General features: G+C 35.0%; 57 protein-coding genes (2 of these 57 cut by a window edge). 20 read left to right on the top strand and 37 right to left on the bottom strand.

From position 1 onward, the window contains the following. Positions 1-361, bottom strand: the start of a protein-coding gene (locus ABD792_RS16755) for an AraC family transcriptional regulator (RefSeq protein ID WP_345007521.1). It extends 455 nt beyond the left edge of the window; 361 of the gene's 816 nt are visible here — the first part of the coding sequence; its start codon is at positions 359-361; its stop codon lies off the left edge, out of view. A gap of 210 nt (positions 362-571) precedes the next feature. On the opposite strand from ABD792_RS16755, the gene ABD792_RS16750 reads away from it, so the two are divergent. Beyond that, positions 572-1,315 carry a slipin family protein gene (locus tag ABD792_RS16750; RefSeq protein WP_345007520.1) on the top strand — a complete coding sequence of 248 codons (744 nt, stop codon included), beginning with the start codon at positions 572-574 and terminating at the stop codon, positions 1,313-1,315. Here the strand turns inward: ABD792_RS16750 and ABD792_RS16745 are convergent. Further along, on the bottom strand, positions 1,312-2,316 hold the full coding sequence (locus ABD792_RS16745; protein WP_345007519.1) for a glycosyltransferase family 9 protein: 1,005 nt from the start codon (positions 2,314-2,316) through the stop codon (positions 1,312-1,314). The two genes, ABD792_RS16750 and ABD792_RS16745, sit on opposite strands and share 4 nt — an antisense overlap. Before the next feature lie 268 nt (positions 2,317-2,584). Between ABD792_RS16745 and ABD792_RS16740 the strand changes: the two genes are divergently transcribed. The 6 genes from ABD792_RS16740 to ABD792_RS16715 all read left to right on the top strand — a co-directional run bounded on the left by ABD792_RS16740 (position 2,585) and on the right by ABD792_RS16715 (position 6,470). Then, complete coding sequence (locus ABD792_RS16740; protein ID WP_345007518.1) at positions 2,585-3,130, top strand: RNA polymerase sigma factor; 546 nt, start codon at positions 2,585-2,587, stop codon at positions 3,128-3,130. Further along, entirely contained in the window at positions 3,130-3,675 is a 546-nt protein-coding gene (locus ABD792_RS16735) for a hypothetical protein (protein ID WP_345007517.1), read from the top strand. The genes ABD792_RS16740 and ABD792_RS16735 overlap by 1 nt, the downstream gene beginning before the upstream one ends. Next, on the top strand, positions 3,665-4,744 hold the full coding sequence (locus tag ABD792_RS16730; RefSeq protein WP_345007516.1) for a hypothetical protein: 1,080 nt from the start codon (positions 3,665-3,667) through the stop codon (positions 4,742-4,744). Before ABD792_RS16735 ends, ABD792_RS16730 begins: the two co-directional genes overlap by 11 nt. A 111-nt stretch (positions 4,745-4,855) precedes the next feature. After that, entirely contained in the window at positions 4,856-5,512 is a 657-nt protein-coding gene (locus ABD792_RS16725; protein ID WP_345007515.1) for a hypothetical protein, read from the top strand. 42 nt (positions 5,513-5,554) lie between these two features. Beyond that, positions 5,555-5,710, top strand: coding sequence for a hypothetical protein (locus ABD792_RS16720; RefSeq protein WP_345007514.1), 156 nt, complete (start codon positions 5,555-5,557; stop codon positions 5,708-5,710). A 28-nt stretch (positions 5,711-5,738) separates the two neighbouring features. Then, positions 5,739-6,470, top strand: coding sequence for a GIN domain-containing protein (locus ABD792_RS16715; protein ID WP_345007513.1), 732 nt, complete (start codon positions 5,739-5,741; stop codon positions 6,468-6,470). Here the strand turns inward: ABD792_RS16715 and ABD792_RS16710 are convergent. From ABD792_RS16710 to ABD792_RS16680, 7 genes are all read right to left on the bottom strand, one after another. Continuing rightward, a complete protein-coding gene (locus tag ABD792_RS16710) occupies positions 6,467-7,285 on the bottom strand; it encodes a DMT family transporter (protein WP_345007512.1) in 819 nt (272 codons plus the stop codon). The two genes, ABD792_RS16715 and ABD792_RS16710, sit on opposite strands and share 4 nt — an antisense overlap. 16 nt (positions 7,286-7,301) lie before the next feature. After that, a complete protein-coding gene (locus tag ABD792_RS16705; RefSeq protein ID WP_345007511.1) occupies positions 7,302-8,216 on the bottom strand; it encodes an EamA family transporter in 915 nt (304 codons plus the stop codon). Between the two features lie 61 nt (positions 8,217-8,277). Next, the gene (locus tag ABD792_RS16700; protein WP_345007510.1) at positions 8,278-8,733 is read right to left on the bottom strand and encodes a cold-shock protein; all 456 of its coding nucleotides are present in this window, start codon (positions 8,731-8,733) and stop codon (positions 8,278-8,280) included. 243 nt (positions 8,734-8,976) lie between these two features. Next, a complete protein-coding gene (locus ABD792_RS16695) occupies positions 8,977-10,530 on the bottom strand; it encodes a DEAD/DEAH box helicase (RefSeq protein ID WP_345007509.1) in 1,554 nt (517 codons plus the stop codon). Between the two features lie 250 nt (positions 10,531-10,780). Beyond that, positions 10,781-11,986, bottom strand: a complete 1,206-nt coding sequence (locus ABD792_RS16690; protein WP_345007508.1) for an efflux RND transporter periplasmic adaptor subunit — start codon at positions 11,984-11,986, stop codon at positions 10,781-10,783. 25 nt (positions 11,987-12,011) lie between these two features. Then, positions 12,012-16,352, bottom strand: coding sequence for a CusA/CzcA family heavy metal efflux RND transporter (locus tag ABD792_RS16685; RefSeq protein WP_345007507.1), 4,341 nt, complete (start codon positions 16,350-16,352; stop codon positions 12,012-12,014). Between the two features lie 241 nt (positions 16,353-16,593). Continuing rightward, positions 16,594-16,980, bottom strand: coding sequence for a hypothetical protein (locus tag ABD792_RS16680; RefSeq protein ID WP_345007506.1), 387 nt, complete (start codon positions 16,978-16,980; stop codon positions 16,594-16,596). A 103-nt stretch (positions 16,981-17,083) separates the two neighbouring features. On the opposite strand from ABD792_RS16680, the gene mgrA reads away from it, so the two are divergent. Then, entirely contained in the window at positions 17,084-18,100 is a 1,017-nt protein-coding gene (gene mgrA, locus ABD792_RS16675; RefSeq protein ID WP_345007505.1) for an L-glyceraldehyde 3-phosphate reductase, read from the top strand. 9 nt (positions 18,101-18,109) lie between these two features. Here mgrA and ABD792_RS16670 read toward each other — a convergent pair whose 3' ends face one another. Beyond that, on the bottom strand, positions 18,110-18,757 hold the full coding sequence (locus ABD792_RS16670; RefSeq protein WP_345007504.1) for a hypothetical protein: 648 nt from the start codon (positions 18,755-18,757) through the stop codon (positions 18,110-18,112). Between the two features lie 423 nt (positions 18,758-19,180). On the opposite strand from ABD792_RS16670, the gene ABD792_RS16665 reads away from it, so the two are divergent. Then, the gene (locus ABD792_RS16665; RefSeq protein WP_345007503.1) at positions 19,181-19,315 is read left to right on the top strand and encodes a hypothetical protein; all 135 of its coding nucleotides are present in this window, start codon (positions 19,181-19,183) and stop codon (positions 19,313-19,315) included. Positions 19,316-19,487: 172 nt separating this feature from the next. Then, positions 19,488-20,045: an ExbD/TolR family protein gene (locus ABD792_RS16660; protein WP_345007502.1), complete on the top strand. Its 558-nt coding sequence runs from the start codon at positions 19,488-19,490 to the stop codon at positions 20,043-20,045. Positions 20,046-20,134: 89 nt separating this feature from the next. On the opposite strand, the gene ABD792_RS16655 is transcribed toward ABD792_RS16660, so the two are convergent. Continuing rightward, a complete protein-coding gene (locus tag ABD792_RS16655; RefSeq protein WP_425568190.1) occupies positions 20,135-22,111 on the bottom strand; it encodes an alpha-ketoacid dehydrogenase subunit alpha/beta in 1,977 nt (658 codons plus the stop codon). Between the two features lie 161 nt (positions 22,112-22,272). Between ABD792_RS16655 and ABD792_RS16650 the strand changes: the two genes are divergently transcribed. The 5 genes from ABD792_RS16650 to ABD792_RS16630 are packed head-to-tail and all read left to right on the top strand — an operon-like array spanning position 22,273 to position 26,225. Then, a complete protein-coding gene (locus ABD792_RS16650) occupies positions 22,273-23,223 on the top strand; it encodes an isopenicillin N synthase family dioxygenase (RefSeq protein WP_345007500.1) in 951 nt (316 codons plus the stop codon). 4 nt (positions 23,224-23,227) lie between these two features. After that, positions 23,228-23,557 carry a translation initiation factor gene (locus ABD792_RS16645; protein WP_345007499.1) on the top strand — a complete coding sequence of 110 codons (330 nt, stop codon included), beginning with the start codon at positions 23,228-23,230 and terminating at the stop codon, positions 23,555-23,557. A 3-nt stretch (positions 23,558-23,560) separates the two neighbouring features. Then, positions 23,561-24,502, top strand: a complete 942-nt coding sequence (locus tag ABD792_RS16640) for a DUF1835 domain-containing protein (protein WP_345007498.1) — start codon at positions 23,561-23,563, stop codon at positions 24,500-24,502. Next, positions 24,492-25,355: a nucleoside phosphorylase gene (locus ABD792_RS16635; protein ID WP_345007497.1), complete on the top strand. Its 864-nt coding sequence runs from the start codon at positions 24,492-24,494 to the stop codon at positions 25,353-25,355. Before ABD792_RS16640 ends, ABD792_RS16635 begins: the two co-directional genes overlap by 11 nt. Before the next feature lie 15 nt (positions 25,356-25,370). After that, complete coding sequence (locus tag ABD792_RS16630) at positions 25,371-26,225, top strand: substrate-binding domain-containing protein (protein ID WP_345007496.1); 855 nt, start codon at positions 25,371-25,373, stop codon at positions 26,223-26,225. 89 nt (positions 26,226-26,314) lie between these two features. On the opposite strand, the gene ABD792_RS16625 is transcribed toward ABD792_RS16630, so the two are convergent. From ABD792_RS16625 to ABD792_RS16605, 5 genes are all read right to left on the bottom strand, one after another. Further along, complete coding sequence (locus ABD792_RS16625; protein ID WP_345007495.1) at positions 26,315-26,893, bottom strand: YceI family protein; 579 nt, start codon at positions 26,891-26,893, stop codon at positions 26,315-26,317. Positions 26,894-27,002: 109 nt separating this feature from the next. After that, positions 27,003-27,590, bottom strand: coding sequence for a Crp/Fnr family transcriptional regulator (locus tag ABD792_RS16620; RefSeq protein WP_345007494.1), 588 nt, complete (start codon positions 27,588-27,590; stop codon positions 27,003-27,005). A 9-nt stretch (positions 27,591-27,599) separates the two neighbouring features. Then, positions 27,600-28,166: a hypothetical protein gene (locus ABD792_RS16615; RefSeq protein WP_345007493.1), complete on the bottom strand. Its 567-nt coding sequence runs from the start codon at positions 28,164-28,166 to the stop codon at positions 27,600-27,602. 103 nt (positions 28,167-28,269) lie between these two features. Continuing rightward, complete coding sequence (locus tag ABD792_RS16610) at positions 28,270-28,443, bottom strand: hypothetical protein (protein WP_199116137.1); 174 nt, start codon at positions 28,441-28,443, stop codon at positions 28,270-28,272. A gap of 91 nt (positions 28,444-28,534) precedes the next feature. Then, positions 28,535-29,176 carry a peroxiredoxin gene (locus tag ABD792_RS16605; RefSeq protein WP_345007492.1) on the bottom strand — a complete coding sequence of 214 codons (642 nt, stop codon included), beginning with the start codon at positions 29,174-29,176 and terminating at the stop codon, positions 28,535-28,537. Positions 29,177-29,361: 185 nt separating this feature from the next. Between ABD792_RS16605 and fumC the strand changes: the two genes are divergently transcribed. After that, positions 29,362-30,759: a class II fumarate hydratase gene (fumC, locus tag ABD792_RS16600; RefSeq protein ID WP_345007491.1), complete on the top strand. Its 1,398-nt coding sequence runs from the start codon at positions 29,362-29,364 to the stop codon at positions 30,757-30,759. A gap of 229 nt (positions 30,760-30,988) precedes the next feature. Here fumC and ABD792_RS16595 read toward each other — a convergent pair whose 3' ends face one another. Further along, positions 30,989-31,873, bottom strand: a complete 885-nt coding sequence (locus ABD792_RS16595) for a chromosome partitioning protein ParA (protein WP_345007490.1) — start codon at positions 31,871-31,873, stop codon at positions 30,989-30,991. Positions 31,874-31,993: 120 nt separating this feature from the next. On the opposite strand from ABD792_RS16595, the gene ABD792_RS16590 reads away from it, so the two are divergent. Further along, positions 31,994-33,013, top strand: coding sequence for a formimidoylglutamase (locus tag ABD792_RS16590; protein WP_345007489.1), 1,020 nt, complete (start codon positions 31,994-31,996; stop codon positions 33,011-33,013). Here the strand turns inward: ABD792_RS16590 and ABD792_RS16585 are convergent. From ABD792_RS16585 to ABD792_RS16510, 16 genes are all read right to left on the bottom strand, one after another. Beyond that, positions 32,994-33,506 carry a hypothetical protein gene (locus tag ABD792_RS16585; protein ID WP_345007488.1) on the bottom strand — a complete coding sequence of 171 codons (513 nt, stop codon included), beginning with the start codon at positions 33,504-33,506 and terminating at the stop codon, positions 32,994-32,996. The genes ABD792_RS16590 and ABD792_RS16585 overlap by 20 nt on opposite strands. 401 nt (positions 33,507-33,907) lie before the next feature. Further along, complete coding sequence (locus ABD792_RS16580) at positions 33,908-35,785, bottom strand: amidohydrolase family protein (protein ID WP_345007487.1); 1,878 nt, start codon at positions 35,783-35,785, stop codon at positions 33,908-33,910. Between the two features lie 16 nt (positions 35,786-35,801). Beyond that, on the bottom strand, positions 35,802-38,033 hold the full coding sequence (locus ABD792_RS16575) for a hypothetical protein (RefSeq protein WP_345007486.1): 2,232 nt from the start codon (positions 38,031-38,033) through the stop codon (positions 35,802-35,804). Positions 38,034-38,361: 328 nt separating this feature from the next. Then, positions 38,362-39,387 (bottom strand): metallophosphoesterase family protein, encoded by a 1,026-nt coding sequence (locus ABD792_RS16570; RefSeq protein ID WP_345007485.1) that lies wholly within the window; start codon positions 39,385-39,387, stop codon positions 38,362-38,364. A gap of 136 nt (positions 39,388-39,523) precedes the next feature. Continuing rightward, on the bottom strand, positions 39,524-39,817 hold the full coding sequence (locus ABD792_RS16565; RefSeq protein ID WP_345007484.1) for a hypothetical protein: 294 nt from the start codon (positions 39,815-39,817) through the stop codon (positions 39,524-39,526). Between the two features lie 102 nt (positions 39,818-39,919). Next, the gene (locus ABD792_RS16560; protein WP_345007483.1) at positions 39,920-40,210 is read right to left on the bottom strand and encodes a YciI family protein; all 291 of its coding nucleotides are present in this window, start codon (positions 40,208-40,210) and stop codon (positions 39,920-39,922) included. 74 nt (positions 40,211-40,284) lie between these two features. Continuing rightward, entirely contained in the window at positions 40,285-40,845 is a 561-nt protein-coding gene (locus ABD792_RS16555; RefSeq protein ID WP_345007482.1) for a GNAT family N-acetyltransferase, read from the bottom strand. A gap of 111 nt (positions 40,846-40,956) precedes the next feature. After that, complete coding sequence (locus ABD792_RS16550) at positions 40,957-41,775, bottom strand: PhzF family phenazine biosynthesis protein (protein WP_345007481.1); 819 nt, start codon at positions 41,773-41,775, stop codon at positions 40,957-40,959. 60 nt (positions 41,776-41,835) lie between these two features. Continuing rightward, complete coding sequence (locus tag ABD792_RS16545; RefSeq protein WP_345007480.1) at positions 41,836-43,524, bottom strand: hypothetical protein; 1,689 nt, start codon at positions 43,522-43,524, stop codon at positions 41,836-41,838. Between the two features lie 26 nt (positions 43,525-43,550). Beyond that, positions 43,551-44,078 carry a hypothetical protein gene (locus tag ABD792_RS16540; RefSeq protein ID WP_345007479.1) on the bottom strand — a complete coding sequence of 176 codons (528 nt, stop codon included), beginning with the start codon at positions 44,076-44,078 and terminating at the stop codon, positions 43,551-43,553. Positions 44,079-44,117: 39 nt separating this feature from the next. Further along, entirely contained in the window at positions 44,118-44,474 is a 357-nt protein-coding gene (locus ABD792_RS16535; RefSeq protein WP_345007478.1) for a four helix bundle protein, read from the bottom strand. An 87-nt stretch (positions 44,475-44,561) separates the two neighbouring features. Next, positions 44,562-45,797 carry a DUF6638 family protein gene (locus tag ABD792_RS16530; RefSeq protein ID WP_345007477.1) on the bottom strand — a complete coding sequence of 412 codons (1,236 nt, stop codon included), beginning with the start codon at positions 45,795-45,797 and terminating at the stop codon, positions 44,562-44,564. 83 nt (positions 45,798-45,880) lie between these two features. Next, complete coding sequence (locus tag ABD792_RS16525; protein ID WP_345007476.1) at positions 45,881-46,468, bottom strand: NUDIX domain-containing protein; 588 nt, start codon at positions 46,466-46,468, stop codon at positions 45,881-45,883. Beyond that, entirely contained in the window at positions 46,449-48,422 is a 1,974-nt protein-coding gene (locus tag ABD792_RS16520; protein ID WP_345007475.1) for an AAA family ATPase, read from the bottom strand. The genes ABD792_RS16525 and ABD792_RS16520 overlap by 20 nt, the downstream gene beginning before the upstream one ends. A 72-nt stretch (positions 48,423-48,494) precedes the next feature. Next, positions 48,495-49,547, bottom strand: coding sequence for a hypothetical protein (locus tag ABD792_RS16515; RefSeq protein ID WP_345007474.1), 1,053 nt, complete (start codon positions 49,545-49,547; stop codon positions 48,495-48,497). A gap of 37 nt (positions 49,548-49,584) precedes the next feature. Beyond that, positions 49,585-50,925: a microtubule-binding protein gene (locus ABD792_RS16510; RefSeq protein ID WP_345007473.1), complete on the bottom strand. Its 1,341-nt coding sequence runs from the start codon at positions 50,923-50,925 to the stop codon at positions 49,585-49,587. Positions 50,926-51,279: 354 nt separating this feature from the next. On the opposite strand from ABD792_RS16510, the gene ABD792_RS16505 reads away from it, so the two are divergent. Next, positions 51,280-51,522, top strand: a complete 243-nt coding sequence (locus ABD792_RS16505) for a hypothetical protein (protein WP_345007472.1) — start codon at positions 51,280-51,282, stop codon at positions 51,520-51,522. 35 nt (positions 51,523-51,557) lie between these two features. On the opposite strand, the gene ettA is transcribed toward ABD792_RS16505, so the two are convergent. The 4 genes from ettA to ABD792_RS16485 form a co-directional block, all read right to left on the bottom strand. Further along, positions 51,558-53,249: an energy-dependent translational throttle protein EttA gene (gene ettA, locus ABD792_RS16500; protein WP_345007471.1), complete on the bottom strand. Its 1,692-nt coding sequence runs from the start codon at positions 53,247-53,249 to the stop codon at positions 51,558-51,560. Positions 53,250-53,302: 53 nt separating this feature from the next. Beyond that, entirely contained in the window at positions 53,303-53,485 is a 183-nt protein-coding gene (locus tag ABD792_RS16495; RefSeq protein ID WP_345007470.1) for a CAL67264 family membrane protein, read from the bottom strand. 193 nt (positions 53,486-53,678) lie between these two features. After that, positions 53,679-55,028, bottom strand: coding sequence for a sulfatase family protein (locus tag ABD792_RS16490; protein ID WP_345007469.1), 1,350 nt, complete (start codon positions 55,026-55,028; stop codon positions 53,679-53,681). Between the two features lie 183 nt (positions 55,029-55,211). After that, positions 55,212-55,565 (bottom strand): 4Fe-4S dicluster domain-containing protein, encoded by a 354-nt coding sequence (locus ABD792_RS16485; RefSeq protein ID WP_345007468.1) that lies wholly within the window; start codon positions 55,563-55,565, stop codon positions 55,212-55,214. Between the two features lie 186 nt (positions 55,566-55,751). Here ABD792_RS16485 and ABD792_RS16480 point away from each other — a divergent pair, with 186 nt between their 5' ends. Next, complete coding sequence (locus ABD792_RS16480) at positions 55,752-56,813, top strand: acyl-CoA reductase (RefSeq protein ID WP_345007467.1); 1,062 nt, start codon at positions 55,752-55,754, stop codon at positions 56,811-56,813. 73 nt (positions 56,814-56,886) lie between these two features. Then, a protein-coding gene (gene serC / locus ABD792_RS16475) for a 3-phosphoserine/phosphohydroxythreonine transaminase (RefSeq protein WP_345007466.1) crosses the window boundary here: on the top strand, positions 56,887-57,671 show its 5' portion. The gene runs 280 nt beyond the window's last position; 785 of the gene's 1,065 nt are visible here — the first part of the coding sequence; the start codon lies at positions 56,887-56,889; its stop codon lies beyond the right edge, outside the window.

Genomic DNA, 57,671 nt, shown 5'->3' with positions numbered 1-57,671 from the left:
AGTCTTTCTTTGGGATATTTATTTTTTGCTTGCCATCCAGTTTAAATAGCAATGTGTTTATGTGTTTATCGAGTGTTTTCTCTAAAAAGGATTCCTTTATAATGATAACATAGCCTTTTGGTTTGGTGTCTATTTCCCAATGATGCACCTCCCCTTTCTTTATTAAAAATACAACAGGTGGTTTAATAGCATAGCGTTCTAAATCCATGTAGTGATATCCAGAGCCTTTACTAAAGAAGACTAACTCTAGATACTTGTTATGTCTGTGAGGTTTAGTATAACGCTTACTAACATCAAAACGGGCTATCTTAATGTTTTCTAACGAAGTAATCTTATTGTATGTAGCTATGGTTGTGTGCAAGTTCTATAAACATTCTACTATGTATGCAAATAAACAAATAAAATAGAATGTCCAGCCTATTTAACAATTATTTTATAAAGTCCTACATTTTTTGTAACTTATTATGGTCATTAATAGTCTGATTAATTCTTTTTCAGCTACGATATTAGGGCTTCATAGCTCGTGTATTACTTTATAGTTTAAAATTAGAATTTCAAAAATAGTTTAGCCATGAATTCAATGTCTGTTTTTAGTATTATAATCATTCTCTTCCTTGTATCTGGCATCCGCATTGTTTATGAATATAAACGTGCTTTAAAATTTAGATTCGGTAAATATATAAAAACATTGCAACCAGGTTTTAGATGGATCATTCCTATTGTAGAGACTATTCAGATAGTTGATATTAGAGTTATTACCATAAATATTGTTTCTCAGGAAGTCATGACAGAGGATAACGTACCCTGTAGCATCGATGGTGTGGTTTTCTTTAAAATTAATGATCCAGAACGTGCTGTATTGGAAGTTGAAGAATATAAGTTTGCCATTACCCAATTATCACAAGCAGCCTTACGGGACGTATGTGGTAAAGTAGAATTGGATACTATTTTATCCAAACGTGAAGAAATGGGGAAAAACATTAAGCGTATTGTTGAAATAGAAACCAAGGAATGGGGTATTGATATTAATGACGTAAAGATTAAAGACATACAATTACCAGAAAATATGCGTCGTATGATGGCAAACCAAGCAGAAGCCGAACGCTCGCGAAGAGCACGTATTATATTGGCACTTGCAGAAGAACAAGCTGCTGGAAAATTGCTGGAAGCAGGTAAACTAATAGATCAATCTCCTTCTGCCATTAAATTAAGGTTGTACCAAACGCTATCGAACATCGCAGCTGAAAAGAATTCGACTATCCTATTTCCATTCCCAGAGGAGGTATTGCCCAAAAAAGCCAAGGACAATAATTAATTGAGAATGTTGTTTATTGCCGTAATCCAATCGTCAATATCACTTGTATTGGTATTTAAAGCCCTACTGCCATTGCCATAAGGTTCATAAACATCTGGGTTTGTAACCGAAAAGAACCCAACGGTTGGTGTTAAGGAAGCACTGGCCAAGTGCATAACACCATTATCGGCAGCAATGAATACAGCTACATTGTTAATGATGCCCCCCATTTCCCGAATATCCTTACTGTAAAAATTAGGTGCTTTAAAGTTTATTTTGGATATGTTTTCAATAGGTAACATTTCAATAATGTTATATTCTGGATATTCCTGTTGCAAACGAGCATAAAACGTTTCCCACCAATCTTCAGAATAACATTTATCACCGGTAGCATTGGTATATATACAAATAGTTTTTTTATCATTTTTAACAATACCATCTAAAATTTCTTTTCCTTTTAGCACCTCATTTGTATCGAGTTTTATGTTTAAAACAGGTAAAGTTCCATCATTAATTGAAACGCCCAATTTTGTTAAATATCGTCTTAAATTATAAATAGGATATTTAGATATATGCTTGTAATCTTTATATTTTAATTGAATCTCCTCGTGTACGTCCCCAAAGACCTTAAAGTTAGCTTTTGAAATTTGCGTTAATAGCCTTCCTGATGACGAATTTTTATCACCATTTATAACTAAATCGTATGTTTTGTTTTTTATTGACACCCACCCTTTTGCATATTTAAATAAATTACTAAAAGGTTTTCTGGGTAATTGAATAATCTTATTAATTTGGTGGTAGTTTTTAAATACGGGGTTGGCAACACCTCCTTTAACAAACAAATCGATTTCACAATTAGGAAATGTATTGATGACTTCCTGAACAATTGGAGTTAATAGTAATTGATTTCCCAGTCTGTGATTAGGCCTAATAATTAAAACCTTTTTTATATCTTCTTTTTTAAGACTTCCTATTTCAGGATCCGAGTATGAATTGCCAATATGCTTGGTAATTCTATGCATAACTTTTCTTCGGATATTATTTATGAATATTTTAAATGACATTTTAAGGGTGCTAATTATAAACCGGCGCAAATTACAAATAAGACAAGAGCCAGCCAAACATAATAGAGGCTTAAAGACACTTTGATTTTGAGAAATATAGATTGTCGATTAAATAAAGAAGTATCATTTTTTAACCGAGATGCAACCCTATATTTTTTTTGTTGTCTATAACAGTAACTAAAAGAATAAAACTATTTTTAGACACATTACATCTAGCAAAAGTTAATTGGAAGCCAATACATTATATATCCATAGTGATCTTGTAGAAAATAGTAAACAAGGAGACCGAAACTCCCAATATAAACTATTTGAACTGTATGTAGATGCAATGTACAACGTGAGTATGCGTATGGTACGCATTAAAGAAGATGCCGAAGATATTGTACAAGATAGTTTTGTTGAAGCATTTAACAAACTGGAAACATACAGGTATCAAAGTAGTTTTGGTAGCTGGTTAAAACGAATAGTAGTTAATAGAAGTATTAACTTTTTAAAAAAACGAAAAATACCAGTAGTACCTTTTAACAATGAATCATTCCACGTTGAAACAGATATTTACCATAACGATCTGGAGATTGCCATAGAGATAAAAAAAGTTATTAAAGGGATACGACTGTTGCCAGCTGGGTATGCACAAATATTAAACTTGTATTTAATAGAAGGATACGATCATGTTGAAATTGGGGAAATACTGGAAATTTCACAATCAACTTCCAAATCGCAGTATCATAGAGCTAAGAAAAAATTAATAGATATTATAAAAACATTTTGATGGATTATTTTGAAAACGAAATAAAGAAAAACAAGGCTTTATTTGATGAATTTAAAGCAGATAGATCCAAACTGTGGGCTAATATTGAGCCAAGGCTGAATGCACCTCCCCAAAAGACAAAATACTTTTTAGTTTGGAACAACCCTTTAATCAAAGTGGCTGCGTCAATTGTTGTCTTTTTTGGACTGTTTTTACTAGTAAATACATTCTATAGCGAGTTTAGTAAGGAAAGTGAAACAATCGTTTTTCACGAACTTCAGGATATTGACATGCATTACAAGGGCTTGGTGGCGCAACAAGTTGTGTTAATCAATAAAAACACAACGCTTTCTAAGGCCGAAAAAGAAACTTTCCTTGCGTTTATGGATGAATTGGACGAAGAATACCAAACACTAAAATTAGAGTTTCATAAGAACATTGATTCCGAACGTATTCTGGAAGCAATAATCATAAATTATCGAAAACGCATAGAGTTAATAGAAAAATTGCTACAACAAATTAACAGGACAAAAAACATACAAAATGAAGATGTTTATGTATTATAAAAACTTAGTGACTGTCGTTTTAATTTTGGTAATTCAATCCATGTTTTCCCAAGAGACTGTTACCAACACTATGGATAAGACTTTTAAAATGACCAGTTCAGATGAGTTGCATTTGGACAATAAGTATGGTTCCATAACAGTTAATGGGTGGGATGAAAATAAAATGGCCATTAGCATTGAAATTAAAGTTTCAAGTAAGAAAAGGGATAATGCACTTAATCTTTTAAACCGAATAGAACCTAGAATTAAGGTTTCGGGTAATTTCATCAGTGTGATTTCAGAAATATCTGAAAAAAACACAGGGTTCTTATCAAAATACTTTAACAAAGTAAATCCATTTGACATTGATAAGAACAATGTTGAAATAAACTATACCATTTATTTGCCCAAACAAGCAGGAATTAATCTAACAAATAAGTTTGGAGATGTTGTTATTGATGGTTGGAAAGGTAGATTAAAAGCAAATATTCAACATGGAGACCTTTGGATTAATGAATCTATTACCAATGCTACTGTTGATATGAAGTTTGGCAAATTAAAATCAAAGTCCATTACTTATGGCAGCATCAGTCTAAAAAATGGCGAGATATATGTTGATACTTCTCAAGATTTGGTTTTAAAAACTGCTGGAAGTACAATTAAAATTGCTGAAGTAGCATCATTGGAATTACAAACCAGTAAAGACGACATTGAAATTAAGCGTGTGGGGAGCTTGTTTGGTGATCTGCAATTCTCAAATGTTCAACTTGATAGCGTGGAACATAAAATAAACCTTTCTATGAAAGTGGCAGAGTTACGGGTTCTAAACATTAAAGACCAGGATGCACAGGTCGATATAAATCAAGAGTCATCCAATATAAGTGTTACTATTTCTGGATTATCATTTCAATTTAACGCCCAATTGGAAGAAGGCCTTTTGCGACTGCCAAAATCTTTTACAAATATTGAGACTAATATATTAGATAAAAGTAAACGCATAAGACATGTAAAAGTTGTTTACGGGAAGTCTGGCGCTACGGGTATTTTTAACATTAATGGGAAAAAGGGCATCATTACACTAAAGGAATAATGCACTTCCCTCATAAACCTTTCAAGAAGCATAAATAAAAGAATCTTTATATGCAACCTTAAGCAATTTGGGTTGTCTCTTATAATAACATTATCAATAAATCAAAAAACGATGAAACACATTACCACCAAAGTAACCATGCTACTTATTTGCTGTTATGGCTGTTTATATGCACAAGAACAAAATAGTGATTATATTGAATTTAATGACCGTAAAAATACCGTTCATGGTGTTTACCTTGGAATAGGTTTGGGCTACGGGACAATTAAAAAGGCCGACACCTATACACTTGACTTTAAAATAGCTTACGTAGCCAACCAACAGTTTGAAGTTGGATTCGAGGCTGTTAGCTTTTATTCCGATCAGAACACTCAAGGATTATCTGAAAATGATAGGGATTTGGTAGGTGTTTATGGAGGGCTTCACCTTGAACCTATTTTGTTTGGAAAATCTAAGCTTAACCTGTCATTTCCATTACTTGTAGGAGGCGGTGCGATTGGATTGTTAAGAGAAAATTTCAATAATACCTATGTTGATGATACCGACTGGAAGGCCGTTTTTGCTATAGAACCAGGAATAAGCCTTTTATATAACATTTCCAGATATATTCAGCTTGAAGCCGGTGTAAAACACAGATTTACCAGTAGGGTGAATTTTTTGCCCGAGCATGCAGTTACCAGGGTTAATGGATTTACAACAGGAATTGGTTTAAAAGTGGGCGTTTTCAATATGGGACGTAATAGATATAAACAAAATAAAAATTTATGAAATAAGCATAGCAAGTTAGGTAAATCATTAAAATTTAAACGTATGAAAAACAACAAATCAAACAAAATTAAAACCCATTACGTGTTTACAAAGAACAATCAAGTATCCATAAACATTGATGGTACAGCAAACGAGTGGAGCCCTATTAACTTTCAATGGATTCCCGTTTTTAAGCTTTCTGAATGTATGAATCAATAAATATAATCACACATCAAATTCAATCAAAATGACATCGAACAGTAAATACATCATGCTATGTTTCTTGACACTTATAGTCAATGCATGTAGCATAGATACCGTAAACGTACAGGGTAGTGACGTTATAACGACCAAGAGCTTAAATGTTTCCGATTTTTCACATTTGGAGGTCAATGGTAATTTTAATGTTTATGTAAAGTTTTCACAAACTGAAACTTCCATAGACATAGAAGCCAATAGTAATTTGCACAAGTACATTACTACTGTGGTAGAAAATGATAAGCTAAACATTCGTGTGCAAAACAATATTTTCGTAGACGACAATAGTACCTTAAACATATATATTACAACTAAAGCTTTAACTGATTTTAAAGCTGTGGGTAGTTCTAATATTTATTTGCAAAGTCCCTTAGTTACCGATAATGCTAAAATTAAATTGTTGGGAGATTGCCTGTTTTTAGGTGAATTGGCAATTAATAATACTTTACAGATAGATGCTTCCAGTGATAGTACAGTCGACCTTTTGGGTAACGTAAATATTTTAGAGGCCGATCTTGTGGCAAATACAAAGCTTCTAAATTATAATTTACAGGTTGAGCACTTAAAATTAAAAATGTTTGCCGATTGTATGGCGAATATTACGGTGAACAGTTCAATTTCGATTGAAGCAATGGTCGATTGTATTCTATATTATAAGGGAAATGCAACAATATTGGATAACGATTTATCGATCAATTCAAAACTCATTAAAGTAGACTAATTGCTTTGTTTTGCTTTGTAAATTACATTTAAAATCAAACCAGTTATAATCATTCCTATACCTATCAGGCTCCAAAAAGTATAGATTTCACCAAACAATGAAATACCCAATAGTACTGTAAAAATAACTTCAAGATATTTTAATGGTGCGACTTGTGTATTTGATGCTATCTGAAATGCTTTGGTCATGTAAATTTGTCCTAAAAAGCCAAACACACCAAGACTAAATAAGAAAAGCCATTCAATTCCAATGGGGGTAGTCCAATCAGCAATAGATAAACTACCCCCTACTAAAGCAGCAATGACCATAAAGTAGTTAACGATAACCAGAGGATGGTCTCCTTTACCTATCTTGCTTATTACTACATATACCAGCCCGCTAAACAAAGCAGAAATAAAAGCAAGAAGCAACCCATAGCTATTTATTTGTGTATCCAGTCCCTTTATGATTATCACGCCAGCAAATGCCATGGAAAAAAAGATCCATTGTAACTTTTTTACACGTTCTTTCAATAAAAATATGGCAAATACTGCGGCAAATATAGGAGCCATATAGCGTAGTGAGACTGCGGTACCAATAGGCAGATATTTTACGGACGAAAAAAAGAAAGTCATAGAAGTCACGCCAACTATCCCCCTAACTACCAATAGTTTCTTGTTTTTTCCCAGTATTGGAATTTTATGTTTTAAAAGAAAACCAAAGGTGAAAATTAATGAGCTTGTAGACCTGAAAAAAACTATTTGATAAGCGCTAATGTGGATCAATTGCTTTACTATACTATTCATACAAGCAAAAGCCAAAGTGCTAATAAGCATGTATTTTATGGCAGTTTTAACGTCCACTAATTCTTGGTCTCACAATGCGTTTTGAATTGATGAAATATACACCAGTAAGCAAAACAATGGCAGCAATTATTGATTGAAGGCTAATATGCTCGTCTAAAATAGACCACCCCAAGAGTAATGCAATTATAGGATTCACATAGGCATTTGTCGAAACCTTTTCGGGAGAGACATTTCTTAGTAAATAATTAAAAGCGGTAAAGGCGACAATGCTTCCAAAAATTATCAATAACACCATGGAAATTAAGGTTGGTTGGCTCCATACTACAGGCGAAAGCCATTGCTCGCCTACCACCATGCTACTAATAAACAGTATTATGCCACCAGTAATCATTTGATAGCCTGCATTAATAAAAAAGTTCTTAGGTAAAGTAGCTTTAGAGACAAATATACTGGCACAGCTCCAACTAATAACACATATAAAGATCATGCAAATACCAATAATACTGTTCTCGTTACTTGTAAAACCTCTTTGGCTAACTAACAAGTAAATCCCTAAAATACCACACAGAACACCAATGATAGAGCGTGTTTTTATTTTTTTTCCATCAAACAAACGCATAAGAACCAAAATCATGATAGGCTGTGTGGAAGCTTCTAATGCAGCAAAACCACTATCTACGTATCTTAGAGCCCATACAAACAGACCATTACCTATTCCGAGAAACAACATACCGGCAATGCAAGAATTTATCAATTGCTCTCGGGATACACTGAGATTAAGTTTCATGAATTTGGCTATGATAAAAATAATACTACCTGCGACAATAAATCGGATGCCAGACAAATACAATGGTGCTATTTCTGTAACCGCAATTTTATTTAAAAGGTAAGTTGATCCCCAAATAACGTAAATGGCAAAAAAGGCTAATATTATGAGGATTGTTTTTCTCGAAAGACCCATACTAATTATTTATAATAGAGTAATCGCAAAAGTGTGAGTAATTGTACCTGTAAAGAATAAACTAGAGTTTTTTAACTCGTACAGCATTCATGCCTTTTTGTCCACGTTCTAATTCGTAAGTAACAGTATCATTTTCTTCTACAGGCTCTAATAGACCACTAACGTGTACAAAATATTTTTCTTGGTTTATGCTGTCAATAATAAAACCAAAGCCTTTGGAATGATCAAAAAAGGAAACTTTTCCTTGTTTGTCGACAGGATCTACTTCCTCTCTATCTTCCTTTTTGGGAATGCCTAATTCTATTTTTTCAGCTTCTACTTTTACTTTCATGTTGGGGTCTGGAGGCGTATCGGTTAAATTTCCGTTATGGTCAACATAAGCAAATTGAATACCTTTTTGGCCCGTAGCCTTTGCTTCTGCTTTACGAGCTTCTTTTTTCCTTTGCTTTTCTTCGCGTTTTTTTAAGCGCTTTTTTTCTTTTTCAATTTTGTTAAATGTTACTTGAGATTTTGCCATAGTATATAGGAGAAGGTTGTTGTTAGTTGTTTAAAATAAATGGTCTACCTTGGACATCCAATTCTCCTATTTTAGAGAATGTTTAAGGCGTTGCTAAAGATTATTAAATATGCCTCATCTATAAGGAATGCACTTTTACACCATTAAATAAAACAATATTGGCACACAACACTTTAACAAAATGTAAAGATACGCCTTATTTTGTAGCTTATTGCCAAATAGCGGTAAAATAAAAATCAGTTATTATTCTTTAGGGGCATAGCCGTGTACTTCTTCAAAAACCTCTTCAAAATTTGAACGTAAATAACTATTTAATTTTTTTCGATAATCTCCCTTAAGCCATTCTACAAAGTTAAAGGTGCTTTTACTAATACACTTGGTATATCGCTTTATCCTGTAATCGATATCGTCACCTAATAGTTTGGCTAATAGTAAGGCGTCGTAAACATCCTCACTGTTTTCAATACATATCTTGGCATGTTGTTCTATAGATCGTTCTAAAACAACTTTAGAAGACTCCCCATTTCTAATGGAGTTTACATAGGTTTTTTGGATATCGAAATAAACCTCTTTGGAATTAGCAAATTCACTTCGTACTTCTTCAGGCATTTCATATCTAAAATTACTCTCTATATCCTCGTCGCTCAGTAAAGAATCTAAGTAATAATTAGGGGATCTAAAAATGCGTTGCCAGTCCAAATCTTCTCCCCAAGGCCCAAAACGGTGGAAGTTATTACCTAAATCTATAACAGAAAAGGTGTTTTTATTTTTTAATACGCGGGATCCGCGACCAATCATTTGGTAATAGAGGGTTAAAGACTTAGTTGCGCGGTTTAAAATGATGCTTTCCACAGTGGGTTCATCAAATCCGGTAGTTAATATACTTACCGAAGTAAGTATAGCGTCCGGGGTTTTTCTAAACCATTTTAGTATTTGAGCACGTTCTTTCTTTGTATTTGTATTATCTAAATGAGCAACTGGGTATCCAGCTCTTCTAAAAGTGTCGTAAACATGCAGTGAAGTGTTAATCCCATTGTTGAAAATTAACGTTTTCTTACCTTTACTTCGCTCTTCGTAGGCAAGCAATAATTTACTAAGCATATCGCTATCGGTATATAGATCTTCTGAAGATTTAACCGTATAATCCCCGTTGGCTCCTACAACAAGGGATGTAAGTCCTACATTGTACGAAAACATTTCAGCTCGAGCTAAGAAGCCATTTTGAATTAGGGATTCAATACTTTCACCAACAATCAGCTCATCATAATTATCGGTCATTGGCAACTCCATGCTAGAACTTAAAGGTGTTGCCGTAACACCTAAAATAAATGATTGGCTAAAAAATTTGAATAATTTTGTAAATGAATTGTAATGAGCCTCATCAATAATTACCAAGCCTACATCCGAAATATCTAATTTATCATCATTAAGCCTGTTGTTTAAGGTTTCGACCATAGCTACAAAACAGCTGTAATTAGCTTGATCGCTTAAATCTGCTTTGCTGTCAATAACTTTATTTACTACGCTAAACTCAGTAAGCATATTAGATGTTTGCTTACAAAGTTCAATGCGGTGCGTCATGATGAGCACCTTCTTTTTATGGTGTTTTAAATATTGTCTTACAATCTCAGAAAAGATAACCGTTTTCCCTCCTCCTGTTGGTAACTGGTACAATAAATGATAGTCATCTGGCGACTCTTCAAAACTTTTAAAAATTTTACTAATAGCTCCTTTTTGATAACTATATAAATCTTTACCAGTTTTTCTCTCTTCTAATTCTGTCTTTGATATAGGCATGCAACACATTTTTGTAGCGTGCAAAAATAACACCTTTGAGGCGTTTATAACGAATGTTTTTCAAAAAAATGTTGATGAAATTAATTTTAATCAGAAAAGAATAAAATGAAACCAACATGGTTGAAATACGCATTAAACACCCAGTGGAATGATTATTTTAACTGCCTAAAATTAGAAAAACAATTAAAGTAAACACATAAGGGAAGCCCTTTTGTTTGTGTTCAAAAGGGCTTCTTTATTAATTGAGAATTTAATGTGAGTGTTCGGCCTCACTTTTCTTCATTTCTGCCATTAAATAATAAGCACCGTTTTGGGCTACCAAGGTATTATTAGGAATAGGATCTTTAAAGCTAAATGCTGTATATCCACTGCTTGAGTAATTTAATATGACTTCTTGAGGACTAAAGAGCCATCCTTCATTCCTATCCTTTCTAGCAATAAACACATAGTGTTTGTCGCCTTCCTGAAATATGGCTTTATCAGGCAAAGCTTGTTCCAATTTGGCTTCGGTAAGAATTTGTGCATTAACATACATACCTGGAATTAAATTTTTGTCCTTGTTTTCTATTTCAGCATGAATGTGTAGTGCTTTTGGTCCTGCTTCAAACGACTTTCCAATGGCATAAATTTTAGCGGTCATTTCCTTGTCTCCCAATGCTTCTACCTTGAACCTTACTAATTGTTCGTTTTTAACTTTACTAATATCTTTTTCAAACACCATTAGGTCTAAATGAATGTGCTCAGGATTAACAACCTCAAACAATGCAGTTTGTGGTTGCACATATTGCCCTGTTTTTATTTTAACCTTTTCAATAAAACCATCAATGGTACTCTTTACTGGAGCTGTTTCCAAAATCTTGCCTGCTTCTATTGCTTTCGGGCTTAGGCCTAAAAGCTTTAATTGACTTTCATAGCCTTTCACAAGACCTTGAGTGCTAAGATATACCGATTTTGCTTGTTGGTAATCACGTCCTGAACCTACGTTGGCATCGTATAATTTTTTTTGACGCAAATAGTCTTTCTCCAAGAAGTTAAGTTGGTTCTTGGTTTGTAAATAATCGGTTTGTAAAGCAATAATATCAGGGTGACTTATATAAGCCAGTATTTGTCCTTTTATCACCTTATCACCTTCAACAACCTTTATGCTATGGATATTGGCTCCCATCGTTGTGGTTACTATAGCCTCATTTTGGGGAGGAACTCCCAATTCACCATTTACCTGGATTTCACCACTCATATTACGCATCGAAACCGTATCGATGACGATGTTTAGGGCACCTATCTGAGCTTGAGTGAGCTTTAGTGACTCTTCATGGTCTTCGTGCTGGTCTGACGTTTCGCCAACGTTTTCAATATGATTACCATCGGCATCATGCTTATGATCTCCTTTTTTGCATGCTATTAACATAACCATTAATGTTAGCATTGCTAAACTATATAAACTTATTTTTTTCATCTGTTGGGATTTTAATATGGACTTCTTAGTTGTCATTTGAAGCTAAAAAATATTCTAATTGTATTTTGCTCTCTAAATAGTTTTGAAGTGCTTTCCAAGCATCTAACTCCAGCTCTATGGCAGTTTTTATGTTTTGCAATAATGTAACGTAATCTATAGAGCCTTCTTTATAAGACAGGACAGTGCCATTGCGTTGTTCAGCTGCTATGACTAAGCCTTCTTCCTTGTAGTATAACCAATTTTGCAAGGATTGTTTAAACTGTAAACTAATGGAGTTAAAAGCATTTTTTAATTGCAGTTCTTTTTGCTTATTATTTTCATCTATAATGTCTATATCTAATTTAGCAGCCTTGCTCTCTCCTTTTGCCTTATTAAAGATAAGAGGAATTTGAATGCCTACTTGATAACTGTTAAAACCTGATTGCTCTCCTATTTTCTGAAACCCGTACTGCCCTGAGAGCTTTGGTAGAAATTGCGAATTGGCAACTTTGTACTTAGCCTTAGCTGCTTGTAATTCTACTTGCCAGTATCCTATTAAGGGATGTTCTTGTAATGTTGGTTCAGAAATTAAAGATGCATCGTTAAAAGCATCGAGTTTGGTTGTTGCTACATCGTAAAACATTTGATCTGTAGCCAACCATTGATTTAGTTCCTGAAGTGCCATTTGGTATTCTACATAAGCTTGTTCCTTTTGGATTTGTATTAAGCGTCCTTGGTTAACAGTAGCATTGTATTCCAGTTTTGAAATGGCTTCGGTTTTATATCGCAGATCAACCGCTTTCTTTAGACCCGAAAACACAGAGTCGATCTCTTTATAAGATTCATAAGTTTTTTTAGTGGAGAAAGCCTTTGTCCAAGCTGTTTTCACATTACGCTCTAGCTCCATTATACTTAGTGTAACATTAATCGAAGCTAAATCAATTTGCGCTTTGGCTAATTTGTTTTTTGGAGCTATCCCAAAGACATTTATGTTGTTCTGACCTATGCCAATAGAGGTATAAGTAGCATCTTCTCCCGGGCCGATTTCTTCTCCTGAAGTAAAAATACTGGTGTTTCCAAAATCCCAAGCAGTAGCTTTTAGCGCTTTTTCTTTTTCAAGCTTAAATCTAGAAGCTTTTAAAGATGGATAATTTTCAATAGCAATAGCAGTTGCTTCTTCCATAGAAAGCTTTTGCTGTTGTGCTTGTGAAGCATAGGCAAAACAAAAGAGTACTATTGTGGCGATAGTAGCATTTGGTTTTATAAACTTCATTCGCTTATATTCTTGCTGTTCAATCCATCTATACAAAATAGGGATAATAAACAAGGTTAATAATGTTGATGTTAGCAGGCCTCCTATTACTACCGTAGCCAAAGGACGTTGTACTTCGGCTCCCGAAGTTGTAGACAAAGCCATTGGTAAGAACCCTAGCATGTCAGTTAACGCTGTTAAGAGTATAGGACGTATACGTCTTCGGGTTCCAATGCGAATACGTTCATTAATATTGGTCACGCCTTCTTCTTTTAATTCATTAAATCCACTAATAAGTACCAAACCATTTAAAACGGCTACACCAAAAAGCACAATAAATCCAACTCCTGCCGAAATACTAAAAGGCATATTTCGTAGCAGTAACGAAAACACACCGCCAATAGTGGCCAGTGGAATTGCCATATAAATCATAACCGTTTGCTTAATGGATTTTAGGGCAAAAAAGATGAGTACAAAAATGAGCCCAAGGGCAATTGGGACTACCGTTTCCAATTTTGCCGTTGCCCGTTCTAAATTCTCAAAAGCACCACCGTAACGTACATAGTACCCAGCAGGTAAATCGATATTGGTTTCTATTTTTTGCCTTATCTCAGCAACTAAAGATTTTATATCGCGTCCTCGTACATTAATACCGACATAAGTTCGACGGTTGGTATTGTCGCGACTTATTTGCATAGGGCCAGGCTTGTAGCTAATGGTCGCAACTTCCTTTAAAGGAATTTGTGTTCCATTGGGTAAGCTTACAAATAAATTTTTAACACTGCTTAAATCTTGACGAAGCTCTTCTTTTAAGCGTACAACCAAATCGAAGCGTTTTTCTCCTTCAAAAATGGTTCCTGCTACACCCCCAGCAAAAGCGGTTTGTATTAAATTGTTTAAACTGTTTATTTGCAGACCATATTGCGCTACTTTTTTTCTATCGTACTGAATGGTTATTTGTGGTTGCCCCGAAGTAGCTTCAACTTTCATATCGGCGACTCCTTCTACATTTGCAATGAGCTTACCTATTTCTTCTGCTTTTTGGGCTAAAATGGCCAGGTTGTCGCCATACAATTTTACAGCGATATCTTCGCGTACGCCCGTAATAAGTTCATTAAAGCGCATTTCGATAGGTTGGGTGAATTCATAATTAATGCCCGGTAACTGCTCAAGCCTTTCCTTGATTTTTGTGATAAGGTCTTCTTTTGAAGTGGCACTTTCCCATTCCGATATTGGTTTTAGTATAATAAACACATCAGAAATATCCATAGGCATAGGATCTGTAGGCACGTCTGCAACGCCTATTCTACTTATAACATCTATGGCTTCTGGGAAATTATCCTTTATTATTTTCTCAATTTTTGTTGTAGTTTTTATGGTTTCAGACAAGGAACTTCCTGGTTTTAAAATAGCATGAAATGCTATGTCACCCTCATCTAATTGCGGTATGAATTCACCTCCCATTTTAGTAAATGCAAATATCGTAATAGCAAATAGCGATATAGCCGAGACAACAATAATTTTAGACCGCTTTAGCACCATTTTTAAACTCTTTTCGTATATGCTTTCTAACCAATGTACTATTGTGTCTCCCCAATACTGCTTTTTGTTATTCGGAATTTTTAAAAAGACCGAAGTAATCATTGGTACATAGGTGAGGCACAGGATCATAGCTCCAATCATAGCGAAGCTAAAAGTTAATGCCATAGGAATGAACATTTTACCCTCAATTCCCTCTAGGGCAAGAATAGGTAAAAACACTATAAGAATAATAAATTGCCCAAAAAAAGCGGTATTCATCATTTTTGAAGCTGCCGTATAGGTTGTTTTGTCTCTCGCATCTCGGGAAATACTCCCCGTTTTTTTCATTCTTTGAAAAAGAAAAAAAACAGTGCTCTCAACAATAATTACAGCGCCATCTACAATGATTCCGAAATCAATGGCCCCAAGGCTCATTAAATTTGCCCAAACATCAAATGCATGCATTAAAATAAATGCAAATAGAAGTGACAACGGGATAGTTGATGCCACTATAAGACCACCTCGCCAATTCCCTAAGAAAAAGACTAAAATAAAGATGACGATTAAGGCGCCTTCAACCAGATTGTTTGTTACAGTTTTTGTTGTACTGGATATTAAGGTACTTCTGTCTAAAAAAGGCTTAATACTAACGCCATCGGGAAGTGATTTTTGAATTTCGTCTATGCGGGTCCTTACAGATGCAATAACAGCATTAGAACTGGCACCTTTTAACATTAAAATCATTCCGCCTACGGCTTCTCCCTCTCCATTCTTAGTCAAGGCACCGTACCGTATGGCACTTCCAAACTTAACGGTTCCTATATCTTTAATGCGAATAGGAATACCACTTTTGTTGGTAATGACAATATCCTTGATGTCTTCTATGGTACGTGCTAAACCTTCTCCCCTTATAAAATTGGCTTGATGGTTCTTTTCGATATAGGCACCACCTGTATTTTGATTGTTGTTTTCGAGTGCTTGGTAAACGTCGCTTATGGACAAATTGATCGCTTTAAGCTCATTGGGATCGATGGTGACCTCGTACTGTTTTATAGCACCTCCAAAAGCATTGACTTCTACAACGCCTGGAACCATTGCCATTTGCCTGCGAATAATCCAGTCTTGTATGGTACGCAAGTCCGTTGTACTGTATTGGTCTTTAAACTCGGGAGCTACTTCTAAGGTATATTGATAAATTTCCCCTAAACCGGTTGATATAGGCCCCATAAAGGGTTCTCCAAAGCCTTCAGGAATATTGGCCTTAATCTCACTTAGTTTTTCAGACACCAACTGCCTAGGTAAATAGGTGTCCAGATCGTCACTAAAAACGATGGTAACAACTGAAAGTCCAAAACGTGAAACAGAACGTATTTCGGTAACTTCAGGTAAATTTGCAACAGCTACCTCTATCGGATATGTTACAAATTGTTCAATATCTTCAGTTCCCAAATTGGGAGCTTGGGTTATAATTTGTACTTGATTATTGGTTATATCAGGAACAGCGTCAATAGGAACTTGTTTAACACTATAAATACCACCAATTACTAATGCTAAAGTGAACAACGCAATAACAAACTTGTTATTGATTGAAAACTCAATAAGTTTATTAATCATTAATTTAAGTTTTTAATTCAATTAAAAAATGTGTCTTTTTTACACATCTAAATTCTATCTAATCAGTGTGAATCTTGTTTAAGTCTCGAGATATCACTTTAAGTAAAAAATTCTGGGAGAATTTTGTACCGAGAAGTTTTTTAGTCGAAAATTCACCGTTAATTAACCGGTATTAATTGTAAAATTTAGAATGTGTGCAACAATTCAGTCTTTGTCTGAAATGAAGCGATGTGTGATTGAATTAAGCTCGGGGAGGCTGAAAAATAGGTGGGTGCTCGAATAACGAATAGGAGTCTTTATAAAAAAAGTTACAGGGAATTTCTATAAACGCCTCGTAACCAATTTCAAAATTGGCAGAATTAATCGTAAAGTTAATTGCTAAGTGCTGACAGGATTTATGGTCGTGCTTAAAAGGTAAATCATCATGATCATGGTGATTGTCGGTATGCGAACACTCTTCGTCACCATAATTTTCTTCTAAAAAATCTAAAAAAGTACACCCGTAGTTTTCCTCATGGAATGCTGCCAATTCCAATAGTACGTCCAGCTTAGAGAAATCTTCTAAACTTATGTTAAGACTCTGCACAAGTATTAAACAAGAGCACAATATGGATGCAAGTTTTGTCATTTGGGAGCTAATTTAGCTATTATTTTAAAAACCTTAAATAGTTTAAGTTAATTTTAGTAAATAAGCTATATTTTTACCTTTCAAATTTTTCAGTTACAGCATCATGGATATCAATGATAAATCGCAAATAAAGAATTACCAACCATTAGAAGGTCGCTATCATCAAATGCGCTATAACCGATCGGGTGATAGTGGAGTGCTCTTACCCGCTATTTCATTAGGGCTTTGGCATAACTTTGGCTATGTTGATAGTATTCAAAATGGCAGGGACATACTACGTTGTGCTTTCGATTTAGGGATTACACATTTTGACTTGGCTAATAATTATGGACCTCCTTATGGTTCGGCCGAGGAAAACTTTGGAACCATATTCAACAAAGATTTTAAACCTTATAGGGATGAATTGTTTATAGCTAGTAAAGCAGGTTACGATATGTGGCCGGGACCTTATGGCAATTGGGGGTCTAGAAAGTACCTGACAGCCAGTATTGATCAAAGTTTAAAGCGTATGAACTTAGAATACGTTGATATTTTTTACCATCACAGACCAGATCCTAGTACGCCATTGGAAGAAACGATGGTGGCTCTGTCCGATATTGTAAGGCAAGGTAAAGCCCTATATGTAGGGATATCTAATTACCAACCAAAAGAAACCAAAGAAGCAGCCAGTTTATTGAAGGAATTAAAAGTGCCCTTTATTTTACATCAGGCACGTTATTCTATGTTTGATCGTTGGGTTGAAAATGGATTGTTGGACACCTTAAAAGAAATAGGTACTGGATGCATAGCTTTTTCTCCATTGGCACAAGGAATGCTTACCGATAAATATTTAAAAGGTGTCCCCGAAAGTTCAAGAGCAGCAAAGGATTTTACACATTTAAATGTAGATACAGTAAAAAGTAATATTGAAAAGGTACAACTTTTGGCGGCTATAGCTCAGGAACGCGGACAAAAACTATCGCAAATGGCAATTGCGTGGATTTTAAGACAGCCACAAGTTGCCTCGGTACTTATAGGAGCAAGTTCAACCAAACAGTTAAAAGAAAACGTAGAGGCTTTAAATAATTTAAACTTCTCTGAGGAAACCCTTAAATTAATTGATGAAATTGTAATGAATTAATGTAAAGAATTACTCCTTTACAATAATTACGGTTGCTTTAACGCCGGTAGCTAGGTTCCAACGGTTAGAAGAAACCAATTTGCCAGTATCATCAACCACTTTAAATTCAGCAGTGTTAGGGCCAGATTCTCCTTGGTTTAAAGCCAGGAAATCAATTTTATTAAAACCTGGTTGCAAATCAAGCTTAAAGCCTTTAAAGCCACCAGATAAAAATACTCGCGCATGAATAACATCGTCGTTCACTAACACTTGAATGATGTCTCCATCTACATAGCCGTGGTCACGATAAACGACTTTTACGTATTTGGCATTGCTTTTAAAATCACCAAAATACTGATCTGTTTTACTGCCATTTAATTGTTCTACCTCTTCGGGAGACAATTTTACATTTGCCAAATTTTTATTCACTTGTTTTGTATATAGTTCACCTGGATTACCGAATTTCTCACCAAACATGGAAAACTCCTTTTTAGGGATCTCTATATTTGTAGACAATTTGGGAGCATTTAATCCGTTAGCCTGACTTTTGTTATCAAATGGTGATATTGGCTTTAATGCAGTAATACTTGCAGAGTCTTTTTCGCTTTTTACAGCAGGAATACTTATTGATTTTTTTTGATTATCAATTTGTGAAAAAGCTGATAATGAAAAAATCAAGAAACAAAAAAATAGAAAATATAATTTTATCAGTTTCATTTTAATTGTGCACATGTCATATTCATACTTCATTTATATGTAAGATAACTGAAATATCAATTTATCTAACTCAATTGGTCTTAAGCAAAAACCATTCCTAACAAACAATTCAGTCAAAAATTCAGTTGAATTACCTCGGCTTCATACCTTAAAAATAGTTAAAATATGTTAATTTACTATTGTGTTATGCATAGTACTGTAACAAAATGGTTTTTAGGTCGTCAACTAAGTATAACAAATAAAATATAAAAACCATGAGAACATTAAACAACAATCAGATTTCAAACACTTTAAGCAATACTAAAAGTTACAGTTGGAACAATAAAAGGCGCTACAGATAAGTAGCGTCTTCTTAAATTAAGTACATTACATATTTATAAGACAATGAAAACACTAATTAAAGCATACAAACATTTGGACTCTGTAACGCATGGAAACGTGTTGTTTAATGGGCGTAACATTTCTTTTAAGTCTATGAACGATGTTGTTGGGAAAGGAAGCAAACGCTATGCGCATTAATCTTTGAAGTGGTTTATGGTATTGTTTTTGTGGTATATAGCTTACATTAACAAATAGATCCATTGTAAAATGAAACCAGTATGATTAAATTAATCTTTAAACTCATCAAAGAACAATTATTTTAATATCTAAAGGTTGCATGTGGACATTGGATAACAATAATAATAAACACATGAAACGTCCAAAATTAATGCCCGAAGTAAATGCAGGTTCCATGGCGGATATTGCATTTTTATTACTCATTTTCTTTCTGGTTACTGCTACTATTTCTACAGACGCAGGAATTAACAGAAAACTTCCAAAGGAATGTCCGCCAGGTACAATTTGTGAAACATCAATAAACGAGCGTGACATTTTACGTATTCTCATTAATGACAATGATGAGATTATGGTTGAAAATGAATTGATTACTACTACGGAATTAAAAGAAATCGTAAAAGTGTTTATCGATAATAATGGTGATGGAAGTTGTGAATATTGCAACGGCGAAAGGTCTCCCGAAAGTTCTTCTAACCCTAATAAGGCAGTAATTTCTTTGCAAAGTAGCAGACAAACTTCTTATCAAAAATTTGTTGAAGTACAAGATGCGTTAACCAAGGCCTATTTAGAGCTTAGAAATACATTTTGCAAGAACGTACTTAAAAAATCCCCTAATAATCTATCGAAAATTGAATTAGAAAGAGTCAGGGCTGCTTACCCCTTTATTTTGTCTGAAGCTGAAGTAAAATAACAAAACATTTTATTTTCGGCAGTTCTATAAACTGAAATAAAAGTGATCCAAAATCAGAGATTAGGTATGCTTATTAGCTGTATTTTTCTTTAGTATGCAATGAGAGCTAGCAGAGCTGTTTCAAATCTATCTTTTGCCAAGTATTGAGCTTCTAATTGTTTAGCAAACGGAATGGGGGTTTCCATACTTGCAACACGTCTTACCGGAGCATCTAAATATTCAAAGCAATGCTCCACAATCAAGGCCGAAACATCACTTGCTATACCTCCAAAAAGAGAATCTTCTTGTAAAATAATTGCTTTTCCCGTTTTCTTTACGGAATCATAGATGGTTTGTGTGTCTAATGGCTGTAAGGTCCTCAAATCGATAAGGTCGGCTTGAATGGTTGTGTTTTTTTCCAAAACCTCCAAAGCCCAGTGTACTCCAGAACCATAGCTTATAATGGTTATTTCTGTTCCAGTTTTTATGAGCGACGCTTTGCCAAAGGGCAACGTGTAGTAATCGCTTGGGACTTCTTGCCGAATGCTTCTGTACAATCCTTTATGTTCAAAGAAAAGTACAGGATTAGGGTCGTTGATAGCTGTAGCCAGTAAACCTTTGGCATCATACGAAAATGCAGGGTAGACAACTTTTAAACCGGGTGTTTTAGTAAACCAGGCTTCATTAGTTTGCGAATGAAAAGGGCCTGCAGCTACACCCCCACCACAAGGCATCCTTAAGACAACATCTGCTGATTGTTCCCACCTGTAATGTGATTTTGCTAAATAATTGACTACAGGGTTAAATCCAGAGCTTACAAAATCGGCAAATTGCATTTCTACAACACTTTTTATCCCTGCTATAGACAATCCCATACCCACTTCTACTATGGCCGATTCACATATAGGGGTGTTTCGTATGCGCTCTTTTCCAAACAGCTCAATAAAGCCCTCAGTAATTTTAAACACACCACCGTATTCGGCTATGTCCTGTCCCATAATCACTAGGGTGTCATGACGTTCCATACTTTGTTTTAAACCTTCGGAAATGGCATCTACAAAACGCATGTCTTTAGAATCGCTTGAGGGGGTAATGTTTTCGTATTCAAAGTCTTTGTAAACATCATTTAATTCAATACTTCCATCTGGTGCGATATCATCTTCTTCAAAGGCTTGTGTTAAATGCAAATTAATTTCGTTAGTAATATTTTGTTTGATATCGGCTTCCTCTTCATCGGTTAAAAGGCCATTTTCCTTTAAAAATAACTGGAAATTAATAACAGGATCTTTCTTTGCCCATAAGTCCATTAAATCCTGTGGTACGTATTTAGTACCACTAGCTTCTTCATGCCCCCGCATTCTAAAGGTTTTAAATTCGAGTAATACAGGTCTCGGGTTGACCCTCATACTTTCGGTTAATTTTTTAACCTTACTGTAAACTTCCAAAATGTTGTTGCCATCGATAATATGAGACTCCATTCCATACCCCAATCCGCGATCTGCTATATCCTTACAATTGTATTGTTCGCTAGTTGGCGTTGAAAGTCCATAACCATTATTCTCGACACAAAATAGAACTGGCAATTGCCATACGGAAGCAACGTTGAGTGCTTCATGAAAATCACCTTCGCTCGTCCCTCCTTCTCCAGTAAATACAGCCGTAACCTTATGTTCCTTTTTTAATTTCGACGCTAGGGCAATACCATCTGCAACCCCTAGTTGCGGACCCAAATGCGAAATCATGCCTACAATCTTATATTCTCGAGTTCCAAAATGAAAAGAACGGTCCCTGCCTTTTGTAAAACCTGATGCTTTCCCTTGCCATTGCGCAAACAGTCTATGTAGTGGAATCCCTCTACTGGTAAACACACCCAAATTACGGTGCATCGGTAAAATATATTCGTCCTTGTTCATAGCCATTGTTACACCAATAGCAATGGCCTCCTGCCCTATGCCCGAAAACCATTTACTTATTTTTCCCTGACGTAACAGAATGAGCATTTTTTCCTCTATTAACCTAGGCTTAACCATGTTCTTGTAGAGCATAATTAATGTGTTAGTTTCTAGATTTTTAATATTGTATTGCATACGAGTTGATGAGGATGTTTGACTCATAAATTTTAATATTTGACTTAATCAAATATACCATAAAAAGCTAATAAGCCTATAAAATTTACCTAAAATAGAAGCAGTTAAACTAGGTGATGTTTTGTATCTTTGTAACACGACTATTTCATAAAATTATCCCGATGTATACCATACCAAGTGTAGATTTAAAAGATTTCACTTCTAAAGACGCTACCAGAAAACAAAACTTTGTAAACGCCATTGGAAAGGCTTACGAAACAATAGGTTTTGTTGCCCTTAAAGGGCATTTCTTAGACCAAGACCTAGTAAATAACCTGTACGAAGAAGTCAAACGTTTTTTTGATCTCCCTTTAGAAATAAAACAGAAGTATGAGATACCCGGTATAGGAGGACAACGCGGTTATGTTTCTTTTGGAAAAGAAAGCGCAAAAGGAAAGAAGGAAGGTGATTTAAAAGAATTTTGGCACTTTGGGCAGTATGTTGAAGATGATTCCGTACTTGCTACCGAATATCCCGACAATGTAATTGTTAAAGAGCTTCCCAATTTCAATAGTACGGGAAAGCAAGCCTATAAAATGCTTGAAAAAACTGCAAAATTTGTTTTGCGTGCTTTAGCATTGCACTTAGGGTTGGAAGAAACCTATTTTGATTCTTACATACACAATGGCAACTCGATTTTACGTCCCATACATTACCCACCTATTGCTAAGGAACCTGACGGAGCCGTTAGGGCTGCGGCTCACGGTGATATTAATTTAATAACCTTGTTAATGGGAGCGCAAGGGAAAGGCCTGCAAGTGCAAAACCATCAAGGCGAATGGATCGATGCCATTGCAGAACCAGACGAACTAATGATTAATGTTGGCGATATGCTTTCCAGGCACACTAACAATAAATTAAAATCTACTATTCACCGTGTTGTAAACCCTCCAAAAGAATTATGGAGCACATCACGCTATTCTATTCCATTCTTTATGCACCCCATTAGCGATATGAAATTAGATGTTTTAAAGGTTTGCATAAATAACGATAACCCGAAACAGTTTGAGGACATTACGGCTGGAGAATTTTTAAATGAACGCCTTGTCGAGTTAGGACTGGTAAAAAAGTAGTATTATGGATTTACAAGATCAACTTAAGCATTTATTTCCAGATCATGTGTCTGATGACTCGGAAAAAGAACAGCAAGAAGCCGATAATTTATGGATACAAGACGACCCCATAATTTGTAAATATGAAAAGCGAAAGGGAAAACCTATCACCATACTTGAAGGTTACACTGGAGCCACCGAAGATTTTAAGGCTTTGGCTAAAGATATCAAAATACGATTAAGTGTTGGTGGGAGTTTTAAGGACGATAAAATTATCATTCAAGGTGATTATCGCGATAAGATCATGCAAATATTAAAAGACAAAGGCTTTAAGGTTAAGCGTGTTGGAGGTTAAATTATGGACACACATGCATTGCATATTACCAATGGGACAGTTCTAACCAATTACCTAAACGATTTAGGTATTGTTGGTGAAAAACTTACTTGGGAAGAAATGTTATGTGAGGGGCCTACATTAGAATCGATATATTCTAAAGACTTTTTATCCCTAAGGTCTTCTTTTTTTAAGGACTTTTATGAGATCGATCTGGATTACAAAAAAATTTTACGGGAAATAGATAAGCTGAATCATCCAGAGATGTTTACCGAAATTAACCTTTGGTTTGAATACGATTTGTTTTGCCATATAAATATGATCGCTGTTATAAATCTTCTAAACGAAAAAAAGATAGAGCATCCTATATATTTGATATGCAGTGGTAGAATTGAAGAAAGCAAGAATTTAAAAGGCCTGTCTGAACTTACTCCAAAGCAGTTAACAACTCATTATAAAGAAAGAACAAAACTTAAGAGAGAGGATATTGATTTAGCAAAAACTATTTGGAGAATTTATTGCGGAAAAGACCATAATTTACTTAAGCCCTATATAGTAACAGCATCATCCTTTAAATATTTAAGCAACTGTTTAAAAGCACACCTAAAACGGTTTCCAGATAGCAAAAGTGGTTTGACTACTTTGGAAGAGAATATTTTAAAACTAGTGCGCGATCACCCAATAAAATCAAAGCATCATTTATTAGGTTATGCTATTAACTATCAAGGCTATTATGGCTTTGGTGATCTTCAGCTAGCCAGAATTATTGATAATTTAAGTTTTTTCTTTACAGAAAACGAAGAACGTCTAAACTTAAACAGGTCTGGTCATGAAGCACTACTGGGGCATCATAGTTTTTATAATAATATTGCTGATAACATGTTTTTTGGCGGTGTAAAGAAAAGGGATTTTAGGTTTAGTAAGCCTCTTAACAAATTAGTAAAACAGCCCATAGATGTTGATTAAACAGTCTGAACTTATTTTAAATCCTGATGGAAGCATCTATCACTTAAATTTAAAACCAGAGCATGTAGCTACAACTGTTCTACTTGTAGGTGACCAAAATCGAGTAGACAAAATAACAAAACATTTTGATGCAATCGAGTTTACAATTCAAAAACGAGAGTTTAAAACCCAAACAGGCATTTATCAAGGTAAACGTATTTCTGTAATATCTACCGGAATTGGGGTGGATAACATTGATATTGTTTTAAACGAACTCGATGCATTGGTAAATATTGATTTCGCAACAAGAGAGATTAAAAAGAATTTAACACGTCTGGATATTATACGAATTGGTACTTCTGGTGCCATTCAAAAAGAGATTCCTGTTAACTCGTTTCTTTTAAGTACTTATGGTTTAGATACAACGGGCATGTTACATGCTTATAATATTGTTTCCCAATGTCAAAACAAACTCAAAAAGGCTTTTGTTCAACATACAAGCTGGCAAAGAAACAAGGCTACTCCCTTATTTATAAAGGCAAATGACACTTTAAAGGATAAATTTGATAGTTTCACTATTTATAAAGGTATCACTGTTACATCAAGTGGTTTTTATGGCCCTCAAGGACGCATATTGCGGTTAGCTCTACAAGACCCGGAATTGAATACAAAGTTTGAAACTTTTAATATAGAAGGTCTTCGAATCACGAACATGGAAATGGAAACATCTGCCATTTATGGGTTGGCTAAGCTATTAGGGCACCGGGCTGTGTCCTTAAATGCGATTCTAGCAAACCGAACAAATGGTACATTTAGTAGGCAATCGGAAAAAGTCATAGACGATCTTATTGTATATACGTTAGACCGGTTGTAATTAAAATTTAGACGTATGAAACAGATTAATATTGGAGGTGTACCAGAACATTTTAATTTAGCCTGGCATTTAACACTACAAGATGATCTCTATAAAAAAGAGGGCGTCGATTTGAGCTGGCATGATTTTCCAAGTGGTACAGGTGCTATGTGTAATGCCCTAAAAGAAAAAAAAATTGATGTAGCTGTTATACTAACAGAAGGTATTATTAAAGCTATTATTGATGGAAATCAATCAAAAATTATTCAGACTTATGTTCAAACGCCCCTTAACTGGGGGGTTCATGTTTCGAATAATTCTTTATATAAGGAAGTTTCAGATTTAAAAGGCACCAAAGCAGCCATTAGCCGTTATGGTTCAGGATCGCATTTAATGAGCTATATAAATGCTAAAAATCACGATTGGGATTTAAAAAACGATCTTAAATTTGAAGTTATAAACGATCTGGACGGGGCTGTTGCTGCACTTACTTCTGCTAAAGCAGATTACTTTTTATGGGAAAAATTTATGACTAAGCCTTTGGTCGATAAGGTGGTTTTTAGACGAATAGGGAATTGTCCGTCACCATGGCCCTGTTTTGTAATTGCTGCAAGAAAAGATATTATTGAAAGTTGTACGCCTGAATTAAAAACTATCTTGAAGGTTATTAACCAAGCGACTATCCAGTTTAAGTCTATACCCAACATAGACACAATTATAGCAAATACTTATGACCAGCAGTTAGAAGATGTTAGGGAATGGTTGTCATTAACGGAATGGTCCCAAGAGTTGATTACCGAAGACACCCTTAAAAGTGCCCAGCAACAATTATTCGATTTAAAAATTATTTCGAAAACAGTTACATGTTCTACACTCGTACATGAATTATAATAAAAAAATGAAGGTCTGAAAAGTGATTTGTTTTGTCATTCAGGATGACACTTTTCAGACCTCATTTATATGCTATCATTTTTCTATGGCTAAAATTGCAAATCTGATACAATATCAAACTCGTCATAAATAGCTTTGTCTTTTAAACTCTCAAAAAAACTAGCCGATTTATATTCAATGCCATACTTGGTGCGATCGATTTTTAATGAAGCTGTTGCTTTGTTTCCGTAAACAGACATATTAAATGTTACAGGATGTGTTTTTCCTTTTATCGTTAAATCACCCTTAACATTATAGGCATTTTTACTAGTAGCCTTAACCTTGGTAAATACTAATTTTGCTGTTGGATGGTTGGCAACACCAAAGAAATCATCCGACTTTAAGTGACCATCCAGTTTTCCTTTATACTCCCCTTGCATATCCGTAGTGTTAATTGATGTCATGTCAATAACAAACTCACCACCGGTTAAGGTTTCATTATCAAAGGTTAAAAAGCCAGATTTTATTGCTATAGTACCTTCGTGCGATCCGGTAACTTTATAACCTTTCCAGACTACTTTACTATTTTCAATTTTAATTTCTTTTTTTTCTCCATCAATAGTAGTGAAAGAGAAAGTTACAAAAGCAACAATTGTTGCGATAACTAATTTTTTAATTGCGTTTTTCATGTGTTTGTTTTTATACGTTTTCTTTATTGAAATTACAGTACAAATATCTTGAACAAATTTTGGTAAGAAAATAAACTAGATTATAAAATAATGTTAAACTAGATTAACATTATTTTTGATTAAAAGTAAGCTGGCTCTTAATTTTACTTAAGAACTCTTTGGTAATGCCAAGATACGAAGCTACCATATATTGAGGAATGCGTTGTTCAATTTGTGGGTATTGCTCTCTAAAGTAAAGGTATTGTTCTTTGGCAGAAAGGCTAAAACTTCTGACTAGGCGTTTTTGGGAAGCAACAAAGGCTTTCTCTATTATTTGTCTAAAAAAACGCTCTAGCTTTGGGATTTCTTTATATAGTGATTCTATTTCATTGTAGGGAAATAAGACAAGTTCGGTGTTTTCCAAACACTGTATATTAAAATCAGCAGGTGTTTGCGTAATAAAACTCCCCATGTCGGATGTCCACCAATCTTCTATTGAAAACATAACAATGTGCTCCTGCCCTTCTTCATCTACATAAAAAGTTTTTGTGCAACCCGATAACACAAAACATTCATACTGGCATATATCGCCTTGTTGCACAATATACTGTCCTTTGAGATATTTTCTTAAAACAACTTTAGAAGCCAATATGTCTTCCTCTTCGATTGACAAATCGATATAGTTTCTTATATATTCCAATAAGGGTTCAATGGTCATAAGTCAATTTTATTTGGAGATCCGTTTTTTCATTTTTTTAGCCAGTAAGACTATGATTGTTACCAATAATATAACAAAATAAATAGTTGAAGCAATGCTTTTTATAAGTGTAAACACATTTGTTAACTGTGCAATGGTCTGTATATTCTCGGGAGTTGTATTTAACATTGTAATAATGCCAAAATTCTCTGTATAATCGGCTATGCCAGCAATAATAGGAAGTATGCCTAAATATAATATTTTGGAATTCAGTCGATTTATCTTTTTAAAAAAATATATTAGTAGTAATGAATAACAAATACCAAATAAAAAAGGATAAACCATGTCGATTGGAATTTGATTCCATAAATATAACCTTCTACCTTCATGGCCTAGAGTTGCAAAGAGTTTGCTAACATACTCCGGTGTATAGCCGCTAGGCATCATATCCAATAATTTCATTCCGTTAGAAAATTGCATGACTCGGGGTATTGTATGCAATAGCATGATTGCATAAACACTATTTGTTACAACGAATAGAACCAATACGTTCTTTCCTTTTGCGAACTTATAGATGCGTTGTTTGTTTAATTGCAAAGTGTTATATGTTAGTTTGATTTACTAAATAATCAGAAAAGATATAACAAAAAAAGGAAGCTAAAATAGCTTCCTTCATTTATATTATAAACTGTATCTGTTCTTATGCTTCTCGTTTCGCCTTTTTTTCAGCTCTTATTTCTTTAATTCTTTCGATTAAAGAACCTCCAATCCAATAAGGAATTACAAATGTTAACAAAAATATCATTAACCAAAAACCAATGGTAAGAATGGTTAAGAAAGCTAAAAATCCTAAGTACTGGTCAAATTCGAACATAATTGTAAGTGTCTTTTAAAAATCTTTTGCAAAGATAATGTAAAGCATTCTCTTTTACAATACAAAAACTAAGATTTATTAATAGGTTTTACTAATTTAAGTTAGGCTGTGGCGTCATGCGTAAATAAGGTTTGATTTCTTTATAGCCCTTTGGAAAAAGCGCAGGGATTTCTTCATTCGTAACTGCTGGAACCACAACGCATTCGTCTCCATTATTCCAATTAGCAGGCGTTGCAACTTTATGGTATGCTGTTAATTGAAGCGAATCGATAACTCGCAACAATTCATCAAAATTTCTTCCTGTTGATGCTGGATAGGTAATTGTTAGTTTTACTTTTTTATCGTCACCAATAACAAAAACGGATCTTACGGTTGCATTACTATCTGCATTTGGATGAATCATATCGTAAAGCTCTGACACCTTTCTGTCCTCATCAGCTATAATTGGAAAATTAACGGTTGTATTCTGTGTTTCGTTAATATCGTTAACCCAACCATGATGTGATTCTAAACCATCAACACTTAATGCTACAACTTTTACATTGCGTTTATCGAATTCTGCTTTGTATTTTGCTACTGTGCCCAATTCGGTTGTGCAAACTGGAGTGTAATCGGCCGGATGTGAGAATAACACACCCCAACCATCACCTAGCCAGTCGTGAAAATTAATTTCTCCTTCGGTGGACATTGCTGTGAAATTCGGGGCTACGTCTCCTAATCTAATTGCTGCCATGATTATTTGTTTTTATTAATTTTTTAAACTATTCTATCAGAGTATTCTGATTCCAACTTGTATCAAAGTTACTCCAATTTCGGGTCTTATACAAATGTTGAAATTTCTTTTAAAATCTCTATTTAATACTCATAAAAAACACACAAAACAGTTAACTTTGTGACTTAAAATAAATCATAATTATCATGGATTTCAGAATAGAAAAAGATACTATGGGCGAGGTGAAAGTACCTGCCGATAAACTTTGGGGAGCGCAAACCGAGCGTTCAAGAAATAATTTTAAAATAGGTCCAGCGGCTTCTATGCCTTTGGAAATAGTTTATGGCTTTGCGTATTTAAAAAAAGCTGCGGCATTTACCAACTGTGAACTTGGTGTCCTTCCTATTGAAAAGCGTGATTTAATTGCTCAGGTATGTGATGAAATTTTAGAAGGTAAGCACGATAACCAGTTTCCATTGGTTATTTGGCAAACAGGTTCGGGAACACAAAGCAACATGAATGTTAATGAAGTTATTGCTAACAGAGCCCATCAAATAGCTGGTAAAATTATTGGTGAAGGCGAAAGAACCATCCAGCCAAACGACGATGTAAACAAATCGCAATCGTCTAATGATACCTTCCCTACAGGAATGCATATCGCTGCTTATAAGAAGATTGTAGAGACTACTATTCCAGGCGTCAAACAATTACGAAACACCTTAAAGAAAAAATCGGAAGCCTTTAATAACGTTGTTAAAATCGGACGTACCCATTTAATGGATGCTACTCCCCTAACCTTAGGGCAAGAGCTTTCTGGATATGTCGCTCAACTGGATCATGGCTTAAAAGCTTTAGAGAATACTTTACCCCATTTAAGTGAACTCGCTTTGGGTGGCACAGCGGTAGGAACCGGCTTAAATACCCCTAAGGGCTATAGTAAGCGCGTAGCTGAATATATTGCGAAATTTACGGCGCTTCCATTTGTGACGGCTCCTAATAAGTTTGAAGCTTTAGCTGCCCACGACGCCTTAGTAGAAACCCATGGAGCTTTAAAACAGCTTGCTGTTTCATTAAATAAAATAGCAAACGACATTCGTTTAATGGCATCGGGACCTCGTAGTGGGATAGGTGAAATTATTATTCCTGCAAACGAACCAGGTAGTTCAATCATGCCAGGAAAGGTAAATCCAACGCAATGTGAGGCTCTAACTATGGTTTGTGCACAAGTTATGGGTAATGATGTTGCTGTAAGTGTTGGAGGTATGCAAGGACATTACGAACTAAATGTATTTAAACCTGTAATGGCTGCAAATGTTTTACAATCTGCGCAATTAATTGGTGATGCTTGTGTTAGCTTTGATGTAAACTGTGCTATCGGTATTGAGCCTAACCACGAGGTTATAACGAAGCTTTTAAATAATTCCTTAATGTTGGTAACGGCTTTAAATACTAAAATTGGGTATTATAAAGCAGCCGAAATTGCCAATACAGCCCATAAAAATGGTACAACACTTAAGGAAGAAGCTATTAATTTAGGATATGTTAGTGCTGAAGAATACGATGCTTGGGTGAAACCCGAAGATATGGTAGGAAGCCTTAAATAATAACAGCTCAACCCGAGATATAAAAAAAACAGGTAATAAAAATTACCTGTTTTTTTAGTTGGTTGGTTAGCTATTAATCGTTGTAATTTCTTTTCATTTTTCAAAGAAACCTGTGCAATATACAATTTAACGATTTATTAACAATAAAAATATCTAAAAAAAATTTATAATAAAAAATGCTGCAAGTAATAGCTTGCAGCATTTTGTTGTATATACATATATTTAAATATTACTTCAAGGTAAATTCGGATGTTGACACAAGGTCTTTTTCGTTAAAAATGTTAACAACATATCTTCCTTTTTCAAATTTACTATCGCCTTTTGAGGTTACAAATTCACAAATATTAAGATTTACATTTTCGTAATTAAATTTGCTAATAATGCTATAATTCAGTGTTTTTTCATCAAACTGCACTTGTTCGTTTAATCCCAATGTGTTGTTTTTAGGATCAATTACCTGTACATAAAGCTCTTGATCACCCGCTTGAACTAATGCATTTTTTGCAACTGTAAAACAAACTCTAATTTTATCTGTACGACTGGCTCTTTCTGTTGGTATTAATTTTCCAGAGGTTCTTTCAATTACACCAAATCCTTTTAAGCCAACTGTAGATAATACGGCTGCATTTTCAACAACTTCAGCCAACGCCGTATTTTGTACCAGTAAAGAATCTGTAAATAAAGTACGCTCTTCCAAACGTACTCTTGTGCTGTCCAATGATGTTGCTAAATAGGAATTAGCAACTTTTAAAGAGTCGTTTTGGGCTAATAAAACGTCCATTTCTTTTTGTAATGCTGAATACTTTTGTTTGTATCGCCACAAACTTTTAACATTTGTCTCCGATATTTTTAAGGAATCGATCAATCCTTGTATCCTCGCTCTGGCTTCTATTAAGTTCTGGTTGGCAATGTCGTTTTCACTTATGGCTTCATCGTACTGTTTGGCCATAGCGTTTAGGTCGTTCATAACCAATTGTTTTTGCTCTGTAAGCTCTTTCTTTTCTTCTTTACTTTTATTGTAAAGGCTCATGGTATAAAACCCTGTTCCTAGAAACAAAACCACAGCAATCCCTAAGGCTACTTTTAATCCGATGTTACTCTTGTTGTTTTCCATAATCACTTGTTTTTAACGTACTTAAAAAATTAAATTTCTTCTAAACTTTAATACTTTACTTTTTATAATGCTCAAAATAAATAATGATGTATTTTTAATCTCAAATTATTTACTAAGGCAATGGATAAACTAGTTTTATTTAACAATATTACACGAAATAAATTATTAAACAAACGCTCTGGTGAATCCAAATTCGGTGAACATGTTCAAGTGCTTACCAGCATTTCAAATATATACGAACAACTTATAAGTTTGGATGTTACCTATGTTATTATTGGTGTGCCAGAGGACATTGGTGTTTATGCCAACCAAGGAAAAACAGGGGCGCGAAATGCTTGGGATGCCACTTTAAATGCACTTTTAAATATACAAAGTAATGCTTTAACCAAGGCTAAAAAAGTACTTATATTAGGACATTTGGATTTTTCTAAAGAGCTAATGGAAATATCAAATTGGGATCAATCCAAGAAAAAAAGTTTAACAAAGGCTAGAAAATTGGTCGAAATAATAGATACACATGTAACCCATTGCATTCACCAAATTGTTCTGGCAGGGAAAGTGCCCATTGTCGTTGGAGGCGGCCACAATAATGCCTATGGCAATATAAAAGGCATGAGTCTTGCTCTTAATAAACCCATTAACGCAATTAACTTCGATGCGCATTCCGATTTTAGAGCAGAAGAAGGCAGGCATAGTGGTAATGGTTTTTCATATGCTTTTGCTGAAGGCTTTTTAAAAAACTATTTTGTGTTTGGCTTGCATGAAAATTACACTTCTGATACGCTTTTTAAGACCATCAAAAAATTAAAGGCTATCGATTACAATACGTTTGAGGCTTTAAAAATACGGCACGACGTTCATTATAAAGATGCATTAAAAAGTGCCCTAAAACATATAGAAGAAGAACCATATGGTATTGAAATAGACTGTGACGCTATTGAAAACATACCTAGTAGTGCCATGACACCAAGCGGTTTTACGGCTAATCAGGCCAGAGCATTTGTCTCATATTTTGCATCACATGCCAATGCCAGTTATTTACATATTTGTGAGGCAGCTCCAACCAAAAGAACAGCCACTCAGGTTGGTAAGCTAATCACTTATTTAATTACTGATTTTATCAGGGCAAACAACCGTTAGGCATGGTTTTTAAATAATGATCCATTTTAACGCAGTAGGCAATATTTTTAGCACAGAGAATGCTTAAGGTCTCAACCAACAACTCATGTAATTCATAGCTATCTGGTTTTAATTTGTAAGCCAGATTAAACTCTGAATAAGCTCCGCTGATATCGTTAGACAACAACCTACTTTTTCCTGAATTTATTAAAAAGTTAAATGCTTTGTCATTTGCCAAACCCATACTTTTTGCTTGTTTGTCGTAATGTGCTTTTGAATAGTCTACAAATTGTCCGCTACAAAATGTTGCAAAAAATAATAATACCATAGCCAATAATAAACTTATTGCTCCAACTAATGGTTCATTTTCTTTTATATGGGGTCTAACTTTAAAAGCCCTAGAATACTTGTCAAGAGAAGAAAATGATTGAATCCTTTTTCTTTTGGCAAAAGTCTTTCTTGGTCGTTTTTTATATAACCAATATTGCATTCCAAATCCCATATAGCCAGCCATAACAAACTTTTATTTATAAGTCGCTTCATGTTATTTGATGTTACAGCATGGTGCCTGTAATCTGTTTTACAACCATAGATAGTATTTGGTTTAGATTACAGTAGTATTCAAAAATAACAAACGCCCTTAAAATGGGCACTTTGATCTTATGTTTTTGTAGAATTATTGGGTTGGGTAATAGTTGTTTTAGAAGGTTTTCAAAGAACTATCTTCCAATTATACATTTACATTTTTTTATATTCATATCAGCTAGGCTTTCATGGCCTAATTCCATATAATCAGAATCGAATTTCTCTAGTAAATCACTTTCCTCGTTGGTAGATTCATCATTAGTGCTATCTATACTTTCTTGACTATCATAATCATAATTATGTTTATTAGATTATGTTTTAAAAATAGTCTTAGTTAGGAACAAAATCTCCCAAGTTTAAATATTTACGAGGATTATAACGGGCTATTTGGTCGAATTCTTCCTCTGTTAAGCCTGCTCGCATATCTGCCAAGATGGCCTTGTCACTTTTATGGTTTCTAACCACGTAGAAATCGGAGCCATACAATATTTTCTTCTTTAGCTTTTTATAGGTTAAAGTGTGTTTGAGTAAGGCCAGGATGTTTTTGTTATGCAATATGTAACTTATATCGGCGTAAACATTATTGTATTGCAGCATTATACTGCAAATAATAGTATACCAATCTACATATTTCCAAATAAAGGCGAGCTTGCCAAGGCTTGGTTTGCCATTTGCATTATTAAAAAAATCAATCCCTTTTTCTGGCTGTAGAATCATTTGCGTGGTATAATTATCCCGGTCACTTTCTAAAAAACGGTTCCATTGGTCATCACCTCCAAAATGGGCAAAGCAAATTTTTAAGTCCCTTAATCCGCCTCTAAAATTACCTTTAGCATCGTAAAAGATATGTTTTATTCTAGTGTCTTTGGATTTGTCTATGATTTTAACTAAAAGGTCTTCTTCTAATAGGCACAAATAGTTTAAAGGATTAGTGAAGTTATTGCAAAAGTTAATATTCTTAACTTCGTTTAAATGTAAAGATTTATCCTCCTCTTGGATGTAATAGGCATTGATATCAAAATCTATCTTCTTGTCTATTTCAACTGTTGCGCGTTTGGTTTTATCTACTTTCCCTTCCGTAAAGATTGGGTGGGTGTCCCACGCTTTTTTCTTTTTGCCCCTGTAGAAAATAGTGCCCTGTATACAGTGTGTCATAACGGGTAACTCTTTTTGGATACAGTATTTCCATAATGGCAATAACGTTTCGTTAAAAGGATAATAGCCCAAGGCAGGGTATATTTTGATGCCAGCAAACTTATGCACTTCCAAATAGGTTTGCATTAAACAGCCCTTTACAAGTTTTACTTCTCCATTGTCACCTACGGTATAATCGAAATATTTGGGATTAGGCATGCGTCTGGGGTCTGCAAAAACAAAGGGATGGAATCGATCTTTATCTTCTGTACGTTTTTTTATTTTTAAGAGCCCCTCCATTTGGTGCTTAATGGCAAATAAATCATCGTTCTTTTCACCTTTGGGTATTTTAATGATTTTCTTTGAATCGGAATCGTAAACCTTTTTAATATTTCCAGCTTTCATAAATTCCATGTCCATTGGTAAACCTACAAAGTGTGAATCTGTGGGGTACTGTTTTTTTAGTTTATCGTAAATACCCTTTTGTTCCCTATATTTTGAAAACAAACCGATTTGCACATAGCGCTCAAACAAATGTGAAAACTGTTTGCCAGGTAGCACTTTAAATAACCTTAAAATAGCGAAGAACGCATTGCGTACAGACTTAAAAAATATAAGTATTAGTACAAAGAATATAATCTTGTAGTATATGCTCTCAACAACAAGTATGAATCCAGTGTCTTTAATAAAAATTAAAGCTTTTACTATTGAAGCCTTAAAGCCGTGATAAATGCAGGGGTTCTCTGTGTCAAATAGCCATAGACCTATATAAAAACATATAGCAACAATTAAGTAAGTTTCGATTAGAAACTTTAGAGTGGAGAGAAGATAGCGTCGTTTAAAAAACATTTCACATTTGTACCAAAAACGTTTCCATTGTTTGTAATTGTTCTTGTAAAATATCGGTTTAACTTTATCGAAATACCACCGCAATAGTCTTATAACGAAGCGTAAAGACAATAATCGGTATAAAGGCTCGGGCAGATAAGTCTTTGCTAAAAATGGCGGCACATAATCCCCTGTAAACACATGGGTGTGACAATTGATAATCGGTGGTTTTTTAGGTTGTGCCATAGCCTTGTTTTTAAAGTTAGTTTTCTTTTTTGAGTTTATTCACAAACGAACTTAAGTTAGTGGCATAGCCAACCATCATTTGTGGGAACACTTTATAGCTTCCCAGGTTGTAATGACCTCCAAACCTAAAATAGACCCCTGAATTGCTTTTCTCGGAATTGGTCAATGCGTAAATATTGGCCATAAGTTTTAGGTTAGGAGCATTGTTGGTTGTATAAAAACCAAGATCATTTTTATTGGTGCCATTGGCCCTAAACCAGTTTAGACCAAAGGTAACATCGGCTCCCACACTGGATTGTGGCCTAATCTCAAAATTAATTTCGGCTTCCTGTCCAACAGAAAACACTTGAAATCCCTTGCGTTCTTTAAGAGTTTCCTGTACTGTAGGTGTATTGTTGACCGAAATGGTGTCTTGGGTTTTTAAATTGTATTCTATACCAGTTCTTATAAAGCGTAAGCCATAGCGCAAATGGATAAAGGTTGAGGCACCTTTCCATTCATAGGTTAAAGGAGTTACTAATATACCAGCATCTATATTGTTATTTACCAACAAATTAAAATTATCAGTTTTAAACTTTTGACTATTAGTTCCTGAACTTTCCTCAGTGTCTAGCATATCATCAAGCTCAACTTTACGGGAACTGTTTTCAAAGCCACTAAACAGATTGACCGATGCATAAGCCGTGATATTGTCAACCCAAGTCCACCGCCTAATATTCCTTAAGTTCCAGGGAATGCGAATGCGTCCTTCGGCTATGATCAAATTGTTATTGTTGTTACTGTTTAAGCCTAGAAAGTCTGAAAAGAATATTCCTGTAAAGTAATCGCCTATTTTGCGTTCTATTACCCTAACACTGTCCTTGTCCCCTATTTTAATTTCAGCATTCTTTACAGCATAGTTAAACTTTTTATATGGGAGGTAATCCAAAATATCATCGTAATAATAAGTATACTGATTACCTTCTTTATCGGTTAGGGTATAGGTCTGAGAGCGATTGTTAAACTCCCTTAAAGGCAAACTATACATCCTATTAGTAAATACCTTTGTATTCTTTTTATCGTTACTCAATCGCCCTACAATGGTAATGTTATCAGCCCTGTTATTAAAAAATCTAATATTTACGCTATCTACTATTAACTCTGTTTCTGGATGAGTTTCTAGGTCACTGTACTTGTCTTTCCATAACGCTCTTCTTTTTATTAATTTCTTATGATAAAGCTTGGCTCTTTTATTAATAACAATCTGACCACTAAAGGTGTTTTTGGCATTTTCTATTTTTTCGAAAATGTTGGTAATGGAATCATTCATTTCCTTTTTTAAAGCAGATGTTTGCGCATCCTGTTTTTTAATAACGAGCTTGTGATAGACCTTACTAATTGCTTCTTGGTTATCTGTATCTCCATCCTTAAATTTGCCATGCTGGTTTATTATACTGTAGATGAATTCATTTTCTGGTACTGACAAATTGTAAGGTCCATAGACATCACATTCTTTTTCATCTTTAACGTCACATATTCTAACGTATATGTTTTTATTCTTAATGAGATAATGAAAGTTATGGAGATTCTTTGTAGAATTAGTGTCTGTTAGCTCTTTAGTTGTTAAATACACGTAATTCCCTGTTTTAACAATGGAGGTGTTGTATAATTCTTTTAACAGTTCCATAAAATCTGTTTTAACATTTGCGGTAATTGTTTCTCCTAGCGTAGCTTTATTTGTATTTAAGTAGCTAATTAACATGGAGTTAATTGCTTTTTTATAATCACCAGTTTCTTTAGTAAGATTACCTATACTGTCTTTGTTTGAAGTAACAACATAATTATCATTATCTTTTTTCTTTATCGTGAATTTAGGAAACCCACTTGTTGGGGCTTTGTCTATTTCTAACTTTATATTGTCCCCTAGTTCATTGAAAGCCTCTGGGCTGCTTATAATTTTTATATTGGAATAATCGTAAGCAGACAGTTCCGATAACTTTTTTTCTTCGCTAAAAAAATTAAACTTATAGGTTTCTATTGCTTTTTCGGTAACACTGTCAAGCGCTTTCATAAAACTAAATTCATCTTCATTTTCTATAATCCATTTGTAACACTCGGACGCGCTATCCATTTTTTTACAAATTTCAAATTCATTGCTTTCCTTTTTGTAGTTGACTGCATACTCATCTCCTAAAATGGTTTTTGTCTTAGGATTTTGGCCGTAAAACGATAAAGAAACCATTAAGCATGCACTTAATAAATATTTCATAATAGACTGGATAACATGGTTAGTTTAAGAAAATATTCTAATTACAAAAGAATATTCATTAACAAATGTAAGAAAAAACAATTAAATGTGTGATATTAAAACCCGTAGTGCTTATTGAACCAAACTGGTTTAAATGTGATTCGAATGATTTTTGTTAGATTGAGCCAGTCGAAATCAAAACTAATTCAATAAAAATGCCTCACGTACTTGTACCAAAGTAGTTTACTCGATACAATCGTAAAATTCATTCAAAACGACAGGAGTTTATTAAAGAGTACAAATTGAAATGAAGAAATCTGCTGAAAATATAGAAACCTAGTTCTGAACGCTATAAAATTAGTTTTTTATCCTTGTCTTCCATAGGTAAAAAGCTGATATCTAAATAACCTCCACTAGCATTGTCATCTGATACTATTTGGGGTTTTCCTTTAATCATTTCAATAGAATTTCGATGTATATGGCCTGAAAAAACACCTAATAAGTTTGGTGTATTAAAAACACTTTTGTGAAAGTTAAGCGTGGTTTTTGTATGGCCGCTTTCAGGCCATTTGGGGCGCCTTTCCAACTCAAAATTTTGGTCTGTGCTTGCACCCCAATTTGGATTTCCACAACCAAAACTAACATTTTTACCTGGCGCATACATTGGAATATGAACCAACAAAATTAAAGGCATACCACTAGCGGCATGTTTTTTAAAAAAGGCTAATTGCTCCTTATTAATTTGATAGGTAGAGTTGTCAATTGCTAAAAATCGGATGCCTTTAATATCGTAAGCGGCCATTAATGGATTATAACCTTGATACAGGGGAAGCAATCGCTTATTAATCCACGTATTGCGTAACGATTCCAGTGACCCCTCCATGCCTTCATAATGCCAATCATGATTTCCAGCGGTATAAATGTAAGGAATACCCGTTTCCTTTAACTTTGATGTCACCCACTCTATGGCTGCTTCTGATGGAAAACTAAAAATATCCCCAACCAATGTAATCACATCTGCCTGAACCTCTTTTGCAAATGCAAGCGCTTGTTCGAAGGCTTCTTCTGGATTTGTTTTTATCCCTGTTTTAAAATGTGTTGTCTGGTTATAGGCTTTTGCCATTCTATGGCTATAGGCCTGGTAAGGCTTCCCTCTTTCGTCATCTTTAAATAAATGTGTATCGGCTATGTGAACGACCTTTATAGGTGTATTAATTACCTGTGCATAGAAAAACACTTTTTCCTGATCTATGGTTGCACATACTTTAAATGGTTCTTTAGTTTTACTTTTAGTTGTATAAGCAAAAGAACGTGTTGTGAGTCCTAGTCCCACTAAACCCGTAGTAACTTCTTTAAAAAATGATCGACGTTTCATAATGTACTGTTTTAAACCTCTTTTTGTTAGATAACAATTTTTTTGATACTTATCGTCGTTATAAAAATAGAAGAATTATTGGCGTTCTCCTCTATTGAGTTCTTTAAACAGTAAACTTTTAAGTGAAGCTTACATCTTATTTCTTTTCCAAAAAGTCATAGAATATATCTTGCTCCACACTTGACGAAAATTTCGAACTACTAGGAAAAGACATCCACTTATCTGTCGTTTCTTTTGCCGATTTGACATCGATCCAATCGATTAACCAAGTAAATACCGTTGGGTCTTTGGGAGATTGATAAACTTCAAAACTCAACAATGACTTATTACTGGCGTTTTGCATTTCAGTCATTAAGTTTTTATTCAATTCGATAGCACCATCCAAGCAGTCTTCTTTAAATTTGAACACAGCCACTTCTTTACATTTCATAGTTCGATTTATAGCTTAAAATTTCAAAAATCATTGGTTAGTGTTCCTGATAAAGTGTTTTATTGTCAAATATAATTGAGATACATGATTGTGTGTCCATACTTATTCTTCAATTAAAAATTTTAGCTCTTCACTAGTTTTACTCGGAACAAATTCTATTAACTCGTAATCTGCCAGTTCATTTATTTTAAAAGGGTCTCTTTTTATAATTTTTTCCAATTCTGATTTGTTTTTAACATTGGATAATATTACTCCTCCAGTTCTTGGAATTTTTCGTCCAGAGGCAAGGAAGTGCCCCAATTCATATTGTGCATTCAGAAATTCAATATGGTCATTTAAAAATTGGTCAACACAATCCAATTCCGTCTTGTAGGTTAAGTTTATAATGAACATTATAGTATTGTTTTTAGTTTCACTCCTTTGGTAGCGTGTTATGATGCATAGCAATTTGCAATCATTACAGGCGTTTAATTCCACTCCTCGTTCAAGATACTATAGACATAGGTTCCTGTACTTTCTCCATAAGATTGAATGCTATAGTTTCTAAGCAATCCTTCTTTAATAGCTCCAAGTTTTTCAATTGCTTTTTGAGATTTAATATTTTTAATATCAACTTTAAATTCTACTCTTCTTAATGGCAATTGATTAAAACAATAATCCAAAAGAAGCCTTTTACAAATCCCATTAATTCCGGTTCCTTGGAATTTTTCGGCAACCCAAGTCCACCCAATTTCCAGTCTTTTATTATAAAAATCGATATTACCAAACATGGTTATGCCAACTGCCTTTCCATCATCTTTTTTTAAAATGATAAAAGGGTATAATACTTTGTTTGCCCTTGCGGATAAACAATAGTCAAAATATTCCAATAAGTCGTTGTTAGTTTTTACCCTAGCACCGAACTCACCAAGTTCTTTTGAAAAACTGATTGTTTCTATCGTATCAATGTCCGATGGTCTTAATGGTCGTAAAAGCACCAGATCGTTTTCTATTACCAGTTCTTTTGAGAAAAATTCTTCGTTACGCATTTAATTGTTTGCAATATAGAGTTAAATTACTGCTTTTTTGGTTAAGTAATGATATAGCATCTCATTAAGGAAACATCTAAATGGGATGGCTATAGTGGTTAGTACCTGTATTTATATTTTTAATTCTCCTTTCAATATTATCTGAGCTTCACTTTTTATAGTCAACTTTTTATCACTAACTAGTTCAACTTCCATAAATCCAGTTCTTTCTGAACATTGATATGAATTCATTTTCTTTTTATTCAAGCGCATACTCCAATATTTAGATAAGAACGTATGAGTCCCTCCTGTTACTGGATCCTCATTTGTCCCGCTCCAAGGCCAAAAGTATCTTGATTCAAAGTCATAGCCATCTCTTTTTGAGATTGCGGTTACTAGCACTCCGTTTATCAAGTTATGTGAGCGTTTTAGTTTTTCATAATCAGGGGATAAATTTTCTAGTAGTTCACTACTTTCAATTTCTAGAAGTAAGATTTTTGCTTCCTTATTAAACTCACTATTAACTATTTGTTTTATTCCTAGAGCTTTCAGTAATTCTTTAGGAGTATTTTGCGGAACTGTATCGTAAACAGGAAATTCCATTTCTATTGTATCGCCATACTTTTTAATACTTAAATCTAAGTCCTGAATATTTTTAAAATGAATTTTTTCCATTTTAGGGAAGATTTCAAAAAGTACTTTAGACGCTGCTAATGTTGCATGTCCACAAAGAGGAATTTCCATTTTCGGAGAAAAAAATCTTATAGAATATTTATTTGATTCTTTATTTTGAGTTATAAAAGCAGTTTCTGAAAGGCCTAATTCCCTTGCGATTAATTGCATTTGTTCATCCAACAATGTTTGATTCAAAATACAAACACCTGCTGGATTTCCTTTAAAAGGCTTGTCTGTAAAAGAGTCAACTATATAGGTTTCTATTCTGTTGGTCATGATCTATATTATTAGTGTTAGCTGATTAATTAATACAACCTACATACACATGCAGAATCATCATTCACTGGCCTTTAAAGAATCCAATTGCCGTTGTAGGCGTTCAATGGCTTTGGTTTTTTCATCAGTTTCAGTAAGTACTTGTATGGAATCACTTTTTTGAATGGCCAAATCAATATGCTTGGTTGTTTCTATATAGTAATGGTCAATTCCTTCACTGGCTCTCCAGGCTTCGTTTAATTGGTCGTATACGGTCTTGTCCCAGTTACTCGGGTGTTTTACATCAATCCATACTACATCGCGATATTCGCTGTCTATGAGAGCGAGATCGGGTGTTGCCGAACCATCAAAGTTATCGGAGCCATCACGAATCGCAGAGATCGTTCCTAGAAAGAACATACGTTTACGGCCTGCTATATCCTTTATATAAGGTCTAAATTCTACGGGTTTGTTTACCGACCAGTCAAATTCTTTACGGGATTCGATAACCTTTAATGGCATGGCAGAAACACCGGCATAGCCCTGCTTTTTTGCTGCATGGTCGTAATAATACAAGCTATTAGTACCATCGGCGGGAATAAATACACTAAAAGTTAAACTGGTACGCTCATCGCCTACCGGCTCCAGACCAAACCAATGGTATAATCCACTGTAGGCATCTACATCGGTATCGGAGAAATCGAAATCGGTTACAAAAGGTTGTTGGTTTTGGTCGTCGGGCAATATGGGAATCTTAACAGCTGTTTCCATATTCCAAGGTAAGGGATCACTAAAACCTCCCAGGAACTTTAGGGATTCGGCCTGTAACCGCGATACTTTTTCGGCCAATGTATTTTGACGGGTTAAGTACGGATAGTTTTTTATGTTTTCAGGGCTTATGTACGTGCCTTTTCCTATGAGTATGCGTTCTATATAATCTTTAAAAGTGTGCTTTCCACTGTCAATTACCATAACACCTCCAAAGGTTGGATAGGGAAATAGAAAACCTTTCCATTTTATCAGGCTAACGACTTGTACCCAGTGTCCGCTATCATTTTTCATATAAAAGGTATCGCTGGGTTCCATAGTAAACAATTGTAGTATATTAAATCGTTGTACAACGGCATTATAGGTGTTTCTGCTAAACTTTAGGGATTCGCCTATAGAAAATGTCACAGGGATTCTGTTCTCGTTTGAAAATCGAGGAAAGGGCGTTGTACTGGAAACGGCAAAAACCTCTTCGGTATCGTCGGTAATGCCTTGCCAAACATATTTCTCGGTAGGTTGTATGGCCATGGTCCATTTATTCTCATTGTCTATCCTTACCAGGTGTGCCAACGATACATCCTTGGTCTCACCAACGCTTTCGTTAGCCATGGAGAAAATATTACGTAAGGGCTGAATGCGTTCGTTTTGTGTAAGTGGCAATTCGTGAATTTCAATTTTGTTTAGGTTATTAAATACATTGTAAGCCTGCATATAATCGTACATCTTAAAATGCCAACCTATGGCATATAAACCACCAAAGAACAGCAACAAAAAAGCAAGGATCATAGCCCGCCTTGCTGTACTAGGGGTATTTCTAAATTTTCGTAAACCAAAAAACACAATGACAAAACTTAACAGGATAATAAAAATGTATTTCCTAACAAACAACAAGGCTGGTTGATAATCATCACGTAGCACGAAAAGTGTAAAGAGTATAACCAGCGAAAAGAACAGCACTCGTATCTTTTGCTTTTTTCCTTTATTCCAATAGTTTTTTATCATTAGTTCTTTAAATTAATACAGATATATTACAAAAGGCCTTTATCTTTTAAACGTTCCCTGGCACTTTTCTTTTCTTCCTCGGCAGGGTGTTCCGTTTTACTTTCATTTATTTCGGGGTCTTGTACATCTTCTTTTCCTTGTAGCTCATCAATAAGTGTTTTGCCTTTTTCCAGGGTTTCGTGCAGTACATCTTCAATGCTGTCAGCTTTTGCATCTATAACTTTTTCGGATTTAAATATAAATCCAGCAAGATAAGTGCCAACAAGGGTTCCCACAACCATGGATGCAAAAAGTGAAATGGTTGCCAGGTCTATGGGAATTAAAAAACGGACTATAAGGATTCCGATTAAGAACAGGGTGCCTATAAATACCAAGCGCAACACAAAGGATTGTTGGTATACAAATCCCTTTTTGTCATCTGGCTTCATTTGCAGCGCCTTGGCATTAAAAATTTTATTGAAAAAGCGATACAATCCGTTTCCACCAGATTCTCTCCAATACAGAAACATCCCGAATAGTATGGAGGCGATAAATATAATAAGTTCTAAGGTCATGTTTTTAAGTTATATATGCTAGGAGCTTGAAGCTCGAAGCTAGTTATTGATTTTATTTCTAAAAGCGATTGTCATATTCATTAAATCAAAACAATCTTTATAGTATTTAAAAAAATCGCCATCTTTTAAATAATTTCTTCTTCTCGCTTTATGTAAGCACGTAACAACTTCTGCAATAGATCTAATTGAATACCCTAAAAACTTTCTGTATTCTGGGCCAGACTGTAAAATAGAGCCTTCAGAAATATTTAGTGCTATAGAATCAGAAGCTCTTTTTAATTGTGCTGTCAAATTATACTTTTCTACTTTTGAGAAATCACGAGCCAATATATTCATGTTTTCCCCCAAATCCATCCCTTTTTGCCAAATAATCAAATCTTCAAACTTAAATTTCATTTTGATATTTATTTGTAAATATAAGAAAGCTCTGTCTTTAGGCTCAACTTCATTTTTACTTCTAACTTCTAACGTCAGACTTCACTCCTAAATATTGTTACGAATGGTTTCTATGGCCCAGTCTTTAAAAGAGGCATTCCAGTTATCATATGCCTTATAAAAGGTTTCTTTGTCATACCAGAACCAATATAATACGTCTTTAGGCGCTATATTTACCAGTAATTTCCAGATTAAGTCCTGGTGTTTTCCATCTAAAGAAGAGTGTGGTTCGTGTAAAGCTTCAAATAATTTCAAATCGACGATATCTGCTATTTTATATTGGTTGCTTGTTTCTAGTTTTTCCAAATACCTTTCAACACTCATAATCTTTTTGCGTGTCTCTATGTCCAATTTGTTAAGGTAGCTCTTAAATAATACGGGGTCGTCCAAGACTTCCTTTATTGAGTGCTGTATGGCTTTTAAATGTTGCGCCATTTCGTATTTTTTAATGCGTTCGTAGCGTTTGGTTTTTACAACGGTTTCCAGATTGCACTCTACTATTACATAGTCACGTAACTTAACCATAAGCTCAGGCTGTTGCATGTGATAAATCAGCACGTCATAATTTGTATCCTTAATAGCTTCCTTATACCATGTTTCATCTTCAAAAACAACGATTGGCCTTATAAAATCGCGTAGTACATAAATGCCTCCAAAGGCGCCAGTGTAAAATGAATCTGTTGTGTGTTTAATGGAAGATAAATCTAAATCACGATGTCGCAGATCGCCATAGGTTTTTGCTGAAATTAACAAGCGTTCATGTATGGACTCGTCTATGAAGTTATGATTTCTGTTAAATAATTCGATGAGTTCTAATTGTTCTTTTTGAACTTTATTCAAATTATTAATAAGATGGAAATTAATAGTAATGGATGTATATTTTAACACATCCAAGGGCTCATAAAAGACATCAATACCTTGATCGAAATCAACACAAATAGCACAATCCCTGGTAATGTCCCGTATCTTATCTCCATGTGTTTTAAAAATGAGTTTCATCATATCACCATCAAAAGAATGAAATGGCACATACACAGGTTTATTACGCTGTAATGGTGTAATTATAATGGCATGGGGATTGGCACCGCCGTTATTTAGGTAATGCAATGTTTTCTTTTCTTCGGCAATCTCGGGACTCCATCCTAACCCATCAATGTAAAAAGAGTTAAGTTTTGTTTTTTCAAGCCCCAATTTTACCAAACAGGTATTATAACGCTCCACTAATTTTCCACTTATGGGAATGAGTTCGCTTCTATATAAATTGGCTGCTTTTAGCTTTTGCATGTTATGCGTATTCTATAAATTGTATTCCTATTCAAATTTCAATGGTTTATATATCTCATAATACTTGAGTAATGCGCCAAGTTTTATTCCAATAGCTTATGGATCTGGGCGTATTGCAGTAGCATGATCGTTCGGGCATCATTTATTTCTCCTGTTGGTATCATTTCCACGGCTTGTTTAAAAGGCATCTCCAAGACCTCTATCTCTTCATCTTCCGTATCGACTCCCCCACCAGTGTCAATACGATCGGAGTCCTTATAAGAACAAACAAAAAGGTGTACCCGTTCCTTAACAATACCGGGTGATAAGAATACAGTGCCAACTGGTTTTAAATTTAAAATCCGATACCCTATTTCTTCCCTAGCCTCTCTTTTTACAGCTGTTTCAGGGGATTCGTCAGGGTCTATGGCGCCACCACAAACTTCTATTGAAAAACCGCATTGCGGATCGGCAACATAAGCAGGCATTCTAAATTGCTTTGAAAGAATAACCGATTTTGTTTGGGGGTTATATAGTAAAACTGCTACACCATCACTTTTACCATAAACTTCTCGGGATAGTCGTTTCCAAGTATTGTTCTTGAACCTAAAATCGTAATCAATACGTTCTAATTTTCCCCAAAAGTGTGATAAAACCTTTGATGTTATATTTTTAATAGGTTCGGTTGCCATGTTCAAATGTATTTCTTGCTGCTGTTTCAATATTCAATTGGTTAATGCGTTGGTCTACTTTGCGTTTAAAGTCGGTATCGGCAATAGTTGCCACATTATCCAAATACCGGATCACCTCTTGTCTACGTATTTCCGAAAAGTCCAGCCCTTTCATGTTAGCGCGCATTAACTCCTGAAGCATATTGAATTTTGTTTCGTAATCTTGTTTAAAATATATTTCTGGATTTTCAAACCAGTCTTCTTCCAGGTCGAAGTCGGTTAAACGCAAGGATACTGCACTTTGAATGTTGCGGACATCGCGTGATGAAAAGAAAGGAAAGATTGCTTGTATGCCTTTATAAAGGTTGGCGTAAAACAGGTGTTGATCGGTTTTAAACTGTTTTTCAATCTTATCATATACTTCTTGAACCCGTGCTTCGGTTGGTTTATCTGAAATACTAAGGATATCTCCCATGTTTTTAGCCAATCCTTGGTCTTGTAAATAGCTGTAATTTTCTGGACCATGCATATTCACAAAATCGGGCATGGTATCGTCTAATTTACGCCACCATAAATAATCCTGATCTAAAAAATCGTTTGTTGTTCGTGCACCATCGATTTTAAATCGGCCTTGCACACGGGAAATAACTGCTTTATCCAGCATCTCTGGAAGGTTGGTAAACAAGCCAATAGAGCTGTTTCCGTAATTAACGGCATAAGCACCTTCGGTATATCTCAAAAACACACCGATAACTTCTTTAACACCAGCAGAAACACCTTGTGCTGTGCGTTCTTGTAGATTGTTCTCGGCATCGTCAATGGGGGCAAATATCAGCTTTGTTGGATCTTGTAAAGGTTTCATCCACTCCACCATTTTTTCGGCAGATCCTCCCTGAAAGGTACTAATAAGGGTATCGGGCATGGGATGGAACAAAAATGGAATATCCAAAGTATCGCAGTGCTCTTTTAGTCGTGTTGCTATAGCTGCTATTAGCATGCTTTTTCCGGTTCCAGGAATACCATATCCCATAAAAACAGGCATAAAGCCACCTAATTCTTGAAACGGATTCTTTTTTGCAATAAAGTCGTAACTTAACATACGTTCTGTTAACCTACGTGCAAAGTGCTTGGCATCGCGATTCCCAACAATTTGCTCAAACTTAATTTTATTAAACTCTACACTTTTGGCGGCTCCGGCAAATACATTGTTCCAACCCGAAATGGCAAATTCCGATTTCTCCAGTTTATAGGTTCTGTCCTCAATAGTTTCTGTATATTCCAAAGTGTTTTTGCGAAGTTGGATTTCATCGACCAACGCTTCAAAATATACGACCGTAAAATCGATAACATCTTTATCCGACTTGATAATCTCTGGATGCCCTAAGTACTTGTCGTAGTAAAATAAGCTACAGGATATTCCTTTTAAAGGAGACATTAAGGATACTTCTGGAATTCCTGCAAACTTTTGCTTCATAACACTTAGGTCATCTGATGCATGGGATTTAAGGTCATGTAAAATTTTATAGGCCGAAGCGAATAACATAAAGGCTGTGGCAGTATGCATTTTACTTTCAAACTCCCGTTTACCATTAGTATCTAAAGCAGTTTTGTTTTCATTTAAAGTGGATAACCCTGAAGCATCGTAATAGCTGTCTTTAATCCAGATTCCTAGGGTTAACCCTTCCTGAACGGCATATAAGGCTTGGTTTAAATAGACAGGAATGGCAATTGAGTCAGGCAATAATCGCTTCTTTAAAGCTAATATTGTTTTAGATACCGAAGTAATTTCAGTACTATTTGTGCCGTTATTGGCGCGTGACAAATACAATAAAATGGATTCATCCTTTGTGTTTTTATCCCTGTTCTTTGCACGCTGTCCTTGTTCCCATTGTATGCTTTTTAAATAGGAAGCGGCTTCGTCGCGAAGCATATCCAGTTCGGTTTGTTTTATAGGGAATGTTGAGTTGTGTTCCATTTGTTTTTAGTTTTCAGTCACAATTGTAGTTATACAAATTGTAAACGAAGACTGTGACTGTTTACTTTTTTATCAATTTTCAATGCTGCTTACTTCAATCGGTGCCTTAGCTAATTTATTAAGCATATCTGGTGTTTTGGTGTATAATAATTGTATGATGCGATGGGGTGCAAATACATAGTGTTGTTTAAATACTTCATTCCATTTTTGTAATGTTTGCTTTGTAAAAAAGCCCCCTTCCTTAAACTCACCGCCAGAGGTAACTTCGTCTGTTTTTAAAGAGATTGCGTACGATTCAAGAGCAATGTCCTTTTTACCTATACCTTCCAAAATGGCATGTGTTATTGCATGCTCGTCTTTTGCAAATACATTGTGTAAAGGTCCCAAATCAATACGTTTTATTTGCTTTGGTGATACTTTGGGAAGTTTTCTATCAATCATATATCCCATGGTATCTAGGGCCATTTCCCTATCGGCTGTTGCTTTTAAGACTTCATAAATAGTGTCTTTATAATCATCAATACGTGCGCCGTCATAATTAAAATACATAAAGCATATAAAGGGACGGTTATGGGATACATCAAAAAAACTCCAGCTTACCAAAAAATCAGTTTTAGAGCCTTTAGGAGCGGATATTATTTTTCCTTGTACAAACCGATTGAATATGTATTCTTTTTTAACCGAAGAATAGTATACAATGGAAGCTGCTTGAAACAATCGATTGCGTTTAATGGGCTGCTTTTTATGCAGTAATGTATTAAGAAACTCTTCTTTTAAGGTTTTAATACTAGTTAGCCTTCCCAGATAGTCGTCACGTAATTCCAAATCATTAAACAGATACCTAAACTCCAAATAGTTTGGAAACCCAGAGTGCGTTAAATCGATTTTCATATTGTCTTCATCGTCATACATATACTTGATACGCATGGCCTCGATGGAATATAGCAGCAAATCACAATATTGTTTGAATAAATTTACTTCAATGGTATTGCAAATGCCCTGTTGCTGAACGGCAACAATTAGTTCCTTAAATGCAAAATCCACCATTTTATGATAAAACACATAATGCTCCTTGGAATCAAGAATTGCTGAATCTAATGGTGTTGCTATATGGTTTACAGACATGTATTATATTTAAAACGGTAATAAGCCTAACTAAGTTTTAGCTTAATAAGTCTTCTTCATTTGTTTCAGACTTTGGCTTTTCTTCTGGGGTAACTCCATCAGCAGCTTTATTGGGGTCTGCCTTATAGTAATCTTCAAAAATCTCTTTCATATCGATACCGTAACGCTCGGCAAAGTTCTTCTGGATATCACTGTCTTTAGCCCTAATTTCCTGTAAAGCTTCAGCATAGCTACTATATACGCCTTGCATTACTTTTTCATGAACGGGTATATTATCCATCATTTCTTGACGGGCCTTGGCGCTAGCAGTATGCATAGAGGCTAAGGTTTCTCCAATATGCTCGTCTGTTTTAACGCCTAAATGTTCTAAGATAGCAGCAAATTCTTGGTCTGTACGTGCTTTTAAAGCAACTACATAACCATCGTAGTATTTAAGACGCTCTTCAGTGTCACTCTTTAGCTTTGCTCGGTGCGTTTGTAAATTGCTACGTAGCGATGTAAGTACTTTAATGGTTAAGTTGTGCTTGTGTACAAAACTGTCCTTACTTGCTGCTAATGTGGTATAGGCATTCTTTAATCCTTCAAGCTCTTCTACTTTTTGTTCTAATGCTGTTACTTTGCCTACGGCTTGAGCGTATTCTGCCGATTGTTTATCAGCAATGTCTTCCAGTTCTTGACGGGCTTGTTTTAAAAGGGCATACTGTTCCTCTAACTTATCCTCAACTTCTTTTTTCTTCTCTAATGCCTTTGTGTGGTTTTTGGTTGCTTCAACAATAGCATCCTGCAGTTTATCTTCAACCTCTTTAATTTCTACCTCTCTATCCTTTAAGCGACTAACAGCTGCTTGACTTTTATACGACAATTCACTTAATAGTGTCTGAATATCTGCCTTTTCAATACGTTCCTGAAACATAGCCTTTGCTTTGTTATCGGCAGCAGCCCTTACTTTTTCGGCTTCTTTTAACGCTTCTTGAGCATTCTTAATTTTACTTTTCCTCCCCCAAAGGTTGTTCCACCAAGTGTCTGGTTTATTTTCGGCATCTTCTAATTCTATTCTTGCACGCTCAAGGGCTTTTTGGGCATCGTCAATTACTTTTTGTTCTGTTGCATTAAGTGAGGAGAATTTTTCAAAAATAATGCCTACTTCTTCCTGATAATCGGTGAGATCCTTTATAGCATCCAATAGGGTCGTCCTGTCCTTTTCCGCCATGTGCACTACATCGTCCAATGTAGCATTTAATATTTTTTGCCTTACTTCTGGATCGTCCTCTTGAGACAATTTAGATTTCATAGTGTCAATAGCCTTTCCCCAATTGACATCTACTTTTTCAGTTTTTTCGTTAGAACTTGTTTCCAATAAATCAAAATCGTCTGACATTTCTTTGCGGTTTTAAGTTGAATAAAAAATTTTTAGTTAAGCAATTTCGTTAAAAATTATCAATATATAAATTAATATTGCTTTAATTATTTGTACATAAAACGAATGTAATGTTACAGCTTTATAAATTATTTACGTAAAGCTTTGCTTACATGTTAGTAATGAAGCAAATACATGTATTATGAAGCTTAAAAGGGGTTTGAAATTTAGTGGTAAACCTATACAAAAAGATGTAAGTACAACAATGTCATTGATTTAAAACTTGCCTAATACCAAGTTGTTGTAGTATTTTTAGTTGTTTTGTGAATAAAAAATGGTATCTTTGAACTAGTATTTACCCAAAAAGAACAACCTATGTTTTTTATTCTCAAACTTTTTATTTCACTAATAATTCCTTTGGTAACACAAAAAGAAATTGTTACAATACTGTCGATAGTGGTTGTTTTTTTTCTGATTTTATTGATTCTTGGTGTTAGGAAATCGTATAAATTAAAAAAGGAGAATGAACGCCTGAACAATATTAGCAACCTTCAGTCTGACGACGATAATAAAACGTACAGGGATTTTACTGAAGGCCATATGTATGACAATAATTAAAAACGCCCGATTAAAGCAGGCGTTTTAGGATTGTTTTACCGAACTAATTTTTTATACTTAATTCGTTTTGGCATTAAGTCGCCACCAAGGCGTTTCTTTTTGTTTTCTTCGTAATCTGAAAAACTACCCTCAAAGAAGTATACTTGGCTATCACCTTCAAAAGCTAATATATGGGTACAGATTCTATCTAAAAACCATCTGTCGTGCGATATAACGACAGCACAACCAGCAAAATTTTCCAAACCTTCTTCTAAGGCTCTTAAGGTGTTTACATCAAGGTCGTTGGTTGGCTCATCTAAAAGTAATACGTTACCTTCTTCTTTAAGCGTCATGGCTAAATGGAGTCTATTGCGTTCTCCTCCCGACAATAATTTTACCTTTTTATTTTGCTCACTGCCACTAAAGTTAAAACGGCTTAAATAGGCTCTTGAGTTTACCTGCTTTCCTCCCATCATTACCAATTCTTGTTCGTCACTAAAGTTTTGCCAAATGGTTTTTTCTGGATCGATATTGGAATGGCTTTGGTCTACATAGGCAATTTTAGCTGTGTCTCCAACGTTAAACTGGCCTTTATCAGGCGTTTCCTCTCCCATAATCATTCTGAAAATAGTAGTTTTTCCTGCGCCATTAGGCCCTATAACCCCAACGATGCCAGCCTGTGGTAAATTAAAGTTTAAATCCTCATACAAGAGCTTGTCCCCGTAAGCTTTACTTACACCAGTAGCTTCAATAACATTAGTACCTAAGCGCGGCCCATTGGGAATATAGATTTCCAATTTTTCATCTAATTGCTTCTGATCCTGACTTAAAAGCTTGTCATAATTTTTTAAACGTGCTTTTTGTTTTGTTTGGCGTCCTTTAGCTCCTTGACGCACCCACTCCAACTCGCGTTCTAAAGTTTTCTGACGCTTGGAAGCTGCTTTTCCTTCTTGTGCCATACGCTTTGACTTTTGATCTAGCCATGAAGAATAGTTGCCTTTCCAAGGGATACCTTCTCCTCTGTCTAACTCCAAAATCCAACCTGCAACATTATCTAAAAAGTACCTATCGTGGGTTACAGCGATTACTGTTCCTTTATACTGCGCTAAATGGTGCTCCAACCAATGTACCGATTCGGCATCCAAATGGTTGGTTGGCTCATCTAACAATAATACATCGGGTTCTTGTAATAACAAACGGCATAAGGCCACCCGACGGCGTTCTCCTCCAGAAAGCACTCCAATCTTTTTATCGCCTTCAGGGGTGCGTAATGCGTCCATTGCTATTTCCAGCTTGGTATCTAACTCCCAGGCGTTGGCAGCATCTATCTGATCTTGAAGTTCGGCCTGTCTGTTCATAAGCTTTTCCATTTTATCTGGATCGCTATAGACTTCTTCTAAGCCAAACATATCATTTATTTTATTGTATTCATCCAGAATGGCTACTGTTTCGGCAGCTCCTTCCTTTACAACTTCCAACACGGTTTTATTATCGTCCAGTTTAGGCTCTTGTTCCAGATAGCCTACAGAGTAATCCTGGAGAAATACAACATCTCCTTGATAATTTTTATCTACACCCGCTATAATTTTTAAAAGGGTAGACTTACCAGAACCATTAAGACCTAAAATCCCTATTTTAGCCCCATAGAAAAAGCTTAAATAAATATTCTTTAATACGGGTGTATTGGCACCCTGAAATGTCTTGGTTAATCCAGACATCGAAAAAATTACTTTCTTGTCGTCACTCATTTGTTTGTAAAACTTTTATTGATTTTAGATTTAGCTATTAGCTGACTGTGCTTTTATACACGTCCTTTCAAAGCATTAAACACCCATGCATTGGCAAAAAAGCCAAAACCTACTGCTGCAAAACCCCATCCTGCTACTTCGTCGTACCTAAATGCCCCCAGAGCAATTAAAGCGAGTCCTACAAATATCATTATCCAGGTAGCCCATGCTAATACCGCGTTTTTATTCATTGCCATAATCTTAATTTTATTTTATGATAGTTAGTCAAAAAGCAAATATCGTATTTTTAAACACAAATGTAACTATATATCATTCGTTAAAATGGACACATCCATATTTAAATGATACGATTTTTAATTTGCCCGAAGGAAAATAATGTATAGTACAAAAGATGCTTGTTATGCGGGTAAATTTAAAGATGAATTGGTCTTACTGCCAAGGAATGCCTCCAGTTTTTCTAATATGTTCCTGAAGTTCGGTTTTTAATTTTTTATAAACTTCTAGTTCTGAAGTGTTTAGTGGTTGAGTTTCATGCTCATCATTTTTAATGTTAAAGAGTTGAATAGGTTCGAAAGGGGTATTTTGCACTATTTTAAAATCCTTGTAACGTGCAGCATAATAGGCTTGGCCTCCATATTTACCGCCCTCTCGCCTTACCCAATAGACATAACGATTGTCTGTTTCTTGTGAGTTGCCTAACAGTGTAGGCAGAATACTGATGCCATCAATTCCCTTGGGTAACTGTGTTCCTGCTATTTCGCAAAATGTAGGGAAAAGATCCATAAGCATGGCAAAACTGTTTGTTTTTGTATTGGGAGCAATTTTGTTTTTCCAGTAGAAGTAAGTCGGAACACGAATGCCTCCCTCATACATGTCTTGCTTACCCCCACGTAAATCACCATTGCTTTGCGCATACCAAAGCGCTCCTCCGTTATCCGATGTAAATACGACTAAAGTGTTATCGTCAAGACCATTCTCTTTTAAAGACTGCATTATGCTTCCTATATTAAAATCAAGATGCTCTATAAGAGCAACATTTTTGGCTCTCTTCTCTGATATATTAGGCTCGCGGTCAAAAACTTTATCCAACCATTCTTTAGGCGGCTGAATTGGAAAATGGGGAGCATTATAAGCAAGGTACATGAAAAAAGGTGCTTCATCATCTTTTCGATCATTTAAGTAGTCAATAGCCCAATTTGTAAAAATGTCGGTTGCATGTCCTTTAGGGTCGATCTCTTTTTCATTGTCTCGCATCCAATTAATACCTCCCCTCCTGTGGGTCCAATAATCATCCATCATATCACCCAAAAAGCCTTTAAAGTAATCAAAACCTTTATCGTTGGGAGTATCTGGATTTCCTAGCCCCAAATGCCATTTTCCAATGATGGCAGTTTGGTAGCCTTTGCTTTTTAGCACTTCCGATATTAATAACGAATTATCTGTAAGGTTCCCCCAAGAATCTTTGGAAACTTGTCTTATAACTCCGGGGACTCCTACCATATCTGGATATTTTCCAGACAATAGAGCCGCTCTACTAGGAGAACAAACCGTACTATTAGCATAAAAATTTGTAAAGGTAAGTCCTTGGCGGGCTAAGTTATCTATGTTGGGTGTTTGCATATCGGTAGCTCCTTGAATAGATAAATCGCCATAGCCCAAATCATCAACAAGAATACATAATATGTTTGGAGTTTTTGAATGATGACTCGTGGTCTGACCGGTTGCATAAAACCAAATCATTATAAACAAAACTGATTGGCAAATATAGTTTTTCTTCACGGTTAAAGGCTTTAGTTGGTAATCGAGTACCATAAAAATAAGAATTATTCGCCATCACCAACCAGTAAAAGAAAACAAAAGCCACCTTGGCTAATACTATTTTGTAAAAGGTAATAGGCTATTAACAACAAATCCCGAGCTAATGCCCAGGATTTGTCAGTTATTTAATATTGATAATTTCTATTATCCTTCAGGATGCATAAAACGTTGTTTTCCCAGTAGTTCTTCTTCAGTTTCAACGTGATCTTCATCAGGAACACAACAATCTACGGGACAAACAGCTGCACATTGTGGTTCATCATGAAAACCTTTACACTCCGTACATTTATCTGGAACAATATAGTAAATTTCGTCACTTATAGGTTCTTGTGGTTCATCGGCGTCTACCTCGGTACCATTGGTTAAAACAACTTTTCCGTTTAAACTGGTACCATCTTTATAGCGCCAATCGTCTGCACCTTCATATATTGCCGTATTAGGACATTCCGGCTCACAAGCCCCACAATTTATACACTCGTCTGTTATTATAATTGCCATAGCATTTGTTTCTTGTTAAATAGATTTTGTCAAAACTAAAAAAATGTGAACAAACTAGCGTCTTATGCTTTGAAATTTATTTAAAAAACCTGCTAACAAAAAGCTATTTAAAAAAAATCGTTTGTCACATTTTTCTAACTTTGCAAAGCAAAAATAACGCCAAAACCGTACATAACCAAATACAGAATGAATTTACAGCAAAGAATTGATGCTTTTGTAAAATTAGGAGATTTTTTAGGTCAATTTTCTAATGAAGTTATCGAAAAAAAAGATAATATTGAACATAACGATTTGTTTTTTGACGGCTTCAAGCACCAATTAAAATTAGCTAAAGAACACAACGGCTGGTTTACCCAAGAGAACATTACTTATGCGATTAAAAGTTGGCACGAAGCCCTTACCGAATCTAATTTAAAAAAATGGCTTAGTGTATACCAAATTGATGAACGTTCTCCTAAAACCATTGCAATTATCATGGCGGGGAACATTCCTTTGGTTGGATTTCATGATTTTCTATCTGTATTAATATGTGGCCACAAAGTACTTGTTAAGCAATCCGCAAACGACAAACAGCTACTACCCTATTTGAGCAAATATTTAGAATACATAAACCCAGGTTTTAAAGAACGCATAACGTTTATAGATAGTGAAATTAATGGTTTTGATGCTGTTATAGCCACAGGAAGTAACAATACGGCTCGTTATTTTGAATATTACTTTAAAAACAAACCATCAATCATAAGGAATAGCAGGAATTCAGTAGCTGTTTTAACTGGTGACGAGCTTGAAGAGGATCTTAAAAAGCTCTCCGAAGACATTTTTAGATACTATGGCCTTGGATGTAGAAACGTATCCAAACTGTTTGTTCCCATAGACTACAACTTCGATGCTTTTTTTAAAGCCATGTACCATTGGCACCCCATTATTGAAGGGGCGAAATATGCCAATAATTACGATTATAATAAAGCAGTTTACTTAATGAGTGAATTCAATATGCTCGAAAACGGCTTTTTAATGATTAAAGAAGATGCTAGTTATGCATCGCCCATAGCTACTGTATTTTATGAGTACTACGATAGTCCAATTCAATTAAGGGAAAAACTGAAAAGCGAAGCACAACAAATTCAGTGTATTGTATCCGATGGATTCGTCGAAAATGAAATTCCTTTTGGAGCTTCACAAAAACCCCAACTTTGGGATTATGCAGATGGTGTCGATTCTATTGAATTTTTATTATCAATTCAATAAAAAAATTATTGATTTTACAACGCTTAATACCTAATTAATTAGCAACTTTGTATCTTTAAATTCAACAACACAAATGAAAAAACACAACTTTAGCGCAGGACCATGTATTTTACCCCCAGAGGTATTATTAAAAGCTTCACAAGCTGTTGTCGATTTCGACAATAGTGGCTTATCGCTTATTGAAATTTCACACAGAAGCAAGCCTTTTGTTGATGTAATGGAAAAAGCAAGAACTTTGGCTTTGGAACTTCTTGGCTTAGAAGGTAAAGGGTACAAAGCTTTATTCTTACAGGGTGGTGCGAGCACACAATTTTTAGCAGTAGCGTATAATTTATTAGAAAATAAAGCAGGCTATTTAAATACAGGAACTTGGAGCAACAAAGCATTACAGGAAGCCAAATTGTTTGGAGATATACAAGAAGTAGCTTCTTCTAAAGATGCCAACTTTAACTACATTCCTAAAGGGTTTGAAGTTCCATCGGATTTAGATTATTTTCACTGTACCTCTAACAACACCATTTTTGGTACACAATTAAAGTCGTTTCCTAAATGCGACGTCCCTATGGTATGCGATATGAGTAGTGATATATTTTCACGTCAGCTTGACTTTTCTCAATTCGATTTAATATATGCAGGAGCCCAAAAAAATATGGGGCCAGCAGGTACAACTCTTGTAGTTATTAAAGAAGATATTTTAGGGAAAGTATCTCGACAAATTCCTTCGATGATGGATTACAAAAAGCATATAGGTAGTGGTAGTATGTTTAATACACCTCCTGTATTCGCTGTTTATGTGTCAATGCTAACCTTAGAGTGGTTAAAAAACCTTGGAGGTGTTAAAGCTATTGAAGAAATTAA

The organism is Snuella lapsa (genome assembly GCF_039539345.1).
GTDB lineage: Bacteria > Bacteroidota > Bacteroidia > Flavobacteriales > Flavobacteriaceae > Snuella > Snuella lapsa.
The sequence above is the reverse complement of the archived record's forward strand: the minus strand, read 5'-3'. Positions and strand labels throughout refer to the sequence as shown.

What these genes read in the sequence shown, in the direction of transcription:
- ABD792_RS16730 (WP_345007516.1), top strand. Translation starts at nt 3,665, where the DNA reads ATGTATTATAAAAACTTAGTGACTGTCGTTTTAATTTTGGTAATTCAA.
- ABD792_RS16580 (WP_345007487.1), bottom strand. Translation starts at nt 35,785, where the DNA reads ATGGCACAACCTAAAAAACCACCGATTATCAATTGTCACACCCATGTG.
- ABD792_RS16710 (WP_345007512.1), bottom strand. Translation starts at nt 7,285, where the DNA reads ATGCTTATTAGCACTTTGGCTTTTGCTTGTATGAATAGTATAGTAAAG.
- ABD792_RS16680 (WP_345007506.1), bottom strand. Translation starts at nt 16,980, where the DNA reads ATGACAAAACTTGCATCCATATTGTGCTCTTGTTTAATACTTGTGCAG.
- ABD792_RS16555 (WP_345007482.1), bottom strand. Translation starts at nt 40,845, where the DNA reads ATGCGTAACGAAGAATTTTTCTCAAAAGAACTGGTAATAGAAAACGAT.
- mgrA (WP_345007505.1), top strand. Translation starts at nt 17,084, where the DNA reads ATGGATATCAATGATAAATCGCAAATAAAGAATTACCAACCATTAGAA.
- ABD792_RS16545 (WP_345007480.1), bottom strand. Translation starts at nt 43,524, where the DNA reads ATGATAAAAAACTATTGGAATAAAGGAAAAAAGCAAAAGATACGAGTG.
- ABD792_RS16625 (WP_345007495.1), bottom strand. Translation starts at nt 26,893, where the DNA reads ATGAAAAACGCAATTAAAAAATTAGTTATCGCAACAATTGTTGCTTTT.
- ABD792_RS16750 (WP_345007520.1), top strand. Translation starts at nt 572, where the DNA reads ATGAATTCAATGTCTGTTTTTAGTATTATAATCATTCTCTTCCTTGTA.
- ABD792_RS16630 (WP_345007496.1), top strand. Translation starts at nt 25,371, where the DNA reads ATGAAACAGATTAATATTGGAGGTGTACCAGAACATTTTAATTTAGCC.
- fumC (WP_345007491.1), top strand. Translation starts at nt 29,362, where the DNA reads ATGGATTTCAGAATAGAAAAAGATACTATGGGCGAGGTGAAAGTACCT.
- ABD792_RS16745 (WP_345007519.1), bottom strand. Translation starts at nt 2,316, where the DNA reads ATGCATAGAATTACCAAGCATATTGGCAATTCATACTCGGATCCTGAA.
- ABD792_RS16690 (WP_345007508.1), bottom strand. Translation starts at nt 11,986, where the DNA reads ATGAAAAAAATAAGTTTATATAGTTTAGCAATGCTAACATTAATGGTT.
- ABD792_RS16610 (WP_199116137.1), bottom strand. Translation starts at nt 28,443, where the DNA reads ATGTTCGAATTTGACCAGTACTTAGGATTTTTAGCTTTCTTAACCATT.
- ABD792_RS16695 (WP_345007509.1), bottom strand. Translation starts at nt 10,530, where the DNA reads ATGCCTATATCAAAGACAGAATTAGAAGAGAGAAAAACTGGTAAAGAT.
- ABD792_RS16520 (WP_345007475.1), bottom strand. Translation starts at nt 48,422, where the DNA reads ATGGAACACAACTCAACATTCCCTATAAAACAAACCGAACTGGATATG.
- ABD792_RS16585 (WP_345007488.1), bottom strand. Translation starts at nt 33,506, where the DNA reads ATGGCTGGCTATATGGGATTTGGAATGCAATATTGGTTATATAAAAAA.
- ABD792_RS16515 (WP_345007474.1), bottom strand. Translation starts at nt 49,547, where the DNA reads ATGTCTGTAAACCATATAGCAACACCATTAGATTCAGCAATTCTTGAT.
- ABD792_RS16725 (WP_345007515.1), top strand. Translation starts at nt 4,856, where the DNA reads ATGAAACACATTACCACCAAAGTAACCATGCTACTTATTTGCTGTTAT.
- ABD792_RS16655 (WP_425568190.1), bottom strand. Translation starts at nt 22,111, where the DNA reads ATGCAATACAATATTAAAAATCTAGAAACTAACACATTAATTATGCTC.
- ABD792_RS16645 (WP_345007499.1), top strand. Translation starts at nt 23,228, where the DNA reads ATGGATTTACAAGATCAACTTAAGCATTTATTTCCAGATCATGTGTCT.
- ABD792_RS16535 (WP_345007478.1), bottom strand. Translation starts at nt 44,474, where the DNA reads ATGAAATTTAAGTTTGAAGATTTGATTATTTGGCAAAAAGGGATGGAT.
- ABD792_RS16605 (WP_345007492.1), bottom strand. Translation starts at nt 29,176, where the DNA reads ATGGCAGCAATTAGATTAGGAGACGTAGCCCCGAATTTCACAGCAATG.
- ABD792_RS16550 (WP_345007481.1), bottom strand. Translation starts at nt 41,775, where the DNA reads ATGACCAACAGAATAGAAACCTATATAGTTGACTCTTTTACAGACAAG.
- ABD792_RS16505 (WP_345007472.1), top strand. Translation starts at nt 51,280, where the DNA reads ATGTTTTTTATTCTCAAACTTTTTATTTCACTAATAATTCCTTTGGTA.
- ABD792_RS16640 (WP_345007498.1), top strand. Translation starts at nt 23,561, where the DNA reads ATGGACACACATGCATTGCATATTACCAATGGGACAGTTCTAACCAAT.
- ABD792_RS16485 (WP_345007468.1), bottom strand. Translation starts at nt 55,565, where the DNA reads ATGGCAATTATAATAACAGACGAGTGTATAAATTGTGGGGCTTGTGAG.
- ABD792_RS16540 (WP_345007479.1), bottom strand. Translation starts at nt 44,078, where the DNA reads ATGACCTTAGAACTTATTATATTTATCGCCTCCATACTATTCGGGATG.
- ABD792_RS16665 (WP_345007503.1), top strand. Translation starts at nt 19,181, where the DNA reads ATGAAAACACTAATTAAAGCATACAAACATTTGGACTCTGTAACGCAT.
- ettA (WP_345007471.1), bottom strand. Translation starts at nt 53,249, where the DNA reads ATGAGTGACGACAAGAAAGTAATTTTTTCGATGTCTGGATTAACCAAG.
- ABD792_RS16720 (WP_345007514.1), top strand. Translation starts at nt 5,555, where the DNA reads ATGAAAAACAACAAATCAAACAAAATTAAAACCCATTACGTGTTTACA.
- ABD792_RS16700 (WP_345007510.1), bottom strand. Translation starts at nt 8,733, where the DNA reads ATGGCAAAATCTCAAGTAACATTTAACAAAATTGAAAAAGAAAAAAAG.
- ABD792_RS16575 (WP_345007486.1), bottom strand. Translation starts at nt 38,033, where the DNA reads ATGAAATATTTATTAAGTGCATGCTTAATGGTTTCTTTATCGTTTTAC.
- ABD792_RS16530 (WP_345007477.1), bottom strand. Translation starts at nt 45,797, where the DNA reads ATGCAAAAGCTAAAAGCAGCCAATTTATATAGAAGCGAACTCATTCCC.
- ABD792_RS16565 (WP_345007484.1), bottom strand. Translation starts at nt 39,817, where the DNA reads ATGAAATGTAAAGAAGTGGCTGTGTTCAAATTTAAAGAAGACTGCTTG.
- ABD792_RS16595 (WP_345007490.1), bottom strand. Translation starts at nt 31,873, where the DNA reads ATGGAAAACAACAAGAGTAACATCGGATTAAAAGTAGCCTTAGGGATT.
- ABD792_RS16510 (WP_345007473.1), bottom strand. Translation starts at nt 50,925, where the DNA reads ATGTCAGACGATTTTGATTTATTGGAAACAAGTTCTAACGAAAAAACT.
- ABD792_RS16525 (WP_345007476.1), bottom strand. Translation starts at nt 46,468, where the DNA reads ATGGCAACCGAACCTATTAAAAATATAACATCAAAGGTTTTATCACAC.
- ABD792_RS16735 (WP_345007517.1), top strand. Translation starts at nt 3,130, where the DNA reads ATGGATTATTTTGAAAACGAAATAAAGAAAAACAAGGCTTTATTTGAT.
- ABD792_RS16590 (WP_345007489.1), top strand. Translation starts at nt 31,994, where the DNA reads ATGGATAAACTAGTTTTATTTAACAATATTACACGAAATAAATTATTA.
- ABD792_RS16480 (WP_345007467.1), top strand. Translation starts at nt 55,752, where the DNA reads ATGAATTTACAGCAAAGAATTGATGCTTTTGTAAAATTAGGAGATTTT.
- ABD792_RS16495 (WP_345007470.1), bottom strand. Translation starts at nt 53,485, where the DNA reads ATGGCAATGAATAAAAACGCGGTATTAGCATGGGCTACCTGGATAATG.
- ABD792_RS16635 (WP_345007497.1), top strand. Translation starts at nt 24,492, where the DNA reads ATGTTGATTAAACAGTCTGAACTTATTTTAAATCCTGATGGAAGCATC.
- ABD792_RS16650 (WP_345007500.1), top strand. Translation starts at nt 22,273, where the DNA reads ATGTATACCATACCAAGTGTAGATTTAAAAGATTTCACTTCTAAAGAC.
- ABD792_RS16570 (WP_345007485.1), bottom strand. Translation starts at nt 39,387, where the DNA reads ATGAAACGTCGATCATTTTTTAAAGAAGTTACTACGGGTTTAGTGGGA.
- ABD792_RS16660 (WP_345007502.1), top strand. Translation starts at nt 19,488, where the DNA reads ATGAAACGTCCAAAATTAATGCCCGAAGTAAATGCAGGTTCCATGGCG.
- ABD792_RS16560 (WP_345007483.1), bottom strand. Translation starts at nt 40,210, where the DNA reads ATGTTCATTATAAACTTAACCTACAAGACGGAATTGGATTGTGTTGAC.
- ABD792_RS16620 (WP_345007494.1), bottom strand. Translation starts at nt 27,590, where the DNA reads ATGACCATTGAACCCTTATTGGAATATATAAGAAACTATATCGATTTG.
- ABD792_RS16705 (WP_345007511.1), bottom strand. Translation starts at nt 8,216, where the DNA reads ATGGGTCTTTCGAGAAAAACAATCCTCATAATATTAGCCTTTTTTGCC.
- ABD792_RS16685 (WP_345007507.1), bottom strand. Translation starts at nt 16,352, where the DNA reads ATGATTAATAAACTTATTGAGTTTTCAATCAATAACAAGTTTGTTATT.
- ABD792_RS16715 (WP_345007513.1), top strand. Translation starts at nt 5,739, where the DNA reads ATGACATCGAACAGTAAATACATCATGCTATGTTTCTTGACACTTATA.